The organism is Candidatus Paceibacterota bacterium (genome assembly GCA_030583745.1).
Classification (GTDB): Bacteria; Patescibacteriota; Minisyncoccia; order Phycocordibacterales; family BOKC01; genus BOKC01.
The window spans coordinates 1-57,671 of the sequence record CP129473.1; the positions used below are offsets into that span (position 1 = coordinate 1).

The 57,671-nt window shown below is 40.9% G+C and carries 52 protein-coding genes and 2 tRNA genes (1 of these 54 running past the window's edge); 44 read left to right on the forward strand and 10 right to left on the reverse strand.

Features of this window, described 5'->3' with window-relative positions; translation table 11 throughout:
• The first annotated feature begins 136 nt into the window (after positions 1–136).
• The 6 genes from QY304_00005 to QY304_00030 all read left to right on the forward strand — a co-directional run bounded on the left by QY304_00005 (position 137) and on the right by QY304_00030 (position 4,903).
• A complete protein-coding gene (locus QY304_00005; GenBank protein ID WKZ26477.1) occupies positions 137–508 on the forward strand; it encodes a DUF1428 domain-containing protein in 372 nt (123 codons plus the stop codon).
• A gap of 257 nt (positions 509–765) precedes the next feature.
• Complete coding sequence (locus tag QY304_00010) at positions 766–1,689, forward strand: M14 family metallopeptidase (protein ID WKZ26478.1); 924 nt, start codon at positions 766–768, stop codon at positions 1,687–1,689.
• A 5-nt stretch (positions 1,690–1,694) separates the two neighbouring features.
• Positions 1,695–2,579, forward strand: a complete 885-nt coding sequence (locus QY304_00015) for a M14 family zinc carboxypeptidase (GenBank protein WKZ26479.1) — start codon at positions 1,695–1,697, stop codon at positions 2,577–2,579.
• A gap of 45 nt (positions 2,580–2,624) precedes the next feature.
• Entirely contained in the window at positions 2,625–3,293 is a 669-nt protein-coding gene (locus QY304_00020; protein ID WKZ26480.1) for an HD domain-containing protein, read from the forward strand.
• Positions 3,294–3,325: 32 nt separating this feature from the next.
• Complete coding sequence (locus QY304_00025; GenBank protein ID WKZ26481.1) at positions 3,326–4,297, forward strand: hypothetical protein; 972 nt, start codon at positions 3,326–3,328, stop codon at positions 4,295–4,297.
• A 12-nt stretch (positions 4,298–4,309) separates the two neighbouring features.
• Positions 4,310–4,903 (forward strand): Gmad2 immunoglobulin-like domain-containing protein, encoded by a 594-nt coding sequence (locus QY304_00030; protein WKZ26482.1) that lies wholly within the window; start codon positions 4,310–4,312, stop codon positions 4,901–4,903.
• Positions 4,904–5,330: 427 nt separating this feature from the next.
• Here the strand turns inward: QY304_00030 and QY304_00035 are convergent, their stop codons facing one another.
• The 4 genes from QY304_00035 to secG all read right to left on the reverse strand — a co-directional run bounded on the left by QY304_00035 (position 5,331) and on the right by secG (position 10,585).
• Positions 5,331–6,524, reverse strand: a complete 1,194-nt coding sequence (locus tag QY304_00035) for an MFS transporter (GenBank protein ID WKZ26483.1) — start codon at positions 6,522–6,524, stop codon at positions 5,331–5,333.
• 27 nt (positions 6,525–6,551) lie between these two features.
• On the reverse strand, positions 6,552–8,459 hold the full coding sequence (locus QY304_00040; protein ID WKZ26484.1) for a ribonuclease J: 1,908 nt from the start codon (positions 8,457–8,459) through the stop codon (positions 6,552–6,554).
• An 81-nt stretch (positions 8,460–8,540) separates the two neighbouring features.
• Positions 8,541–10,310: an ABC transporter substrate-binding protein gene (locus QY304_00045; protein WKZ26485.1), complete on the reverse strand. Its 1,770-nt coding sequence runs from the start codon at positions 10,308–10,310 to the stop codon at positions 8,541–8,543.
• A gap of 44 nt (positions 10,311–10,354) precedes the next feature.
• Complete coding sequence (gene secG, locus QY304_00050) at positions 10,355–10,585, reverse strand: preprotein translocase subunit SecG (GenBank protein WKZ26486.1); 231 nt, start codon at positions 10,583–10,585, stop codon at positions 10,355–10,357.
• Between the two features lie 135 nt (positions 10,586–10,720).
• Here secG and QY304_00055 point away from each other — a divergent pair, with 135 nt between their 5' ends.
• The 10 genes from QY304_00055 to QY304_00100 all read left to right on the forward strand — a co-directional run bounded on the left by QY304_00055 (position 10,721) and on the right by QY304_00100 (position 18,371).
• The gene (locus QY304_00055) at positions 10,721–11,053 is read left to right on the forward strand and encodes a co-chaperone GroES (GenBank protein ID WKZ26487.1); all 333 of its coding nucleotides are present in this window, start codon (positions 10,721–10,723) and stop codon (positions 11,051–11,053) included.
• 88 nt (positions 11,054–11,141) lie between these two features.
• Complete coding sequence (gene groL / locus QY304_00060) at positions 11,142–12,803, forward strand: chaperonin GroEL (protein ID WKZ26488.1); 1,662 nt, start codon at positions 11,142–11,144, stop codon at positions 12,801–12,803.
• A gap of 408 nt (positions 12,804–13,211) precedes the next feature.
• Positions 13,212–14,468, forward strand: coding sequence for a hypothetical protein (locus QY304_00065; GenBank protein ID WKZ26489.1), 1,257 nt, complete (start codon positions 13,212–13,214; stop codon positions 14,466–14,468).
• A gap of 46 nt (positions 14,469–14,514) precedes the next feature.
• Entirely contained in the window at positions 14,515–15,087 is a 573-nt protein-coding gene (locus tag QY304_00070) for a LemA family protein (protein ID WKZ26490.1), read from the forward strand.
• A 68-nt stretch (positions 15,088–15,155) separates the two neighbouring features.
• Positions 15,156–15,608 (forward strand): RDD family protein, encoded by a 453-nt coding sequence (locus QY304_00075; GenBank protein WKZ26491.1) that lies wholly within the window; start codon positions 15,156–15,158, stop codon positions 15,606–15,608.
• A 74-nt stretch (positions 15,609–15,682) separates the two neighbouring features.
• Entirely contained in the window at positions 15,683–16,573 is an 891-nt protein-coding gene (locus QY304_00080) for a zinc metalloprotease HtpX (GenBank protein WKZ26492.1), read from the forward strand.
• Between the two features lie 9 nt (positions 16,574–16,582).
• A complete protein-coding gene (locus tag QY304_00085) occupies positions 16,583–17,185 on the forward strand; it encodes a CDP-alcohol phosphatidyltransferase family protein (GenBank protein ID WKZ26493.1) in 603 nt (200 codons plus the stop codon).
• A gap of 17 nt (positions 17,186–17,202) precedes the next feature.
• Positions 17,203–17,287 (forward strand) — tRNA-Ser (locus QY304_00090).
• A 25-nt stretch (positions 17,288–17,312) separates the two neighbouring features.
• Positions 17,313–17,543 carry a DUF1653 domain-containing protein gene (locus tag QY304_00095; GenBank protein WKZ26494.1) on the forward strand — a complete coding sequence of 77 codons (231 nt, stop codon included), beginning with the start codon at positions 17,313–17,315 and terminating at the stop codon, positions 17,541–17,543.
• Between the two features lie 186 nt (positions 17,544–17,729).
• Positions 17,730–18,371 carry a hypothetical protein gene (locus QY304_00100; protein WKZ26495.1) on the forward strand — a complete coding sequence of 214 codons (642 nt, stop codon included), beginning with the start codon at positions 17,730–17,732 and terminating at the stop codon, positions 18,369–18,371.
• 203 nt (positions 18,372–18,574) lie between these two features.
• Here the strand turns inward: QY304_00100 and QY304_00105 are convergent, their stop codons facing one another.
• Complete coding sequence (locus QY304_00105) at positions 18,575–19,807, reverse strand: FAD-dependent oxidoreductase (GenBank protein WKZ26496.1); 1,233 nt, start codon at positions 19,805–19,807, stop codon at positions 18,575–18,577.
• Between the two features lie 164 nt (positions 19,808–19,971).
• Here QY304_00105 and QY304_00110 point away from each other — a divergent pair, with 164 nt between their 5' ends.
• The 9 genes from QY304_00110 to QY304_00150 all read left to right on the forward strand — a co-directional run bounded on the left by QY304_00110 (position 19,972) and on the right by QY304_00150 (position 28,425).
• Positions 19,972–20,223 (forward strand): YdeI/OmpD-associated family protein, encoded by a 252-nt coding sequence (locus tag QY304_00110; GenBank protein WKZ26822.1) that lies wholly within the window; start codon positions 19,972–19,974, stop codon positions 20,221–20,223.
• A gap of 14 nt (positions 20,224–20,237) precedes the next feature.
• The gene (locus QY304_00115; protein WKZ26497.1) at positions 20,238–20,723 is read left to right on the forward strand and encodes a DUF192 domain-containing protein; all 486 of its coding nucleotides are present in this window, start codon (positions 20,238–20,240) and stop codon (positions 20,721–20,723) included.
• Positions 20,724–20,913: 190 nt separating this feature from the next.
• The gene (locus tag QY304_00120) at positions 20,914–23,313 is read left to right on the forward strand and encodes an ATP cone domain-containing protein (GenBank protein ID WKZ26498.1); all 2,400 of its coding nucleotides are present in this window, start codon (positions 20,914–20,916) and stop codon (positions 23,311–23,313) included.
• Between the two features lie 8 nt (positions 23,314–23,321).
• Positions 23,322–24,362, forward strand: coding sequence for a type I glyceraldehyde-3-phosphate dehydrogenase (gap, locus tag QY304_00125; protein ID WKZ26499.1), 1,041 nt, complete (start codon positions 23,322–23,324; stop codon positions 24,360–24,362).
• A 215-nt stretch (positions 24,363–24,577) separates the two neighbouring features.
• The gene (locus QY304_00130; GenBank protein ID WKZ26500.1) at positions 24,578–25,039 is read left to right on the forward strand and encodes an RpiB/LacA/LacB family sugar-phosphate isomerase; all 462 of its coding nucleotides are present in this window, start codon (positions 24,578–24,580) and stop codon (positions 25,037–25,039) included.
• Complete coding sequence (locus QY304_00135) at positions 25,039–25,737, forward strand: hypothetical protein (GenBank protein ID WKZ26501.1); 699 nt, start codon at positions 25,039–25,041, stop codon at positions 25,735–25,737. The genes QY304_00130 and QY304_00135 overlap by 1 nt, the downstream gene beginning before the upstream one ends.
• Positions 25,738–25,746: 9 nt before the next feature.
• Positions 25,747–26,646: a transketolase gene (locus QY304_00140; GenBank protein WKZ26502.1), complete on the forward strand. Its 900-nt coding sequence runs from the start codon at positions 25,747–25,749 to the stop codon at positions 26,644–26,646.
• 27 nt (positions 26,647–26,673) lie between these two features.
• The gene (locus QY304_00145; protein WKZ26503.1) at positions 26,674–27,423 is read left to right on the forward strand and encodes an SDR family oxidoreductase; all 750 of its coding nucleotides are present in this window, start codon (positions 26,674–26,676) and stop codon (positions 27,421–27,423) included.
• A 3-nt stretch (positions 27,424–27,426) separates the two neighbouring features.
• Positions 27,427–28,425, forward strand: a complete 999-nt coding sequence (locus QY304_00150) for a transketolase C-terminal domain-containing protein (protein WKZ26504.1) — start codon at positions 27,427–27,429, stop codon at positions 28,423–28,425.
• 1 nt (position 28,426) lies between these two features.
• On the opposite strand, the gene cfa is transcribed toward QY304_00150, so the two are convergent.
• Positions 28,427–29,545: a cyclopropane fatty acyl phospholipid synthase gene (gene cfa, locus QY304_00155; protein WKZ26505.1), complete on the reverse strand. Its 1,119-nt coding sequence runs from the start codon at positions 29,543–29,545 to the stop codon at positions 28,427–28,429.
• A gap of 5 nt (positions 29,546–29,550) precedes the next feature.
• Positions 29,551–30,546 carry a carbohydrate kinase family protein gene (locus QY304_00160; GenBank protein ID WKZ26506.1) on the reverse strand — a complete coding sequence of 332 codons (996 nt, stop codon included), beginning with the start codon at positions 30,544–30,546 and terminating at the stop codon, positions 29,551–29,553.
• Here QY304_00160 and QY304_00165 point away from each other — a divergent pair.
• The 12 genes from QY304_00165 to QY304_00220 all read left to right on the forward strand — a co-directional run bounded on the left by QY304_00165 (position 30,545) and on the right by QY304_00220 (position 42,733).
• The gene (locus QY304_00165) at positions 30,545–31,558 is read left to right on the forward strand and encodes a D-glycerate dehydrogenase (protein WKZ26507.1); all 1,014 of its coding nucleotides are present in this window, start codon (positions 30,545–30,547) and stop codon (positions 31,556–31,558) included. The two genes, QY304_00160 and QY304_00165, sit on opposite strands and share 2 nt — an antisense overlap.
• A gap of 302 nt (positions 31,559–31,860) precedes the next feature.
• Positions 31,861–32,475: a hypothetical protein gene (locus QY304_00170; GenBank protein ID WKZ26508.1), complete on the forward strand. Its 615-nt coding sequence runs from the start codon at positions 31,861–31,863 to the stop codon at positions 32,473–32,475.
• A gap of 926 nt (positions 32,476–33,401) precedes the next feature.
• A complete protein-coding gene (locus QY304_00175) occupies positions 33,402–35,270 on the forward strand; it encodes a helicase C-terminal domain-containing protein (GenBank protein ID WKZ26509.1) in 1,869 nt (622 codons plus the stop codon).
• 630 nt (positions 35,271–35,900) lie between these two features.
• Positions 35,901–36,566, forward strand: a complete 666-nt coding sequence (locus tag QY304_00180) for a 50S ribosomal protein L25 (protein ID WKZ26510.1) — start codon at positions 35,901–35,903, stop codon at positions 36,564–36,566.
• Between the two features lie 45 nt (positions 36,567–36,611).
• Complete coding sequence (locus QY304_00185; protein ID WKZ26511.1) at positions 36,612–37,979, forward strand: lytic murein transglycosylase; 1,368 nt, start codon at positions 36,612–36,614, stop codon at positions 37,977–37,979.
• Positions 37,980–38,103: 124 nt separating this feature from the next.
• Positions 38,104–38,385, forward strand: coding sequence for a 50S ribosomal protein L31 (rpmE, locus tag QY304_00190; protein WKZ26512.1), 282 nt, complete (start codon positions 38,104–38,106; stop codon positions 38,383–38,385).
• A 67-nt stretch (positions 38,386–38,452) separates the two neighbouring features.
• A complete protein-coding gene (locus QY304_00195) occupies positions 38,453–39,415 on the forward strand; it encodes a PCRF domain-containing protein (GenBank protein ID WKZ26513.1) in 963 nt (320 codons plus the stop codon).
• Positions 39,416–39,493: 78 nt separating this feature from the next.
• Positions 39,494–40,207: a 30S ribosomal protein S2 gene (rpsB, locus tag QY304_00200; protein ID WKZ26514.1), complete on the forward strand. Its 714-nt coding sequence runs from the start codon at positions 39,494–39,496 to the stop codon at positions 40,205–40,207.
• A gap of 31 nt (positions 40,208–40,238) precedes the next feature.
• Positions 40,239–40,817, forward strand: coding sequence for an elongation factor Ts (tsf, locus tag QY304_00205; GenBank protein WKZ26515.1), 579 nt, complete (start codon positions 40,239–40,241; stop codon positions 40,815–40,817).
• A 45-nt stretch (positions 40,818–40,862) separates the two neighbouring features.
• Positions 40,863–41,249 carry a hypothetical protein gene (locus tag QY304_00210; protein WKZ26516.1) on the forward strand — a complete coding sequence of 129 codons (387 nt, stop codon included), beginning with the start codon at positions 40,863–40,865 and terminating at the stop codon, positions 41,247–41,249.
• A gap of 33 nt (positions 41,250–41,282) precedes the next feature.
• Positions 41,283–41,355: transfer RNA gene (locus QY304_00215), tRNA-Thr, on the forward strand.
• Between the two features lie 34 nt (positions 41,356–41,389).
• Positions 41,390–42,733 carry a hypothetical protein gene (locus QY304_00220; GenBank protein ID WKZ26517.1) on the forward strand — a complete coding sequence of 448 codons (1,344 nt, stop codon included), beginning with the start codon at positions 41,390–41,392 and terminating at the stop codon, positions 42,731–42,733.
• Between the two features lie 107 nt (positions 42,734–42,840).
• Here QY304_00220 and QY304_00225 read toward each other — a convergent pair whose 3' ends face one another.
• Positions 42,841–43,977: a hypothetical protein gene (locus QY304_00225; protein ID WKZ26518.1), complete on the reverse strand. Its 1,137-nt coding sequence runs from the start codon at positions 43,975–43,977 to the stop codon at positions 42,841–42,843.
• A 514-nt stretch (positions 43,978–44,491) separates the two neighbouring features.
• Here QY304_00225 and QY304_00230 point away from each other — a divergent pair.
• The 4 genes from QY304_00230 to QY304_00245 all read left to right on the forward strand — a co-directional run bounded on the left by QY304_00230 (position 44,492) and on the right by QY304_00245 (position 50,032).
• Positions 44,492–46,561, forward strand: coding sequence for a DNA topoisomerase subunit B (locus QY304_00230; GenBank protein WKZ26519.1), 2,070 nt, complete (start codon positions 44,492–44,494; stop codon positions 46,559–46,561).
• A 268-nt stretch (positions 46,562–46,829) separates the two neighbouring features.
• Entirely contained in the window at positions 46,830–47,270 is a 441-nt protein-coding gene (locus QY304_00235) for a hypothetical protein (protein WKZ26520.1), read from the forward strand.
• A gap of 365 nt (positions 47,271–47,635) precedes the next feature.
• Positions 47,636–48,688, forward strand: a complete 1,053-nt coding sequence (locus QY304_00240; GenBank protein WKZ26521.1) for a mechanosensitive ion channel family protein — start codon at positions 47,636–47,638, stop codon at positions 48,686–48,688.
• A gap of 168 nt (positions 48,689–48,856) precedes the next feature.
• On the forward strand, positions 48,857–50,032 hold the full coding sequence (locus QY304_00245; protein WKZ26522.1) for a hypothetical protein: 1,176 nt from the start codon (positions 48,857–48,859) through the stop codon (positions 50,030–50,032).
• Between the two features lie 13 nt (positions 50,033–50,045).
• Here the strand turns inward: QY304_00245 and thrS are convergent, their stop codons facing one another.
• Positions 50,046–51,845: a threonine--tRNA ligase gene (gene thrS / locus QY304_00250; protein ID WKZ26523.1), complete on the reverse strand. Its 1,800-nt coding sequence runs from the start codon at positions 51,843–51,845 to the stop codon at positions 50,046–50,048.
• A 296-nt stretch (positions 51,846–52,141) separates the two neighbouring features.
• Here thrS and QY304_00255 point away from each other — a divergent pair, with 296 nt between their 5' ends.
• Positions 52,142–52,294, forward strand: coding sequence for a hypothetical protein (locus tag QY304_00255; protein WKZ26524.1), 153 nt, complete (start codon positions 52,142–52,144; stop codon positions 52,292–52,294).
• Positions 52,295–52,380: 86 nt separating this feature from the next.
• Positions 52,381–54,009 carry a hypothetical protein gene (locus tag QY304_00260; GenBank protein ID WKZ26525.1) on the forward strand — a complete coding sequence of 543 codons (1,629 nt, stop codon included), beginning with the start codon at positions 52,381–52,383 and terminating at the stop codon, positions 54,007–54,009.
• On the opposite strand, the gene dnaE is transcribed toward QY304_00260, so the two are convergent.
• Entirely contained in the window at positions 54,006–57,224 is a 3,219-nt protein-coding gene (gene dnaE / locus QY304_00265; protein WKZ26526.1) for a DNA polymerase III subunit alpha, read from the reverse strand. The genes QY304_00260 and dnaE overlap by 4 nt on opposite strands.
• 58 nt (positions 57,225–57,282) lie before the next feature.
• Between dnaE and QY304_00270 the strand changes: the two genes are divergently transcribed.
• Positions 57,283–57,671: the 5' portion of a ribonuclease HII gene (locus tag QY304_00270; protein ID WKZ26527.1), read on the forward strand. 208 nt of this gene lie beyond the right edge of the window; 389 of the gene's 597 nt are visible here — the first part of the coding sequence; it begins with the start codon at positions 57,283–57,285; its stop codon lies off the right edge, out of view.

A 57,671-nucleotide genomic window follows, 5' to 3' on the forward strand; every position in this document is an offset into this window, starting at 1 on the left:
TCTTTGAGTCAAGCGGGCTTTCTAAAAAGGAAGCACTGGACGGCATTAACAAACTCAAAGCCGAAGGCAAGCTCTCGTGGCAGGACGTCGACCGTCTTAAAAAGCGTCTCTAGTTTTTTAAAATCTTAATAAAATTATGACTAAAGCAAAATATGTTGACGGGTTTGTGTTATCAGTTCCTAAGAAAAATACCGATAAGTACAAAAAAATGGCACAAGAGGCCAGTAAAGTTTGGAAGAGATTCGGCGCGCTTGATTATAAAGAGTGTATGATAGATGATGTAAAGCCGAAATTTGTAACTTTTACATTTCCTAGAATGGCGAAGACAAAGCCCGGTGAAGCTGTTTGGTTTTCTTTTATAGTCTATAAATCCCGCCGGCACCGCGACGCGGTGAATAAAAAGGTTATGGCGTATTTTGACAAAAAATACAGCAAAAAAGATATGGCGATGCCTTTTGATATGAAGCGCTTTGCTTACGGAGGGTTTGAGGTTGTAGTGGGTGACTAAAATATGGATTTTCAAAAAGAAAAAGCTACGACCATGTGGTCGTAGAGTTGTGTGCCGGAGGCCTGCCCTGACGTTACGTCAAAAAAGGCAAGACGACAATCATCGGCTGTGTGCACGAAACCACCTGCCAGCCTTCTTTTTATTCCTAAATTCTCACTTTAAGCGGGTCAGTATTCAATATTCCAGAGCGCTCTGTTTTTTGGATATTTATGTTAATATTAGAGGTGTAGCCGTTAAAAACCCTAATCTAATAACATATGAAAAAATCAATAATAATCATCGTTGCAATTGTTGTCCTTGCCATTCTGGGATTCTTTATTCTTAACAAAACATCCCAAGAAAAATCAGAGAATCAAAATCAGGAAGAAACAGTAGAAAAGGAGAACACAGTAAGTACAACAACAGAAGAAAAAAACCTTGGACAATCCGAAGAGGGTCAAAGAGTCATCGGTAAATCTGTAAATGGTAATGACATTAATGCCTATACTTACGGCACAGGAGATACTCACCTGCTTTTTGTCGGCGGTATCCACGGAGGATATTCATGGAATACGGCGCTTGTTGCTTATGAACTCATTGATTACTTAAATGAGAACAGAGATACATTGGCAGAAAATTTGAGAATTACAGTTGTTCCCGTTCTGAACCCCGACGGATTGGATAAGGTTGTTGGTACCACGGGTCGTTTTGCGCGTTCTGCAGTACCAGTGTCCGAATCCCAAACTATTCCGGGTCGGTTTAACGGCAACAATGTTGATCTCAACAGAAATTTTGACTGTGATTGGCAAGCAGAAGGAAGGTGGCAAACACGAACAGTTAGCGGCGGAACCACTGTTTTTTCCGAACCTGAATCGCAGGCCATCAAAAAATACATTGAGACTAATCGACCAAGCGCTGTCTTAGTTTGGTATTCCGCCGTCGGTGGAGTTTTTGCCTCAAATTGTCATGAGGGGGTTCTTTCAGAAACCAAAGAATTGGTGAATGTTTTTGCCAATGCTTCGGGTTATAAGCCATACGAAGAGTTTGATTTTTACGAAATTACCGGCGACATGACAAACTGGCTCGCTAAAATCGGCGTGCCGGCGATAAGTGTTCTCCTTACAACTCACGAAGCTGTGGAGTGGGATAAAAATCTCAAAGGTATTCAGGCGATGTTTGGTCACTATACTGAAAACCAATAATACCAATGCAGAATTTCTCATTTAGCACAACAAAAATAATCCTCATTGTTTTTGTTGTGCTAGCGATTATTTTCGGCGCGACCGCACTTTTTGTTGATCGCGGTCGGGAAATACCGGAACCAGGGCCGATTATCGAGAAAGAATCAAAACCAAAACAGGAAATTATCGGTAAATCTGTCGAGGGGCGCGAAATTGAATCTTACACTTTTGGCAATGGACAAAATCACTTGCTTTTTGTCGGTGGTATTCACGGTGGCTATGAATGGAACAGTGTTCTTTTAGCTTATAGATTTTTGGATTACCTTTTTGATAATCCGGAAGCGGTCACTTCAAATTTGACTGTTACAGTCATTCCCAACGCCAACCCCGACGGTCTTTTTAAGGTGATTGGTAAAGAAGGGCGTTTCAGTTTTGCGGATGTGAAAGTGAGCAGGGAAGATTCAAGGCCGGGAAGATTCAACGCCAACGGTGTTGATCTCAACAGAAATTTTGATTGCAAGTGGAAGTCAGAGAGTATGTGGCAAGGTAACGTAGTAAGCGCCGGTACCGCGCCATTTTCCGAACCTGAAGCTCGGGCTATCCGCGATTTTGTTTTAAAAAACAAACTCACAGCGGCAATTTTTTGGCACAGTCGTGCAGATGCAGTCTATGCGTCTGAATGTGAAAATGGAATTCTTCCCGCAACTCGACAAATAATGAATACTTTCTCTCAAGCATCAGGATATCCGGCTGTCGATTCATTTGATGCTTATGGAATTACTGGTGACGTTGAGGGTTGGCTGGCTTCAATTGGGGTGCCAGCAATTACAGTTGAACTTAAAACGCACGACTCAATCGAATGGGAGAAAAATTTGTTGGGGATAAAGGCTTTGTTAAAATATTTTAAATGATGTTTTGTTTAGGTGGGGTCTTGCTTTAATGACGGTTTAGATAACATGGAAAAAATACCCAACGAACCGGATCTAGAAAAAAAATTAATGTCTGCTGTGGAGGCGGTGTATTCTCCACGCTTGCCATATCACAATTTTGAACACGCTAGAGAAATTGAAAAAAGAGTATTGGAGATTGCTGATCGCTGTGAATCTGAAGGCGTCCCAATTAACAGGGAAGTTATCCGTCTAGCAGCTTTATTTCACGATGCGGGTTATCATTTAGACCATGTCGCGAAAGGGTGTGAGAGCAAAGAAGAGCTGTCGACTTTTATTGCCAGGGAAGAACTTGTTAAATTAAATGTTAAGCCGGAAATTATAGAAGAGGTCTTAAAGACTATTTTGGCGACCCATCGAGATGCGGAATTTACCACTAACGAACAAAAAGTATTAAGGGCAGCAGATTTAGTTTCTTTGGCTGGTGAGTTTGAGACTTTCTTGAAAAATACAGTATTACTAAAGCGCGAAATCGAGTTTTTGCGTGGGAGTGCTATCAGTTGGGAAGAATGGAAAAATTCAACTGAAAGGTTGGTTAAATTTTATCTGTCGCAAGACATCCGACTCACGAGTTTTCACGACGACGAAAACGGCAGGTCTGTATTTCATATCGCGACAATTCAGAATTTGCAGAGGTTTTTGGGGATGCCAGAATCTGAATTAAAAAAATTGGAGTGAAAAAAGATTTCTGATATTATATTTTAGAAATCATGTCTATCGCCCCAATAATTTTATTCCTAGTCTCTTGTGGATTGATAATTTTTGCCGGCAAGTGGGTTGTCTCCTCTCTTTTGGATATAGCCCGTTTCCTGGGTTGGAAGGAATTTGTTGTTGCTTTTTTTGCTTTTTCTTTGGGATCTGTTGCTCCGGAATTTTTCATAGGCATCTCTTCGGCCTTACACGGCATCCCGGAGTTGTCGCTTGGCAATATTATTGGCCAGAATATCTTGCTTTTGACCGTGACAGTTGCCGTCTCAGCTTTAGTTTTAAGAGGGGGAATAAGAATACAAAGTCAAACAGTTAAGGTTGGTTCGACTTTTGCGGTTATTGCTGCGGTTCTTCCTTTGATTATGGTTTTAGACGGAACCTTGTCGAGAATTGACGGATTGATTTTAATTTTTACTTTTGCTGGTTTTACCGTCTGGTTGTTCTCAAAAAAAGAAAGATTTTCCAAGATTTATCAAGATGAGATTAGTGAGTCTTCAAGTGTTGGTCTTAACACATTCTTTAAAAAAATTTTTATTTTTATCGGAAGTCTTGCCTTACTTGTGGTGTCAGCGGAAGGAATCATTCGATCTTCTCTGGGTTTTGCCGAAGGTCTCGGATTCTCGGTGCCCTTTGTCGGACTTTTGATTGTTGCAATTGGAACAGGCCTACCCGAAACCTACATATCTTTTAATTTGGCTAAAAGAGGTCAATCGTGGATGATTTTGGGCGGACTTATGGGGGCGGTGGCTTTGTCCTCGACCATGGTTCTTGGTCTGATTTCTGTAATACAACCCATTGTTATTCCGGCTTCAGAATTGGCACATCTGACTTTAGCCAGGATATTCCTGCTTTTGAGTGCTCTGTTCTTCCTGTTTTTCGTCAAAACCGGCAGACAGATTTCCAAGAAAGAAGCAATCTTTCTTCTGCTCTTTTACGCAGTTTTTGTGTTTTCGCTTCTGTATTTACCGGGTTAAAATATTAAACATATGAAAAATTTCTTGATAATTATTCTTGCTCTATCTTTTTTGGTTTTTGGTGCCGCTGTTTTTTTCTACTATCAGGAAAAGAATATCTTAAATGAAATAAACAGCTTTGAGGATTGTCTGACGCATGGTTTTCCGGTGATGGAATCTCACCCAAGACAATGCATGACACCGGACGGCAGGAGCTTTACTGAAGTATTGGAAGAGCCGGCTCCTTTGGAAAGAGATGATTTGATCGTTTTAATTTCGCCTAAAGCCGAGGAGTTTATCACAAGTCCGCTTGAGATATCAGGCCAAGCCCGAGGTAATTGGTTTTTTGAAGCAACATTTCCTGTCGTTTTGACTAATTGGGACGGACTGATTATTGCTGAACACTATGCCACTGCTAATCCGCCTGCCGGTGGAGACTGGATGACTGAAGAATTTGTGCCATTTGAAGCATCTCTTAATTTTGAAAATCCGTATAAAGAGGGTGACCCGGATTTTATGCGAAGAGGTTTCTTGATTTTACAAAAAAGTAACCCTTCCGGACTGCCCGAATTTGATGACGCCCTAGAGATCACAGTGTATTTTTCTGATTCAGGGATTGAGCTTTAATCTTGTTATCTAATGATTGAGATTGAGATTATAAAGAGATAAAGCAGGGCACCATCGTAAGACAGCGCCCCGCTGGAGGAGAGAGAGACCGTGTTTGAACAACCTATCTTTAACTATAACCCCAATAAAATTAAAAGCAAGAATTTATCCACAACTTAAATAATTATAAAAATGGAACATTATATTTGTACAGGTGGTTGCAATGGGGTGTCTCAAAACCCCGGTCTTTGCCAAGACAAAAGCTGTTCAAAACACAATAAACCGTTGATTTTTTGTGACTGCGACACTTCAGAGAATCATAGGACAGAAGAAAGGCCGAAAGATCCGCAGTAGTTTTTATTAGCGACGTAGAGCGAGAGAAATGGGAAAGCAAAGCTTTCACATTAGCGAGTCCCGATAATACCTCCTCTGCCCCGAGGAACCTTTATTATCGAGTATCTTCTATACTCAAGCTGTATTTGATTCCAAACAAGACTATTATAGAGAGGACAAGAAACAAAAAACTATACTGAATATTCAAAATTTCAAAACCGGTCAAAACCCCCGCAGCGATTAGGGGTGCGACAATTAAAGCTAGCGGTCTTGAAATCCGGAAGAAACTTATGATGTCTGGCTCCCCAGCTCTTACTTTTTTGAAGAAATAACTTTCCGAGGCGATTTCGGTAAAACTCGCTCCGACTCTCGTCATGAAAAGGACTAGCGCCCAAATTATAAAAACTGGACTGTTTAAAAAGGCCGTTATTGCGGTGCTTGACGCGATTATTAAAAAACCGATTGTCATGATTTCTTTTTCTCCAGTTTTTTTATCTGCAATCCACCCCATCGGAATTTCAAAAATAAGAAATGGCAGAAGCATAATGGTAAAAATCAAGCCGATCTCGGTCCAAGAAAAATGCAAATTTTGCGACAAGTGAATCGGCATATAAATGACCATCCAGGCGAAGAAAAATTGCAGTATAAATTGTACCGCGAAAACTCCAAAAATATTTTTATCAGAAATAATTTTTTTAAAAGTTTCTTTCAGAGAGCTTTTTTTTGGATATTCAATCTTAACTTTTAACCCTCGCTTCGCCAAAAAGAATAAGGGTATAAGTAATGTCGCTGAAACTAGATAAATCTTCCAAAAGTCGCCGTTTGTCAGTATTAATCCGGCCAATGCAGGAGAGATGACAAATGCTAAATTGCCCAAGGTCAAATAAATACCCCTTATTCCACCAGTTTTGCTTTCTCTTTGGTCTGAATAGTTTTCTAGAAAAATGTCTAAACAAAAAAGAATGGTCATTATTGTTCCTTGATGCAAGACAAATAAGATTGCGACAAACAGCGGGTTTTCGGTCAAAGCTAGCCCTAATACTGCTAGAAATTCAAGGAATATAAAGAAAAGAACTAGGCGGTAATTTCCAAATTTGGAAATTAGCTCCGGTCCCCTGAGTAAGAAAAACAGATTTAACACCGCTCCTAGAGCAAAGAGAAAACCCAAAGAGCCCGGAGAAAAAAATTGCTCAAGGAACGTTGAGTTTATGTAGATTATGAGAGCAAAGTGGAGTGAGAGAAGAAAATTTGAAGCCAAGATTGAGAATAAAAATCTCAACGACGAATTTATCTTTGAAAGAAAAAACATTTTCCCGCTATCTCTGTTTTTAAATTATTAAACTCCTAAAATTACAGGAATCACAATCGGATGCTTGGCTGTTTTTTGGAACAAAAACTGACTGATGTTCTCGGCGACATTGGACTTAACATATTCAAAGTCTATTGGATTCATGCTGACAGTCGATTCTTCAATTGTTTTTTTGATTATCAGTCTTGCTTGTTGTAGTAAGTCTTGGGACTCTCTCAAATATACGAAACCGCGAGAGATGATATCAGGTGACTTTTTTAATTTTCCAGTTCTGGTGTTAATGCTGGCGATAATGACAAACATACCTTCTTCGGCTAGAGTTTTTCTGTCTCTGATAACAACCTCTTGCATATCGCCAACCGAGTACCCCTCAACCATCATCGGACTGTTTGGAACTTCTTCTTTGAGAATTTTCATTTTTTGACCGTTGTCGTAAATTTCGATGATTGAGCCGTTATTTGGAATCGCAATATTTTCTACTGGGGTGCCAAGAGACTGGGATAATTCGGCGTGTTGCCTTAGCATGTAGTGGTGGCCATGAACTGGCATGAAAAATTTGTAATTTATTTTTTTGTGAATCCATTCCAGCTCGCCGCGGTTGCCGTGACCGGAAGCATGAATGTCAGAATCAAGATAGGTGATGACTTTCGCTTCCGAGCGATATAGGTTGTCTTTGAGTCTGGTGATGGCATATTCATTGCCGGGTATTATAGATGATGACAAAAGGACGGTGTCGTTTTTGCTTAGGGTTATGCTCTTGTGTGTCTTATTGGCGATTCTCATGAGCGCTGCATATTCTTCACCTTGTGCACCGGTAGCGATTAAGACAACCTTTTTTGGTTCGTAGTTGTTTATTTCGTTTACAGAAATCAAGTTTTTAGCTGAAAGGAGATTGAGTTGTTTTATTATCTCTAGATTGGATTTCATACTCCGACCTTCTACAGCAACTTTCTTTCCGTATTTTTCAGCCAAGCTAATTATGCTTATAATTCTTTCAACCTGTGAGGCGAAAGTGCCAATGATCAGACGTCCGGTAACATCTCTTATTATTTTTTCTATATTTTTTACAACAACACTTTCAGATATTGAAAAACCTCGTTTTTCTATGCTTGTCGAGTCCATTGTTAGAAGCAGAATTTCTTCTTTTTTGAATCGCTCGTATTGTTTCTCCTCTTCTTCAGTTGGTTTGGATTCAATGTTGTCCACGCGGACGTCTTCTATGAAGACAATTTTTCCTACCGGTGTTTCTATGATAAGTCCCATTGAATCGGGAATTGTGTGAGAGATCGGAAATGATTCTATTTTGAAATGTTCACCCACTCTAAACTTTTCATTACCCTCGATAATCTTTATGTTTAATTCTTGCAGATGGGGAAATTCTTCTTGTCGTCTTTTTATCATCAGTGCGCCAAATTGACGCGAATAAATCGTCGGATTACCAATCGGTTCAATTATGTAGGGAATTGCGCCGATATGGTCTAAATGTCCGTGAGTGATGAAAAGACCTTTTATTCGGTCTTTGTTTTTCATCAAATACTTTATGTTTGGAATTATAAAGTCTATTCCGGGCGTATTTTCTTCTTTGAATTGCAACCCCGCATCAACAACAATTATGTCATTTTTATATTCTATAGCTGTCATGTTGCGTCCGACCTCCTCTACTCCTCCAAGCGGAATGATGCGAAGATTGTCGCCAATTGGTGGTATTTGCGGAAAACTTTCTTTGGATGTTTGCATTGCCACCCTAGTCTGACGATTTCTAGGTTTTTCAAAGCGTCTCCTATTGGACGAAGGTCTAACTCTTCTTCTGTCACCACTCCCGTGTCTTCCGCTCTCTTTTCGAAATTGTGACTGGTCTTGAGCCACGTTTATTTTTTGCCCCTCTTCTTTTACGATTGAAGCAAAAACCGCATTCTTTTTTTCTTTTGGTCTCATGTCTATTATTAATAAAAACAAACCTGAACGAGAAATTAGGACCTCGTTCGTATTTTTATAATTAAATTATTAGTTTTTAATTTATTTTTGTTTAACAAAAATTTTCCAGATTTTATCAGTTTCAATATACCAGTTGTGAACATTTAGAAATCTGTCACTACTTTGTGATATCAAACCCAAATCGACTTCTTTCAGTTTTCGAGGTAAGACATAGATGAAATCCGGAGAATAAATAAATATTGCCGGAGAATCTTCCAAAACTTCTTTTTCAAATTGTATGTATTTTTTCATCCTTTCGTCTTTGTTCAGGATGACTCTGGCTTCTTCAAGAAGTTTGTCAGTAGTTATATTAGCATAAAGTCCGATATTAAACCCAGGGTCATTTCTTTGAGAAGAGTGCCAGAATGGGAACAAGTCCAAGTCTCTAGCCGCGCTTATCCCAAAGAGCAGGGATTCGTAATTTCTCGGGCGAATTACGTTTTGACTTAAATCTCCGTTGGCCTCAAAAAATTTTATGTCAACTTCCGCGCCGATTTTCCTCCACTCTTCTTGTAGTATAGTAGCGACGGCTTTGAGGTCCGGCAGGTTGCCGGTAGAAATTGAAAATCTTAATTCAGAATTGCCGTCTTTGGTCTTTCTTGTTCTAACACTCTCCCCCTCTCCCAACTTCCAACCGGCACTCTCCAAAATCTCAATTGCTTTTTCTATCCTATTTGAATCTGGAGAAATGTCTTTGTCTTGTTCAAGTTGCGGTAGGTGGGCAATTGGAACCGGACTGTTTATTGACCGACCAAATCCCAGAAGGACTTCTTCAACAATTCTTTCTTTGTCTAAAGACATATCAAGCGCCACCCTGACCTCTTTTTGTGTAAAGATTGAAGATTCGTTCTGGTTTAGAAATACTCCGAAGATTCTCGGTAGAACATTTGTTTTTACCAAGGCCCCCTTTTCTATTAAACCCGAAGCTTCTTCGGGAGAAATAGAAGATACACTCTCTATCACCCCTCTTTCAAAAGCTTCTATCAGTTCATTTTCGTTGGTATAGAATCGTAAAATTATGTTCTTTAAAAACGGTTCTCCCAAAGTGTAATTTCTAAAAGAAGTTAAGTGATAAGAAATTGGCAATCCGTTCGAATCTTTCTTTAGACTTTTTATTCTATATGGTCCGGATCCTACGGGCTCTATATTTAATAGACTGAAAGAAAACTGTTCTTGACTTAGGTTGTTCCAGAGGTGTTTAGGCAATATACCTAAAGTTGCATTGTCCAAAAACATAGCATATGGCTGGCTTAGTATAAAACTTATAGTCTTGCTGTCTTTTACTTCTGTTTTTACACCTTCCCAATTTGCTCTTCTCGGACTTCTCAGACTTGGTTCTTGGATTTTGAGAACGGTGAATTCAACATCCGCGGTTGTGACCGGTTTCCCATCATGAAAATATATTTCGTCTTTCAAGATAAAGGTATATTTAAGCCCGTCCTCGCTGACCTCCCAACTTTCTGCCAAATCAGGAATGAGCTCTCCTTTCGGTGTAGATTTTAAGAGACCGGAATAAATGAGCGCTACCAAGTCTCTATCTGCGTTTGAGCCGGGCAAAGCCAAAACAGGGTTTGCAAAACGGGGTGAACCGACGATTCCCTCGACCAGAGTTCCTCCGTGTGCTGGTACTGGAACAGTTAAAGCGTAATTTGCTCGTAGTAGGAGTGTGGCGCTTGAGATTGAGAGTAGGAGAATCAAGAACAGCCCCAAGACTTTTTCCGTCAAAGAAAGAGAGTCCAAAACTTTTCCAACCTTTTTCTCGCCGGGTAATTCCCAACTTTGTTTCAATAAGATAGATGCTTTGTTTAACATAAAAATTAGCCGCCTATTGTTTAGACGCTTTTAACTTAGAAGATTTAAAGCAGAAGTGCCAAGATTGAAGCCAAAACAAAAATAACAGCTAGAACAATAGTAGTGTTGAATATTGTTTTTTCAAACCCACGTCTTTCAAAATGGCTTCCGCTACCGTCTCCTCCGCCAAAAGCTCCGCCAACCCCAGCTTCTGAACGCTGGAGCATAACAAGGGCTATGATGGCGATTGATAAAGCGACCTGTATAAAAGGTAATAAGCTCTGTATTAGACTCATTTATCAGATTATACCAGGGCTGACAAATAAAGCAAACCGTTAGATATTGACCCGATCAATCTGATTGTTTATACTAACTGCGCTTAATAACTAAAAATGGTCGCATTTATAAGTCTTATTTTCTTTGTTTAACCTATGAGCAAGAAAGATTTTCCCCCAAAAAGGTCGTCTTTAAAGGTAATTCCTCTTGGTGACAGAGTTTTAGTAAGACCTCTTTTGGAAGAAGAAACCGGGAAGAAAAATCAATTCGGGATTATTATTCCAGAGACGATTGATAAGGAAAAACCAGAGCAAGGAGAAGTTCTAGCTGTCGGCGAAGGCAGGTATGAAGATGGTAGGGTGGTGCCGATGCGATTAAAAGCCGGTGACAAGGTGTTGTTTTCAAAATACGGATATGATGAGGTAAAGGTTGACGACGAAGAACTTTATATTTTGAAAGAAGAAAGTATATTAGCAATAATAAAATAGGCGCTAGGAAATTAGGCACTAGGCGCTAGGGAAATTCCTAAAGCCCAAGACCTAACAACCTAAAACCTATACTCTATAACCTAAAATTATGTCTAAAAAAATAATTTATGGCGAAGACGCCAGAAAATCTCTAAAAAGAGGAATTGATAAAGTCGCTAATGCGGTAAAGATTACTATCGGCCCTCGCGGTCGTAATGTCGTTTTGGATAAAGGTTATGGTGGTCCGACAATCACCAACGATGGCGTTTCAATCGCCAAAGAAATTTCCCTTTCCGACAAATTTGAAAATATGGGCGCTGAAATCGTAAAAGAGGTTGCTTCCAAAACAAACGATATTGCCGGCGATGGAACTACAACTTCCGTGATTTTAACCCAAGCTTTGGTTGACGAAGGTATGAAGCATACGACTTTGGGGGTCAACGCTATGGCGGTTAGAAGCGGAATAGAAAAAGCCGCAAATAAAGCGGTTGAGGTCCTAAAAGAATTAGCCAAGCCGGTGAAAGACAGAGAAGAAATCAGACAAGTCGCGACCATTTCAGCCGAGTCGGAAGAGCTTGGGAAAATAATTGCCGATACAATAGATAAGGTTGGAAAAGATGGGGTAGTAACCGTTGAGGAATCGCAATCATTCGGGGTTGAATCAGAAGTTGTGGAGGGTATGGAATTTGACAAAGGTTATGTCTCGCCCTACATGATTACCGATGCCGAGCGGATGGAAGCGGTCTATGAAGACGCGGGAATTTTGATTACCGATAAGAAAATTTCCGGCATAAAAGAAATTTTGCCGTTTCTGGAAAAACTTGCCCAAACTGGAAAAAAAGAGCTTGTAATTATTGCTGACGATGTGGAAGGCGAAGCGCTGGCGACTTTTGTGGTTAATAAATTGCGTGGCGGTTTCAATGTTTTGGCTGTCAAAGCGCCGGGTTATGGCGACAGGAAGAAAGAAATGCTTGAAGATATTGCGATTACTACCGGCGGAAAAGTTGTTTCGGAAGAATTAGGGCTTAAGCTAGAGAGCGCGGGTCTTGATGTGTTGGGTAAAGCTAGAAAAATTATTGCTACCAAGGACAATACAATAATTGTTGGCGGTAAAGGCAAAAGATCTGATATTGATGCTCGAGTTGCCCAAATTAAGAAACAGAGAGAGATGTCGGATTCGAAATTTGATATTGAAAAATTGGATGAAAGAATTGCTAAGCTTTCAGGCGGGGTCGCGATCATTAAAGTTGGTGCGGCGACCGAGACCGAAATGAAGTATTTGAAATTAAAAATTGAGGATGCTGTCGCCGCGACCAAAGCAGCTATTGAGGAGGGAATTGTTACCGGAGGTGGCAGCGTTTTGGTTCGAGCAGCGGCTAAGATTAAACTTGGTCGGACTGATATTTTGTCCGAAGACGACATTGGCTATAATGTGGTGGTCAAAGCTTTGGAAGCGCCTTTGAGACAGATTGTTTTAAATACCGGTAAAGAAGATGGCGGGGTGATTGTAGATAAAGTCAAAAATTCCGACAATCCGAACACCGGTTATGACGCTCTAAATAATAAAGTTGTAGCCGATATGTTCAAGCAGGGAATTATCGACCCATTGAAAGTCGCGCGAAGCGCGGTTCAAAACGCCGCGTCAGCCGCCGCTATTCTTTTGACAACCGAAGTGGCGGTTGCCGATGAGCCGGAAAAGGAAGATAAATCCGGAGGTGCTGGAATGGGCGGAGGTATGGGTATGGGCGGTGGAATGCCCGAGATGATGTAATAGAAAAATAACGAAAAAGCACTCGCCGATAGGCGAGTGCTTTTGACTATATTTTTCATTATCCCGCTTTTATTTTGCCGGTGTTTTATCTTGAAACATGCGGGCGGCGAATAGCCGCATCCCTTGTCTAGCGAAGCATGTTTCCGCAAATTTTTACGCAAGATTATAATTGTATTCTGTAAGTTCAATATGAAAAAGCAAAATAAAGGCTGGGATAGTATAAACGCTGATTCAGCGCTGATCAACTCGCTGAAAAACGCTGAAAACCCCGTCCCGGCATTTGCCGGGGCGGGTTTGTTAATAACCCTTACTAAATCATGAGATTTTCCTGCTAAACTAAAAACTAAGAGGACCACAAGAATTGCCAAAAACTACAGACTACTAACTACTTACTACTAACTAATTTTTATGCCTCCCGAAAATCAATTTCAGAATCAAAATCAGGAGGTGAATTCTCCGAAGAAAAAAAGCCCTTTAATTTGGGCCGTAGTTTTAATATTAATTTTATTAGTCGCCGGAACGGTTGCTGGGTACTTTGCTTTGAATAAAACTGATTATAAAAATTACGAAATAAGTATAATTTCACCTGATTCAAATGAGATTTGGGAAATAGGCAAGAAATATAAAGTTGAATGGTCTATTACCCCGGATCTTTTATCTTCTCAACCGGGTCTTTTTATGCATATTGATTTAAAGAATACAGACACAGGAGATGCGGTCAAAATTTATAACGGTGCTATACCGGAAACAGAGAACTTAACTTTTCTTTTAGAGAAAGAAATGTCGGAATCGGGCTATGGTGGGGGAATTTTTGTCGGCCCAACAAAATCTATCGGGATAACCAATGGTACTTACAGAGTCAATTTAGAAATATATAAAAAAGTCTCTTGTAAGAATCATTGCGTAGATGTGGCATTTGATGTAGAGACTTTAGCAGTAGCTTCGAGCGAAATTTTTCTAATTAAATCTGAAGGATCGGTTTCCGCTTGGGAGAAAATTGTTGCTAAGCTGGACAAGACAGCCCTCAGATCAGGATGTAGCCCGTTTTATCCAGTAGATTTATATGCTGTCGCCAACGATGGAATAGAAACTTTAATCTATAAAGGTATGAAGGTTTGTAATCCTGGAGGTATTACAGAGGATGAATTTGGAACGGTTAACAAACTATTTTCCTTCGATCCTTTTATTGTCGATGGGCAAAGATTGGGTGAGGTGGTCCGCATGGGGAGCGGAGATGCTGGGTCAGGTTGGAGTCGTTCTGTTTATTTCCCTTATTCGAACCCAACACAGTATTTTGAAATAATCACATCATTCTATCAGCAGAATTCTAGTTTTACTACAAAGTATTTAGGAAAAGAAAATAAGGTAACAGTCAAACCAGCAGATCTAACGTTAGGTAGTTGTGAAAGTCATGAAATTGCTATATACATGAATGACGTAAAGGTTTGGGAAATAAATGAAAATTATAAAAAATCTATTTGTGAAAATTATTACGTAGAAACGGGAGGTGTTCAAAAGGCCAGAATTAATTATAAATATCTATTTTCAAATATTCGACCAACCTCTCAAGATTTTCATGTAATAGAGTTTAGCTGGGGAAGTCTCCATTTTAGATTCAATTTAATTGACCCAATTAATACATTCGTATTATCAGGAAAAGGATAATTTTATGTTATAATAACTTTCTATAAAATTAATCGTATAAAATAATATGAACGCATTCACATATATTTTTATTGGACTTATTGTCCTCATCGTTCTCTGGGTCATAATGGCCTTTAATCGTTTTGTTCGTTTGATTAATCGAGCCAAGGAAGCTTGGGCTGACATTGATGTTCAACTCAAAAGGCGCTATGACCTTATTCCGAATTTGGTCAACACCGTCAAAGGTTATGCTTCGCATGAAAAAGGAGTTTTTGAAGCGGTCACTGAAGCAAGGACTCGATCAATGAACGCCGAAGTCAAAGGCGATGTAAAAGGAGTAGCTCAAGGTGAAAATATGCTTGCCGGCGCTTTGAAGAATCTTTTTGCCGTGGCGGAAAATTATCCCGACCTCAAAGCCAATACAAATTTTTTAGAGCTTCAAAGAGAATTGTCTGATACAGAAAATAAAATTCAAGCAGCCCGAAGGTTTTACAATACCAATGTTAGAGATCTAAATACCGCTGTCGAGTCATTTCCGGCCAACATTATCGCTAAAATGTTTAAATTTTCTCAAAGGGACTTTTTTGAACTTGGTGAAGGGGAGGTGGCGGCCAAAGAGCCAGTTTCTGTAAATTTTTAAAAATTTATAGAAAGACCCCGACCCTTACTTCATACTTTATTATTTAAATTAAAAAATTTTTTAAATTTATGGAGCAAAACCAATCGTTTGTTGAAGGACAGCCGCAACCGCAGTCTCAAGTCGCGGTTGCGGCTCTGCCGGAAGTAAAATTTGCCGGCTTCTGGCGTCGTTTTGGAGCCGGAATTATTGATATGGTTATCTTAGCCGTTGCTTCTGGAATCTTGTCTTTTATTTTTGGTGAAGCAATGCAATTTCTCGGTACCATAGTCGGCTGGCTTTATTTTGCTTTTTTTGAGAGTTCCAACAAACAGGCAACTCTTGGCAAAATGGTTTTGCGTCTTCAGGTTACCGATATTGAAGGCAAAAAACTTTCTTTTTGGCGAGCGACCGGAAGGCATTTTGCAAAAATTCTTTCCATCCTTATTTTGTTTATCGGATACTTTATGATTGGCTGGACAAAGAAGAAACAAGGTCTTCACGATATTATTGCTAAAACGCTAGTTATCAGACATCCGTTTTAGGTGGAATTGGGGAAATGGAATTAATTTCTTCCCTAACCCTATACCCTAAACCCTAGTGGCTAGACCCTAATCTTATGAATATATATAAGGAACAAGACAAAAATATCCGAAAGACATGGTTTTTAATGTTTTTCTTTTTGGTTGTGGTAATTGCCGTCGGCTGGCTGATCTCTTGGTACTTTGATTCACCGGGCATTCTTTATATTGCAGTCATTTTTGCTATTCTGATGAATTTTTTCAGTTACTGGTATTCGGACACAATAGTTATCAAACTGACGCGAGCTAAGCCGGTCTCTCGCGAAAGCCACCGCGAGCTTTGGAACATTGTTGAAAATCTCTCCATAACTGCCGGACTACCGATGCCGAAACTTTACATTGTAGAGGACTCGGCACCGAACGCTTTTGCCACTGGCCGTAATCCAAAAAATTCCGCTGTGGCGGTCACTTCCGGCCTGCTTCAAATTTTAGACCGCACGGAACTTGAAGGGGTTATTGCTCACGAGCTTTCTCATATCGGCAATCGCGATATGCTGGTTTCTACTATTGCCGTAACTTTGGTCGGATTCATTGCGATTCTAGCCGACATTTCTTGGCGAATGGCTTTTTTCGGCGGCGGTGGACGGCGAGATGGCAAAGGCGCCGGCTGGCTTATGATTTTGGCAATTGTGGCCATAATTTTGGCGCCAATTGCCGCGAAAGTTATTCAGTTAGCAGTTTCCCGAAAGCGAGAATTTTTAGCTGATGCTTCCGGCGCGCTTTTGACTCGCTACCCGGAAGGTTTGGCCTCGGCTCTTCAGAAAATTTCAAATTACAGCCGGCCGATGCGACATGCTAGCCACGCTACTTCGCATCTCTTTATTTCCAATCCGTTCGGTTCACAGGGCTTTGTCGGTTTTATGAACAAACTTTTTTCTACTCATCCGCCAGCGCAAGAAAGAATCAGAGCTTTACGTGGAGAAAAATAATTTTTGGGAATGTTTAAAAATTTAAGAATTCATTCAACTGTTTCTGAAAATCCGAACTTCTTTGACAAAATTTTGGATAAAGTTTTTCTGTGGCTGATACCAAAAAATATTGTTCCGAATCACGTTACGACTTTTCGCTATCTTTCTATCCCTGTAATTTTGTATCTTTTGCTCTCAGGCTTCCATGGCTGGAGCATAATTCTTTTTTCAATCTCGGCTTTTTCTGACGCGATTGATGGTTCTTTAGCTCGGACTAGGCGACAGATTACTGATTGGGGCAAACTTCATGACCCTTTGGCTGACAAGCTTTTAATCGGTTCTGTTGGCGCAGTGGCAGTTTCAATTTATTTGAGTTTTTATTTGATGATGGTTATTGTCATCATAGAGCTCTTCTTGATTTTAAATGCCATTATAAAAATCAGAAGAGGCGACAAAACAATAACAGCTCTCTTGCCGGGTAAGGTTAAAATGATTTTACAGTCTGTTGGCGTGGGGTTGGTTCTGCTTTTTATTGTTTTTCCTATACCTTGGATTTTGTCTTTAGCCGCCACCCTTCTCTATCTTTCAATATTTTTTGCACTACTTAGTCTTATCGTTTATAGTTCTATCTAGAATTTTTGAATATATAAGGAGGGTTCGCATAGCGGTCTAGTGCGCACGCTTGGAAAGCGTGTATGTCGAAAGGCATCAAGGGTTCGAATCCCTTACCCTCCGCATCTAACAGCTAGCACGAGGAAATATGAAATCAAAAATACAAAAGGGTAAATATAAACATTACAAAGGCAATGAATACGAAGTTCTTGGACTTGCTCATCATGCCGAGACCCTGGAACCATTAGTTGTCTATAGAGCTTTATATGATTCAGAAGAATTTGGTCCAAATGCTTTATGGGTGAGACCGTTATCTATGTTTACAGAAGAAGTTAGGGTTGATGGTAAGAAAATCCCCCGATTTGATTATGTTGGGTAAGAAGCTGTTAGAACCTCAAATTGTTATACTGAATAAGCTTAAATATGCTTTGCAGGGCTTGACCGTCCAAGGTTCTCCTTCGGTAAGCTCAGGATAAATAGCCCGACGAAAAAGCCCCCCACACTAATTTTTTGCAAATTATTGGTGTTGGGGTAAAAATTTTAAGAAAAATGACAGAGTAGGATTATGAAATTACATTTTACATACAACATAGAAAAAGATATAGAGAATTTCATCAATGGAACTCGAGCGGTAAATAGTAAAAAACCGACGAAGTTTCAGATTGCATTTTCTGAAAAATACGGCGACTATTTTGAAACAGAGAAAGTTAAAGAGTTTATTGAAGAGCAAGACGCGATAACTGGTTTTGACGTAAACAAGGAAATTGTCGTCATTGAGAAGCGTTGGAAAATTGCCGAGCAGGTTTTTATTAATCGTGTAGAAAAAATATTTGATATTTCCTACCCTACACCGATTATCACTGTCTATTTAACCCACAACGAACGTTGTACTTACAATATTGAGCAAAACTACTTTTTCGTTAGAATCGGCTCGGAATTTTCCACCAACACAATAATGCACGAACTTTTACATTTTTACACTTGGCACGCTTTCGGAAAAAAGTTGCTGGACGACGGGCTTTCAAAATTGGCATATAATGATATCAAAGAATCTCTCACAGAGATTCTTAATCTGGAGTTTTCCGACCTTATGGGCGGAAAACTAGATAGTGGATATCCACAACATCAGGAGATGAGGGAGAAAATTCGTAATTTGTGGCCAGCCAAGAAAAACATTTTTCTGATGGTTCAGGATTTGATATCATAATAATTGACGCAGAAATTTTTTTGGCGAATCCAGAACCCGCCCGCATTCCTCCCCAGACCCCTCCTGCGGGCGGGAAATCAGCCGAGGCAGGGCCCCAGACAAATTGTTTCGCCCTGCCGAGTCCTTTTTAATCATTTGGGTTTTGCTCGAAATAGTTTCGAACTTTGTCCAACAAACACCGCCAATTTTCACTTTTGCCCGACTCAATTTTCTAACCGATCGAAAGAAAATAAGTCATGATTTTCTACGCCTCTGCCTAAAATTATGTCTACCAAAATATTCGCAGCAATAACGCCGAAGGTTATTCCATTTCCCCCGAATCCGAGAGTAAAATATATATTTTTATAATCTTTCGGTACTCCTACATAGCCGAGTCCGTCTTTAGTCTCGCCGAAAGTGCCAGTCCATGCATAATCGACAGATATAGGAAGGTCTTTAATCAATGATCCATATTTTTCTGTCAGAGTTTTTGTTTTTTTAGACAAAAGAGCGTCGCGGGCTTTTGGGTCTACAACTTCTTCGTCTTCACCTCCTACGATAATTCTGTTGTCGGGGGTGGTTCTTACATATAAGTATGGTCGGGATGTTTCCCAAACTAAGTAATCTCGCAGCCAATGAGAGGATAGATCGGGGAGGGGGTTGCTTGCTATTACATAAGAGCTTTTTAAATCTACTAAATTCTGGCCTAAGTAATTCTGGCTTTCGTAGCCGGTGGCGAAAACTAGGTCGCAAGTTTTAATGATGAATCCACTCGTGGTGAGTATGCCTTTTTCGCAAGTGTTTCTGTCTCCCACCTCTCTTTCGGCAATATCCGTATGCTCATAAATTTTTACCCCATTCTTTTGAGATTTTTTTATAAGTTCGTGGGTTAATTTATATGGATCAACCTCCGCTCCTTCGTGGTAGATTATTCCAGCTTCTCTGTCGATGTTATATTTTTCTTTTAATTCTTTGGCCTCTACGTAATCAACCTTGAAATCATTCTTCTTTAAGGTCTGGTACTCTTTTCTTAGATCCTCCACGTCCTCACCACTTCCCGAGAGGTAAATGGTTTTCTTTTCTTGGTAGCAACAGTCGACTCCGATTTTTTCGATAATATTTTTTATTTCTTTTACCGAGGAAAGGGATACTTTGTAGGCGCGCACTGCTTTTTCAGCACCCACGAGCTCTATGAGTTTATTTAAGCCCACGTCCAGTTCGTAGATGAGGAGCGCAGTGCTTGCGCTGGTGCTACCTTTTGCAATTTCATCTTTCTCCACCAGAGCGATTGTCAAACCATTTTCATTGTTCTCTGACAGCTGGTAAGCTAAGAGCGCGCCCATGATTCCGCCTCCAACAATTAATATATCGCAGGTAATATTTTCCTTTAAAGGTTCATAACTATATATTTTGCCATTTTGCGCGGGCCAGAGACTGATTCCTGATCGTAAGTCCATTCAAACATTGTAACATTTGGATAGGCATCTTAATCTAATTAGTCATCAAAATCCCTATCAGTAATAGAAAAAAATTATATAATAAGATTGTCATATAAATAGAAACTAAAATCATCTAAATTATACAGAAACTGTTAATCTCGGTTTTAGCAAAAAAATAATTAATAGATATGGTGAAGGTGGCCACAGGTGTCGCTCATAAAGTACCGAAAGATCTCAAAGATACTTTGAAAAAAAATCCAAAGGTGTTAGAGATTTGGAATCAGCTCACTGCGCTTGCTCGTAACGAGTGGATTTGCTATGTCACTATCGTTAAGAAGCCGGAAACAAGAGAGAGACACCTCGCGCGTCTCCAAGAAGATTTACAAAAGGGTAAACGACGCCCGTGTTGCTGGCCCGGGTGCTCGCATCGTTAAATTATTAATTTTAAATGAATCTTGCAAACAAAAAATTTATTTTTCTTATCACGCCCGTTATTTTTTTTATCGGCACAATTTTATTTTTTATTTTAATTTTTGAATCTCCAACTGAAAAACATACGACCCCTGATATATTTTATGAAGAAAACATATTGCTTATCGGCAATTCAACGGTAAGTTTGGAGATAGCAGATACGACAGAAACAAGGATTAAGGGTTTGTCAGGTAGAGACGGACTAGATGACAGTCATGGACTTCTTTTTGTCTTTGAAAAACCGGATTTTTACGGCATTTGGATGAAGGAAATGAAATTTGCTATCGATATTGTGTGGTTAGATGAAAATTTATCAGTCGTTGATTTCAAAAAATCTGTAGCACCGGAAACTTTTCCAGAAGTTTTTTATCCAGTAAGCCCAGCGCTTTATGTTTTGGAATTAAATGCCGGATTTCTCGATGAAAATTCAGTCAAAATCGGAGACGTGGCCGAATTGAAATAAAGTTTTCCCCAACCGTCCGTTTTCTCTCCTCAAAATCATTTCTTGTCGCTAAATTTTTCCAAATTCAGGTCTTATTTTTCAAGGGTTTTTTTGGGAGCACGGATTTTGTCTTTACAAAGTCTGTGATTTGTTTTCTCCAACGATAAAAACCTGCTTTTTTCTGTTCTGTGGAAAACTTTTTTGGGTTAAAATGTATGGGCAAAATAATTTTATTCGCTTAACAAAAAGAGACATGGTAAAAACAGCAAAACCGCAAGGTAAAAGGTCGAATCTTATAAAGAAAGTTCAGAAAAGAAGTGGTGAAGTTGTTGATTTTGATATTGAAAGAGTTTCAAGTGCTATTTACAAAGCCATGTTGGCAACCGGCGAGGGGTCTTTTGAAGAGGCAGGTATGGTTGCGAATAAAGTTTTAGCGGATTTGGTGAGAATTTCCAAAAAACATCCAAATTTTTTGCCGACTGTTGAGGGAATTCAGAATTCTGTTGAAAAAGAACTGATGCTCTCCGAATATGTCGCAACCGCTAAGTCTTACATTCTTTATCGTGAGCAAAGAAACAAAATGAGAGTTTCTGGTTTGCAAGTTCCGGAGAAAGTCAGAAAACTTGCTGCTGAAAGCAAGAAGTATTTTAAAAATTCTTTAGCCGAATTTATCTTTTACAGAACTTATGCGCGTTGGATTGAAGAAGAGCAGAGAAGAGAAACTTGGATTGAGACAGTTGATCGTTATGTTGGCTTCATGAAAGAAAATCTTGGAGACAAGTTAAGCAAATCTGAATATCAGGAAGTCAGGGAGGGAATTTTAAATCACCAAGCGATGCCATCAATGCGTTTGTTGCAGTTTGCTGGTAAGGCGGCGCGTTCAACTAATGTCTGCGCTTATAATTGTTCATACATCGCGCCAGAAAATTTTCAAGATTTGGCGGAGATAATGTATGTTTCGATGTGTGGCACCGGAGTTGGTTGGTCGGCTGAAAGTCAGAACGTTCAAAAATTTCCGCAAATAAAAATCCAAACTGGTAAAAAGCTGCCGGCTTGTGTTATAGAAGATAGTAAAGAAGGGTGGTGCAACGCTTTTGTTTTGGGTATGAAGACTTGGGCTGAAGGGAGTGATATTGAATTTGATTATTCTAAAATAAGACCCGCTGGCGCTCGCTTGAAAACTATGGGGGGCAAAGCTTCTGGGCCGGAACCATTGAGAAGATTGCTTAGCTTTACCAGAGACAAAATGCTGAAAAAACAGGGCAAGCGTCTTTCAAATATTGATGTTCACGATATTATCTGCATGGTTGGTGACTGTGTTGTTTCCGGAGGTGTTCGACGGAGTGCCATGATTTCTCTTTCTGATTTTGATGATCAGGAAATTAGAGACGCGAAAAAAGGTCAGTTTTATATTACCGAACCGCAAAGGAGCTTGGCGAATAATTCAGCAGTTTATACCAATAAGCCGACTAGCACAGAATTTCTAGAAGAATGGATCGCTTTGATGAAGTCTGGCAGTGGTGAGAGAGGGATTTTCAACAGAGGGTCACTTGCTAAGACTTTGCCCCAAAGAAGAATTAAATTCTTGAAAGAATGCCCAGAGAGTTATTTTGACAGCACCGGAGAGAATATTATAGGAAGTATTGGAACTAATCCTTGCGGCGAAATAATCTTGCAATCTAAACAATTCTGCAACTTGTCCGAAATTGTAGCCAGAAAAGAAGACAATCTAGATTCGCTTTTGAAAAAAATGCGTTTGGCCACCATTCTTGGTACTTATCAAGCGACCTTAACCAATTTCTCTTATCTTTCAAAAAAATGGAAAGAAAATTGTGAAAAAGAAAGACTACTCGGAGTTTCAATTACTGGTCACTGGGATTGCCCGGCCCTGAAAGATGCCAAAGTTTTGAAAGCCCTACGTGACGAGGCGGTAAAGATCAATCGACAATACTCTAAGAAGTTTGGTGTGAACATTTCAACCTGCATCACTTGCGTCAAGCCGTCAGGAACTTTGTCGCAGATGGTTGATTGCGCTTCAGGTATGCATCCTAGATATTCAAAATACTACATAAGGAGAATTAGAATTTCAGCTACCGATTCTCTTTTCAAAATGTTGCGCGATCAGGGCGTGCCCTATAAGCCGGAGGTTGGTCAGACGATGGAGAGCGCTTATACTTTCGTCTTTGAGTTTCCAGTTAAGGCGCCTGCCGGCTCGCACATATTCAAAGACGATTTATCTGCCATTGAGCAACTTGAGTATTGGAAATTGGTGAAGGAAAATTATACCGAACACAATCCTTCAGTAACCGTTTCAATTGGTGAAAACGAGTGGATTGAGGTAGCTAACTGGTTGTACAAAAACTGGGACATTATTGGCGGACTTTCTTTTCTTCCGAGAGATAACCATGTTTACCAACTAGCTCCGTTTGAAGAAATCGATGAGAAGAAATATAAGGAAATATCAGGACGTCTTGAGCATATTGATTTTTCAAAAATCATGACTTATGAGAAGCAAGACGAGACTGAAGCTAAAAAAGAATTAGCTTGTGTTGCCGGAGTTTGTGAGGTTGATGAGATCGTTCAAACTGCGCCTTCTGTTTCGCAAAGTTAAACAGCAAAATGTCTAAAACAAAAAAGATAAAAGTTGCTATAAATGGCGCTGGGCGTATTGGCCGATCGTTTATTAGAGCAGCTTTGGAAAGAGAAGATTTAGAAATTGTAGCGGTCAATGATTTGGGCGATATAGAAAACATCGCTTATCTTTTAAAATACGACACTGTTTATGGTAAAAGTAAATTTGAAGTAGAAATTGGCGAGCGTCAGGAGCACTTGTCACTTGATGGTCAAAAAATTCTATTTTTTAGTCAGAAAGACCCTCTGCAATTACCTTGGAAAGAGCTTGATATTGATGTTGTCGTTGAATCGACCGGCGTTTTTACCAAATTTGAAACAGCCAAAGTTCACTTGGAAGCTGGTGCCAAGCGCGTAGTTATCACTGCGCCGGCAAAAGACGAACCGTCTAATGAATCGCAGGCCACAGTTTTGATGGGTATTAATGATGAGAAATTAAAAACCTGCAACATTACTTCTAACGCTTCTTGCACGACAAATGCCGGCAGTCCGGTCATTCAAATTTTGAACGAGATGATCGGTATAGAAAAAGCACTTTTGAGCACTGTTCATGGTTATACCGCCAGTCAGAGCGTGGTTGATTCACCGAACAGCAAAAAATTCCGGCTTGGTCGCGCCGCGGCGCAAAACATTATTCCGACTTCAACCGGAGCGGCTACTGCCACAACTAAAGCCATTCCAGAGCTTGAGGGCAAATTTGACGGCATTGCTCTGCGGGTACCGGTTCCGGCTGGTTCTATTGCCGATATAACTTTTATCGCTAAAAGAAATACTTCTGTTGAAGAGGTAAATGAAATTTTGGAAAAAGCCGCCAAAGAAGAAAGATGGAAGGGAATTTTTGGAATTACCAAAGAACCGCTTGTCTCTTCCGATATTTTAGGAAGCCCTTACGGCTCAATCGCCGACCTGGATTTGACCCGCGTGGTGGATGGAAACCTAGTAAAAGTTTTAGCTTGGTATGACAACGAGATGGGGTATGTTCATACTTTGATTGAGCATGTAGTAAAACTTGGTCAGTATATCAAATAAAATTTTTAATAAAAAAGTTGTTATCGTATCCGACCGCGTTGGGCTTGAACTTAAAGAAACACAAAATATATAACCAATTCAACACGGCCGTGTTGAATTGGTTATATTTGTTATTTTTAGGGAGTTTAAGATTTTTTCTAAACGGTCTAAAATTTTTTAAATTATATTTGTTGAGGGAATAAGAATTAAAAATATTACTATGATAGAATATAAATATGCAAATTTTTATTGCATCAGACCACGCCGGGTTTGAACTTAAAGAAAAACTAAAAGTTTTTTTGAAAGAGCTTGGATATGAGATGGAAGATAAAGGCGCCTTTGAATTGAATCCGGATGATGATTACCCAGATTTTATTTCTCTTGTTGCAAAAGAAATAGCCCTTCGACAAGCTCAGGGCGATCACGATGCTAAGGGCATCGTGATCGGTGGTTCGGGGCAAGGCGAGGCAATTTGCGCCAATAAATTTAAAAGTGTCAGGGCGGTAGTTTTTTATGGCGGAGATAAAAAAATAATTTCTTTATCTCGCGAACACAATGACGCTAATGTTTTGTCACTAGGAGCACGCTTCTTAAACGAAGAAGAAGCCAAAGAGGCGGTAAAGCTCTGGTTGGAAACGCCATTTTCAAAAGACGAAAGACATATACGACGAATAAAAATGCTAGAAGCTAACAGCTAATGATTAAAGTCATTCCCGCAATAATTCCAAAAAGTTTTCATGATTTGGAAGAGAAAATGTCTCAAGTTGTAGGGCTAGTACCCTTGGTGCAGATTGACGTTATGGATGGCAAACTCACTCCGGAAGCATCTTGGCCCTATTTGAATTCCGAAAACACTGATTTTGTAGCAATAAAAAAAGAAGAAAAAGAGTTTCCCTTTTGGGAAGAATTGGATTTTGAGGTTGATTTAATGGTTCGCCAGCCGGAAAACGTTTGGTTTGATTGGATTATCGCCGGCGCTAAAAGAATTATTTTTCATGTTGAATCAACAGAAGATTTGGGTAGTTTGGTAAAAAATTTTAAAGAAAAACTTCCAGCCAGTGATTCAGCTCTTCATATTGAACTCGGACTTGCGCTAGACATTGACACTCCGAACGAAAAAGTTTATCCATTTGTGCCGGAATTAGATTTTGTCCAGTTTATGGGAATTGCCAAAATTGGTTTTCAAGGCCAGCCGTTTGATGAAAGAGTTTTGGAAAAAATAAAAAGTTTTAAGCAGAAGTTTCCGGAAGCGATCGTTAGTGTTGACGGGGGAGTAAGTTTGGAAACCGCTCCTCGCTTGATAGAAGCCGGTGCAACCCGCCTCGCCTCCGGCTCGGCGATTTTTGAAAGCGGAAACATTTCTGGCACTATAGAGAATTTGAAAAATCTAGGTTAAAATATTTGCATGTCTCACAAACTAACTGACCAAAAAAAGGACGAGCTTGCATTGATTGCCAATAATGTGAGGCAGTCAATTATTGAATCGCTGATTGAAGCCGGCTCAGGACATACCGCCGGGCCTCTTGGAATGGCGGACATTTTTACTGTGCTTTATTTTCATCTCTTAAAACATGACCCTAAAAACCCACTTTGGGAAGAGCGAGACAGGGTGATTTTATCCAACGGGCACATTTGTCCGGTGCTTTACGCGACAATGGCTCACGCAGGATATTTTCCAGTTGAAGAACTTAAAACCTTGAGAAAATTTGGTTCTCACCTGCAAGGACATCCTCATAGAGAATATTTACCGGCGCTTGAAACCAGTTCCGGACCTTTGGGTTCAGGACTTTCACAAGCAGTTGGTATGGCTTTAGCTGAGAGAATTAATAACGGAACTTCATCGCAAAAATTTTTCTACTGCTTAATGTCAGACGGCGAGTTGGACGCCGGAAATACTTGGGAAGGAGCGATGCTTGCCGGAAAAGAAAAGCTTTGGAATTTAATAGCGATAATTGACAGAAATAATATTCAAATTGACGGCGTTACTGAAGATATTATGCCACTAGAACCTTTGCGAGCTAAATGGGAAGCGTGGAATTGGCATGTAATTGAAATTGACGGTCATAATTTTGAAGAGATTGTGGATGCGGTTAATCAAGGTAAAGCCGTGTTTAACAAGCCGACGGTGATCATTGCTCATACTATTCCCGGAAAAGGTGTTCCTGAGTTTGAAAGAGATTTCCGTTGGCATGGAGCGCCTCCCGGCAAAGGTCCGACTGATAAAGTTCCAGCAGACAAGCAAGGAGAGGTGGCTCTTAAAGCGCTTAGGACATTAGGTGGAAAGGTTGAAAGTGAGAGTGAATAGAAATAGGAAATTTAATTTAAATTTTTTATGGGTAGTAATCTAAAAGACAAAGTTGTAATAATAACGGGAGGAACATCTGGTATAGGGCTTGCCACTGCAAAGCTTTTTTCAGAGGAAGGGGCTCGTGTGGTTATTGCAAGTAATAGAGAAGAAGGTGGTGATGATATTGCACAATCTATCTCGTCTGAATGTCTTTTTGTGCAAACTGATGTTCGTGAAGAACATCAAGTAAAAAATCTAATTTCTAAGGCGATAGAAAAATTTGGAAAGTTGGATATCCTGGTAAATTCCGCCGGTGTTTATTCTTTTTCTCAAGGAGATATTGTTCAGATGCCAACTACTGATTTTGATTTGACCATGGACGTAAATTTTAAAGGTATTTTTTTGATGACAAAATTTGCAATTCCCGAACTTGCAAAAACGAAGGGGAACATCGTGAACATTTCTTCAGCTTTAGGGTTGGTGCCGGAAAAAGAGTCGGCGATTTATTGCGCGTCAAAATCGGCGGTCATTATGTTTTCAAAAGCGACAGCTTTGCAGCTTTCAGAAAAAGAAATTAGAGTAAATTCTATTTGTCCCGGACCAATTGATACTCCAATGCTGAGGAGTGCTTTTCCTGAAAAAGAAGAGTACGATAGCTATATAAAACTAAACCCAATGAAAAGAGTTGGAACCCCTGAAGAGGTCGCAAGGCTAATTCTTTTTGTAGCAAGCGAGAGTTCGGGATATATTACGGGAGGAGTATTTACAATTGATGGAGGAGAATCATTAAAATAATTTATGTTAAACAAAACCGCAAAATTAAATCCGCATATTTTTGAAAAGGACGTCGAGCAGGAACCGATCAGAAAAGGATTTGGAAAGGGGCTACTTAAAGCAGGGGAGAATGATGAAAGAGTTGTGGGGCTTTGCGCAGATTTGACCGAGTCAACCCAAATGCATCTTTTTCGGGATAAGTTTCCGGAGCGCTATGTTCAGATCGGTGTTGCCGAGCAGAATTTGGCAACGGTTGCATCCGGTATGGCGGCTATGGGAAAAATTCCTTTTATCACTTCTTACGCTATGTTTTCTCCGGGCAGGAATTGGGAACAAATCAGAACGACAATTTGCTATAACGACCGACCTGTAAAAATTGCCGGAAGCCATGCTGGAATTTCTGTCGGTCCCGATGGCGGAACTCATCAAGCCGTTGAAGATATGGCAATTATGAGAGTAATTCCTAGAATGGTTGTAATTTCTCCTTGTGATTCAATTGAAGCAGAAAAAGCGACTATGGCAGTCGCAAAAACCGATTCACCAACTTATATTCGACTAGCTCGTGAAAAAACTCCAATAATTACCACCCTCGAAACTCCTTTTGAAATCGGTAAAGGGCAAATATTTTGGGATTCGTCATCTAACGGAAAAAATCCAGAGGTGGGAATTATTTCAACTGGCGCTTTAACTCACAAAGCTTTAGTTGTCGCTAAGGAATTGGAAGAAGAAATTCCGGTGAAGGTGCTAAACCTTTCAATTATTAAACCGCTTGATGAAGAATCTATCATTTCTCTGGCAAAAGAATGCGGAGCGATTGTTACAGTTGAAGAGCACCAAATAAGAGGAGGAATGGGTTCTGCTGTAGCAGAGTGTTTGGCCAAAAATTGTCCGGTGCCAATTGAATTCGTGGGTGTTGATGATAAATTTGGCCAATCCGGAGAGCCGGAAGAGCTTATTGAACATTACGGCATGGGGGTCTCTCATATAAAAGAAGCTGTAAAACGTGTGACAAACAGAAAATAGATTATCTAACGGTTTCGTAAACTTTTTCTATCGGCTTTTTACTGAAGACAATTTGCCAGAGCTGATATTTTCCGGACCTAAATCCTCCGGCACAAATTAATAAATAGTATTTCCAAAGGCGATAAAACTTTTCACCATATTTTTCTTTTATTTCCGGCCAATTTTTGTCAAAATTTTCAAACCAAGCCATCAAAGTCGGGTCGTAATATTTGCCGAAATTTTGGAGGTCATGGGTGATAAATAGATTATCAGTAGCGGTAAAAATTTGTCCCAAGGAAGGTAAAGCCATACCGGGGAAAATATATTTTTCAACCCATCTAGTTTCTGACTGTCTTTTGTTTGGAGTTTTATATATTCCACCGAAGCAGTGAAGCAGAAACATTCCTCCATCTTTTAGATTTTTGTGAGCTGATTGCATATATTCCAAATAATTTTTATGCCCGACATGTTCAAACATTCCCAGAGATATTATCCGGTCAAATTTTTCATCTACTTTTCTGTAGTCTTGGATTCTAATATCTACCGGTAAACCCCGGCACGATTTCTTGGCATATTCCGCTTGATTTTTTGAAAGGGTGATACCGATGCACTTGGCGCCGTATTTTTCCGCCGCAAACTTAACAAAACTGCCCCAACCACAGCCAATATCCAAAACGCTCATTCCGGGCTTTAAGCCAATTTTTTGACAGACCAAATCCAATTTTGCTTCTTGAGCTTCGTCCAAATTTTGGGCGTTCTTCCAATAACCGCAGGTATAAGTCATTCTTTTATCCAACATCAATTCAAACAAATCATTTCCGATGTCATAGTGGTGCCGAATCTGTTTAAATACATTTGATTTTTTCTGCAGATTAAAAATTTTTTCTTTTAAAAAAATTCCCCAAGTCGCCCAATGATTTTTAAAAGCCAAAGAAAAGTCGGCTTTTATCAAACGTTCCAACAACTCGTCGATTTGTTGACAATCCCAAAGGCCGTCGACGTAAGCCTCGCCCAAAGCGGTTAGTCCGCCGAGTTTAACTTTTCTAAAAACTTTTTTGTCGTTGACTTGAATATCCCAAGGTCGGCCACCATTTATTTTTACGTCGGCTTTTTCCAAAATCTTTTGAAGTTTTTTATCCATATAGTTTATTCCAACTGTTCCGGTTTATAATTTGCCGGCGCTTTGGCCAGAAATTCTTCCAACTTTTCTTGGCTCAAAAGGCCTTCTTGGGCGCCGATGTATTGAACAACAGACATTGAGTTTATCGGTCCCCAGACAAGGGCCTCGGGAATTGATTTACCTAAAATTAAAGCGCAGGTAAAAGTGGAGGAAAACGAGTCGCCGGCGCCGGTGCGATCAACCGGAGGTTTAGGGTCCGGATACATCGGCATATGCCAGATTTCTTTACCATCATAAGTGTAGGCACCTTCCGGACCATCGGTAATAACGACAATTTTCGGCCCCAAATCATGCATCGCTTTCAAGAGTTCCGGAATTTCCGATCCTTTTTTATTTGTGATTTTTTGCGCTTCCTCTTTGTTGCAGAAGAAAAGCTCGGTTAGTTCGTATAGGTCCTTCAGTTTTTCGGCGCCCAATTTAATCTGAAAAGTGCCCGGCTGAAAAGCCAGTTTGATTTCCGGATTTTTTCGCAACCAGTCGGCAATCTCGAGATGATGCGGAAGGGAATTGGAAGCTAATGAGCTCAAATAAATCCATTTTGGCGCCGGATTTATTTCCGGTAATTTATAATCGTATTCTTGGTGTTTGACCAAAATTGTTCGCTCTTCTTTGTAGCGTAGAACAAAGTGATAATTTGATTTCATCCCCTTATGAACTTGCACATAATCTGTCGCTACTTTTTCTTTTTTTAATTGAGCCAGTTGCTCTTCGCCATAAGAATCGTCCCCCATATTTGTCAGGAGGGCCGAATTAAGTCCTAAGCGGTGGGCAGCTACAGCGGCGTTCGGACTATTGCCCACGGCCGGCACAATGACCACATCTCGGAAAGGTAATTTTTCACCGAAACGCATACAAAGCTCCTTACTCTTTTCAGGGTTGTCGGTTTCTATCCAGGCCTCTTCAAGCTCAATAAAAGCGTCTGTCACAATATCGCCAATCGCCAAAAAATCAATTTTAGACATGTGGAAATTATATCACAAAGAAATTCGCGTTAATGATACAATTATTTTTATGAAAATTTATGTGACGAGAAAAATTCCCGAAGCAGGAATAAGTCTTTTAAAAGATAAGGGTTATGAAATTGATGTCAGCCCGCATGACAGAGTGTTGGAAAAATCGGAGTTGATTTCCGCTCTGAAACAAAAGCCGTATGAGGCGGTTTTGTGTCTTTTAACCGACAAAATTGACGCGGAAGTTTTTGATGCTGTTCCGACAGCCAAAATTTTTGCCAATTATGCTGTCGGATTTAATAATATTGATATTGAAGAAGCAAAAAAGCGCGGGATTGTTATAACCAATACGCCAGATGTTTTAACCGACTCTGTTGCCGAGCACACCTTTGCTTTAGTTATGGCAATTGCTCACCGAATTGTTGAAGCCGACCAATTTGTTCGCGATGGAAAATATGTCGGCTGGGCGCCGGAGCTTCTACTCGGCGCGGATATTAAAGGTAAGACCTTGGGAATTTTAGGCGCAGGTAGAATCGGCTCGCAAGTCGCTTTTCAGGGCAAGAATGGTTTTGGTATGAAAATTGCTTATTACGACATCAAGCCGAATTCTGAAATTGAAAAAGAGTTTGGAGCAACCTTTTATCCGTCAGTGGAAGGATTACTTGCTGTTGCCGACTTTGTTTCGCTTCACGTGCCACTTTTGGATTCAACTCGGCATTTGATAAATGCCGACCGCTTGCGGAAAATGAAAAAAACCGCCTATCTCATAAACACCTCGCGCGGACCGGTGGTGGATGAAAAAGCGCTTTTTGAAGCGCTTCGCGACGGGGTAATTGCCGGCGCCGCTCTGGACGTTTTTGAAGAAGAGCCAAAAGTTTATCCGGGGCTAGAAAAACTGCAGAATGTTATTTTAACTCCTCACATCGCTTCGGCTACTTTTGAAACTCGTTCCAAAATGTCTGAAATGGCTGCCGAAAATATCATCACCTTTTTTGAAGGTCAAGAACCGCCGAATGTGGTCTAGGCGCTAGGTTTTTAGGCTCTAGGGTCTAGCCAATAGGGTTTAGGGCGTAGTCCGCCTCCGCCAGTTGACGGAGGCGGCTTGGCTGGAAAAGCCCTTATCGGGTATTCTATGAGTTAACGGGTGTTGAACTTTGGGGTTGAATTTACCTACGCGAGTATTGACATATTTATTAAAATATGATAGGTATATTAACGGAATTCACAGGGTGTTCCTGTGGAAGTTCTTCGTTAGCTTGCTGAAAGGAGCAAAGCATGAAGCCTCGTACAGTTCGGGTCCTCTGCAGGGGTATTTCGCCCATTCTCATGGACCAGATGACAGAGGAGACCCTCGACAGCCTCGCAACCAGCGTCCGGCAGAACAAACCCAAGGACAGACCGTTTGCGGATGTCGCGGAGGAGAAAATCTACCGCGACCCTATGACAGAGCGCATCGGCATCCCCTCGGAGATGCTCTTCGCTTGTTTGGTCGCAGCGGGCCGGAAGGTCAAGAACGGCAAGAGCCAGATCTCCACAGCAACCTCCTCGACCGTTCCGGACTTTCTCGAGATCCCCGACTTTTTCTTTCCGTTTCTCGGCATCCCCGAGAACGTGGAGCCGCGATCGGAAGACGAGAGGCAGCACTGGAAGGTGGATAAGAGACGAGGGCGTCTGCCCATCAACGGAACCGCTGTCTGCCTCATCCGTCCCCGCTTCAACAACTGGGAATTCAAGGTCACAGTGATCTACGATGCCGACAAGATCGATGGTTCTACGCTGAAGGCTCTCTTTGTGAATGCCGGCAGTGGCCAAGGTCTTGGTTCGTTCCGCCCCAACTGCAGGGGTACCTTCGGGAAGTTCGTTGTCGTTTCTTGGGAGGAGACGGCCGGCGCTGTGAAGGAGGACGAGACGGAAGAGACGGACGTTCTCGCGGCTGCATGACTGTGTGAAGTCAAGTCCAGCATCCTGGACTATACTCTAGTTAAGTACGCTCGCGTGCTCAAACCCCGTCGCTTCACCGTGGCGGGGTTTCTTTTCTAAACATCCAACGGTTTATACTACAGTCAAGTAGAGTCTAGCAAGGTAGGGTTAGGTCGAGTGCAATAGAGTTCAGTAGTTCAGTATAGAGTGAAGTTGCTAAAAAGTAACTTTGCTAATTAGAGGAGGTTAAAATTGTAGTGACGTGTAGTTCTGTTCCGTCGTCTGCGGTGGGGTGAAGTATACGGCAGAATCTTCGAAAGGGGATTCTGTCAATTATATATCGTGTCGTCCACTACAGTGCAGTTCGGCAAAGTTAGGTACGGTGGTCAGGTGGCGATTTTCGAGAGAAAGCCGCCACCTCTTTGCTTTCGGTGCGGTGTTTTGGGGTCCAATACCATGAACTATTGTGCAACAAGAGTCTTCGAAAGGAGATTTTACTGTTTTTAACTACAGCTCCCCAGACTACTCTTAGGTAGTGTTGCCTGACGCAAGGTATAGTGCAGGGCAGAATCTTCGAAAGGAGATTCTGTCGCTTTCTTCAGTGGAGTTAAGTTACCTCCCGTCGCGTATAGTCCACTACACGTCAGAATATCTGAAAAGATATTCTGACATTTCCTTGGTCTGTAGCAACCTGCAGTAAGGTGGGCTCCAGTATAGTTTAGTTCAGGTTAGAATCACTGAAAAGTGCTTCTAACACTTACGATTTAGGTGGTGTGTAGTTCACTTAAGTAGACTCCAGCAAGCTACAGTATTGTACACAACCCGCTTCGTCTTAAATGGTGAAGCGGGTTTTTGTTTGACAAGATCCAAAAAATATGTATTCTTGTTACTGGAAGTTCATTGTGAACTTGCACCATCTGAAACATCTGGAATATTGGAGATCAAGAATGACAACAGAAACGAGAAAAAGAGGCGCTCTGAACTTGGAACGCCTTGCGGGAAACTTCCCAAGCCGATTCTCAAGAATGAGAGTTGCGCAGGAAGAAGCACTCAAATTCGTGGCAGAAAACGGCTCAAGCATTGTCGAAGCACCAACAGGGTCGGGAAAGACTGCGATTGAGATTGCCATTCTACGCGCTGGACAAGAGGTGGGAATGGAAACTCTCTTCCTCATCGTTCCCAACAAGACGATCCTCGGACAAATCAGAGAAGAGTTTCCAGGTGATGTGAAAGTCGCATTGGGACGAAACGAGCATCCGTGTCTCTACTACGAGGAGAAGAAGACAGAGATTACAGTTGAAGGAGTCAGGCTTCTGTCAGATGATCCTGAAAGCATCAAAGCGGATGAGATTCCGTGCTCGATGCTTCTTGATTGTCCGCATCGAGTTGACCAGGAAACTGGAGAGACTCACACAAAGGGTGCCTTCCCGTGCCCTTACCTTCAGCAAAAGTACGAGGCCAAACAGGGCGGTATCGTGCTTTGCACGATGTCTTTCTATCTCTTCACACAACTTTTCAGCAGAGAGTGGGAACGGCCGAATATCTTGGTGATCGATGAAGCACATCGCATCGCCGAGGTCTTTCGAAACGCTCTGTCCTACGAAATCTCTGATCACCACATCGAGAAGGCGGTAGGAATCCTCAAGCTCATTGGAGCAGGAGAAGAATCGACAGCGCTGGAGTTGTTTCTCAAGAAGATGATTAGAATCATCAAGGGGAAATCCAGAGGGAAGCTGCCTCTCCTCGAACCAGAGGAGCTCTACACCTTGATAGAGACGCTATCACTTATCGACACCAAGGAGTTGGGAAAGAAGGTGAGTGGCGCGGTCAAGGAAGGCAAGCTTAACGCCAAGGCAGACAGAACAACGCTTCGCAAGCTCGAGGTGCTGATTCGAGACTTGAAGCGCTACATTCGATCTTTTGAGTTCTCTATGCCGGCTTCCAACCGACATGCTCTCAACTACACCTACGCCACCTGGCGCGAAGAAAAGCAAAAGGGTCAGAAAGTCCAGTACCAACTGGTCATCAAGGCCTACTATGTCGCCCCGCTCATCAAGAAAGTGATGGGCGATACGACGGTCTCTTTTTCCGCCACCATTGGCGATCCGGATGTCTTTGGTTTCGAAACCGGAATCAGAGATCCGTTCGTTAGCTTGGGCGGACACTTTCCAGCCAACAACACCAGAATCTTTATGCCCTCGGACACTCCGAATCTGGCTATGAATGCCAGGTCAAATCAGGAGCCAACCAGGGTTCTGCGTCGGATCGCCAAGGCCTGCAAGCGATTTTCCCAAAAGGGAATTCGTTCGCTGGTCGTGGTAGTTTCCAATGCAGAGCGAGACAAATTCCTAATGCTCGCGGAAGAAGAAGACGTCTATGCTATAAGCTACGGCAACGGAGTCACCGCAAGGGATGCCGCCCAACTCTTCAAGGGAGGAGAAGGTGATGTTCTCGTTGGCACTGCCTCAAACTACGCTGAAGGTGTTGATCTTCCAAAGAATCTGGCACCGGTCATCTTCGTCCTCCGACCCGGATATCCGAATCCAAAGGACCCGGGCACAATCTTTGAGGAGAAGAGATTTGGTAGTCAGCGCTGGCAGATCTGGAACTGGAGGGTGATGCTTCAGGCTCTTCAGGCTCGAGGCAGAAACCTGCGAAGCGTCAACGATATCGGCGTGACTATCTTCATCTCCCAGCAGTTTAGGCGATTTGTTTTCGCATCTCTGCCGGAGAGTCTGAAGGAGTCATATGTTCGTGACAAGACCTTCGATGAGTGTGTCAATAGTACTCTTGAACACCTGAATAGAGTCCTGTAGCCTACAGTTTGGTGCGCCAAGTTATTCTAGCGTTTTCTAGAGTCGGGTTCACTACACAAGCGTTCCGAGTAAAATCGGGACGCTTTTTTGTTTGTTATTCCTTTTTTATAAAAAATATGTTATAAAAGTTTTTGGCTTGTTCTTTATAGTTACCTAAACCATTCTTTTCTGCGGTGCACTGCCGTATCCTTTCGTGCCCTATAGATCCAGATCCTCGAAAGAGGTTCTGGATAATTTCAGTTACCTCATGTTCTGTACGGTATGCTGTCGTAACCTTCTCTGAAGGTCTAAACTCCTGAAAGGGGGTTTAGACGATTTTCCAGTAAAGTTCGGCTCAATAACGTAGCACTTACTAAGATGCAGGACAGATAAGACAGAGATGTTTTATCTTGTCATTACCAGACTGGTTAGATACAGTGAGGTTAGGTGTCGTGAAGTTGAGTTTAGTCATCTGAAGTCGTCTGGACTATACGACAGCAGAGATTGAAAAATCTTTGCTGTCATTGCTCCCTACCCTATACCACTCTTCACTACAGTGTATCCCGGTGTTCTCAAGTGGTTTTCAGTTAAGTACACAAGCTCCGCTTCGGCGGGGCTTTTCTATTGATTTTCAAATAAAATTATGCGACAATGGCAATTATGCTGACTTTAGAAACTAAAATTCGTAATAAAAAAGGCAATCAAACTCTTCGTAAAGAAGGGTGGATGCCGGCGGTTTTTTATGGCAAGAAAGAGCCAGCCACAGCTATTGCTGTTGATTCTGTTGCTTTCGGCAAGGTTTTGAAAGAAGCTGGTGAGTCATCCGTCGTAATATTAGAGACCGAAAGTGGCCAGAAGCAGGCATTGATAAAAGATGTTCAATTTGACCCAGTAACTGACACACCGAGACACGCAGATTTTTATGTTTTTGAAAAAGGTCATAAGCTAGAAGTTGACGTTCCGCTTGTGTTTGAGGGCGTTTCGCCTGCTGTTAAAGAGCTTGGTGGAATTTTAGTTAAAGTTTTGCACGAACTTAAAATCAGAGCTATGCCGAAGGATTTACCGCATGAAATAAAAATTGATATTTCCACACTTAAAGATTTTGAAAGTCAGATATTAGCCAAAGACATAAAGTTGCCGGAGGGCGTTGAGCTTCTTGAAGGACCAGAGGAAGTCATAGCGCTTACAGAGGAAGCTAAAGAAGAAATTGAGGAAGAAGTTGTCGCGCCTGATTTGTCTTCGATTGAAGTTGAAAAGAAAGGCAAGAAGGAAGAGGAACCTTCTCCTGAAAGCGGTGGAACAGCAGAAGAGAAATAATACCCAGAGAGAGTTCTCCGACCTATTGGTCATAACCGCTGTTTAATGTTTAATTTAAAATCATTTTCTAAAAATCTATCTATTTTTTTAGTCGTGGGACTAGTTTTTTCTCAAGCAGTCTTTTCTTTACCAACCTTCGGTCAATTAAGTGAGAACTTGGAAAGGAGGGAGTCGGAACTGCGATCTGAACTGTCTGATATAGAAAAAGAGATCGCAATCTGGCAAAAGGAATTACAGCAAAAACAAAACCAATCGGCTTCTTTTGAGAGAGACATCGCGATTTTAAATGCCAAAATAAAAGAAGCCCAAGCAACAATTAGGGCTAGGAATATTGAAATAGAAAGACTTGGCCGAGAGATAAACTTCCGGCTTCAAACGATAGACGAGCTTGACTCAAAAATTGAACGGAGCAAAGAATCCTTGTCCCAGCTTATTCGTCGAACAGACGAAGCACAATCTTTTTCATTGGTAGAAATTGTGCTAAGTAATGAAAATCTTTCAGACTTTTTGGTTAACTGGGATGATTTTGAATCAATCAATAAAGCTCTGCAGGTGTCTTTTGTTGAGATTCGAGACGCCAAACATCAATTGGAAATTGAAAAGGAACGACTTGGTGTTCAAAGAAATAAAGAGGTTGATATAAGGGCTTCCAACGAAGCAGAGAGGAGAAGAATAGAACAGAACGAAGCAGAGCAAAAACACCTTCTGGAAATTAACAGAACACAAGAGCGAACTTATGCTCAAATTGTTGCTGAAAGACAAAGAAAAGCGGCGCAGATAAGAGCGGCTTTGTTTGCTTTGCGCGATACGGCAGCGATTCCTTTCGGTGATGCCCTACGTTATGCCGAAGCAGCCCAACAAAAAACCGGAGTCCGCCCCGCCTTTTTACTTGCGGTTATTACTCAAGAGTCAAACATGGGGGCGAATATCGGAACTTGCAATCGACCACAAGACACTTTGAAGTGGAGAGAGATAATGCCGGGACCTGATGACATTGCAAAGGGATGGTCTAAAAGAAATGATCAAGCGGCCTATTTAAGAATTACTAGCGAGCTTGGCCTTGATCCGGATTCAATGCCTTTGTCTTGCCCGTGGGGCAATGGCTGGGGAGGAGCAATGGGCCCGTCGCAATTTATTCCAACAACCTGGGAAATTTATAAATCAAAAGTAGCAACAGCTTTAGGAAAGTCAGTTGTTAGCCCCTGGGATCCACAGGATGCTTTTATGGCCTCATCAATTTATTTAGGTGAACTTGGGGCAGGTAATGGAGGATTTACCGCAGAGAGGACGGCGGCTCTAAGGTATTATGCCGGTGGTAATTGGAATAAACCACAGAATGCTTTTTATGGTGATCAGGTTATGGCTCATGCCAGAAGAATTCAAGAAGAAATGATTGACCCGCTTAGTTTCTAAATTTTAGGATACCTCGAGCTTTTTGCCTTTAGACACGTTGGTCTTGGCCCATAGTTGGAAAATTATACAGAGACTTGCATTTATCTATTTTTTCCACTATATTTATGCTGTTTAATAAAAAATTATGAGAAAAGATATACATCCACCATATTTCCCCAAAGCGGTTTTTGAGTGTGTGTGCGGAAAAGAAATAAAAGTCGGCTCTACGAAAGAGAAGATGAGTATTGAAATTTGCGATAATTGCCATCCGTTTTACACCGGGCAGGACAAAGTTCTTGATACTGCCGGTCGAGTAGAGAAATTTAAAGCCAAGAGGGCTTCTGCTAAAAGCGAAAAGATAAAATCTTTAGCTGAAAAGAAGGCCGACAAGAAAAAGAAAAGAGAGTCATCTAAAAAAGAATCTTAAATTATTCTGTGACAGCCCCGTTCCGCCTTTCTGGCGGAACGGGGCTGTCTCTTGGTAAAATAAAACCATGGAAGACTTGGAAAAATTTCGAAATAATCCAAAAACCAGTTTCCTATTCTCGGTTTTTGAAAAATTAGGAAAAGAGAGTAGTGAAGTGAGAGAAATGCTTGAAAAAGACCCTGGTTTAAAGGAATTGTCCGAGGAGGAATTAAGTAGTCTGGAAAATCAAAGACTTGAAATTCTTCAACAAATGACAAATTTGCTCAAAGAGGAAGAGTCCGAAGAGAAGTTTCCTAATGAAATTATACTTGAAGTTCGAGCTGGTGCTGGCGGAGAAGAAGCGGCGCTTTTTGCCAAGCGTCTGGCTGAAATGTATGAAGAATATTCAGTTAGACAAAACTGGTCTTTTAGAAATATAGATGAATCAAGGAGTACACTTGGAGGATACAAAGAAGCTTCTTTTGAAATCAAGGGCCGTGGTGTATTTGAAAAACTAAGATTTGAAACTGGCGTTCATCGTATCCAGCGAGTACCTCCAACAGAAAAGTCAGGTCGAGTTCACACCTCAACTGCTTCCGTCGCGATATTACCGATCAGAAAAATATCTAAGATTGAAATCAATCCTTCTGATTTGGAATTTGAAACTTCCAGATCTGGTGGAGCAGGTGGCCAAAATGTTAACAAGGTAGAGACGGCAGTGAGAATAATTCATAAACCGACCGGAATTGATGTTCGCTCAACGGCCGAGAGAAGCCAGCTTAAGAACAAAGAAAAAGCTCTTAGCATATTAACCGCCAAACTCGAAGCATTACACGAAGAACAAGAAGCAAAAAAATATTCCGAACAAAGAAAGAGCCAGATAGGTACCGCCGATCGTTCGGAAAAAATCAGAACGTACAATTTTTTACAAGATAGAATAACCGATCATCGGATAAAGAAGAGTTGGTCGCAAATAGAAAACATTCTTGCCGGAGAACTTGAAGATATTATTGAAGATTTAAGCAGTTCTAATCAAGAATCCAAGGTTTAATCCTGGAATTTGCACAAGTTTAGTATATTTGTTAGTATCTCTACTCGTATTGTGTTGTGATTTATACGTTTTAAATTTATGTCAACCGGAATGATTTCAAAAGACACTGATCTTAAAGACCTGCTTACGGCAGGAGCTCATTATGGTTACTCAAAATCGAGAAGACATCCTTCGGCAAAAGAATTTATTCTCGGTTCTAAAAATAACATCGAAATTTTTGACTTGGAGAAAACCTTGCCACTTCTTGAATCAGCCAAGGATTTTGTTAAAAACATTGTTGCTAATGGTGGCCAAATTCTTTTTGTGGGAGCAAAAAGCGAAGCAAAAAATGCCATAAAGACTGGTGCGGATTTAGCGGAAATGCCTTATGTGACAAACCGATGGATTGGTGGGACGATAACTAATTTTCCAGAGATCAAAAAAAGAGTAGATAGGTTGCAGGATCTTCTGGGACAGAGAGAGAAAGGAGAATTATCAAAATATACAAAAAAAGAGAGATTGCTTTTGGACAGGGAAATTGAAACTTTGGACAAGATGTTTTCAGGATTGGTCTCTATGAAGAAATTGCCAGCCGCTATATTTGTTATTGACCCAAGAAGAGAAAAAACCGCTGTTGCCGAAGCAAAAAGAAAGAAAATTCCGGTTGTCGCTTTGGCTGGCTCGGATTGTGATCTAAAGCAGGTTGAGTTTTCTATTCCGGCAAACGATGCTTCAATGGCCAGCATAAAGTATTTTGTTGAGCAGATTGTCGAAGCGATAAAAATTGGAAGGAAACAACAAAAGTCAGAATAGAGAATTAAGTTAAACAAAATGTTTTTATAAAATGATTTCCACCGACCAAGTAAAAGAATTAAGAGACAAGACGGGTATTTCTATAATGCAATGTCGAAAAGCTCTCGAGGAAGCGGGTGGCGACATGGGTAAGGCCCAAATCATTTTGCAAAAACAAAGCAAGGCGGTTGCCGAAAAAAAATCTGACAGAGAATTGAACGCTGGTGTGATTCAGGCATATATCCACTCAAACGGTTCGGTTGGAGCCATGCTTGAGCTTACCTGTGAGACCGATTTTGTTTCGAAGAACGAAGAGTTCAAGAATCTTGCTTATGACTTGGCAATGCAGGTTGCGGCCACCAATCCGAAATATTTGTCTAAAGAAGACATAAGCCAAGAGGCCAAAAAAGAGGCCGCTGAAGTTTTTTCTAAAGAGGTTGCAGATAAGCCGGATGAATTAAAAGAAAAAATATTGTCTGGCAAGCTGGACGCGTTTTTTGCTGAGCAAATTTTACTGGAACAACCATTTATTAAAAATCCTGATATCAAGATTGTTGGACTTATAGAATCAGCAGTTCAGAAATTTGGCGAAAAAATCAGAATTTCAAGATTTAGTCGGTTTTCGATATAAAATCGGTCTTTAGTGCACTGTTTTTAGTTTTGAAGAAAACACAAAATGTTTTGGCTTCTCACAATATCAATTGTTCTCTTGCTGTGTTTTGTCACCTTTAAGTTATGGGAAATTAAAAAGGGTAGGGTATCTTGGCTTAGTCGAACACTCTCCTCTCAGGACGAAAGGGTTAGAAGTTTTTTTATTTTCTTGATTAGAAAAGGTCACGAAATAAATAAAGGAGTCAGAATTTTTATTTTTTCTCAATTTCCATCCGCTTGCTTTTTATTACTTGAAAAAGCAGTCTCCAAAGCATCTGGCCACTATGATCGTCTTAGAAGTTATATTCGAGGTAGATTAAAGATTAAAAAAGACCGACCCCACACCTCGCATTTTTTAAAAGAAATTGCTAAAGTGAAAGAAGAGAGGACAAACAAAAGGGAGCCAGAATAACCTCTTTGTTTTTATTGAAAGGTGATAAATACTGCCGCCTTAGCTCAGTTGGTAGAGCAACACTTTTGTAAAGTGAAGGTCCTCGGTTCAAGTCCGAGAGGCGGCTTCAAAGTAAATTTCTACAAAATCTGGATAATAAGATGATACAGGGCAATTTAATCTTTCTTCTGATAATTTATGTAGCATCTCTCTTTCTGATTTCTTGGCTGGTCTCCAGAAGACAGCAGTCCGAAGATTTTTTGATTGCCGGCAGGAACAGAAAAAGTTGGCAAATTCTTCTCTCAAAATTTGCCTCATCTATTGGTGCCGGATATTTTATAACCTATACTGGTTTTGCTTACGAATACGGCGTTGGTATTTTTGGAATGTTTATCGGAATGTTTGCCGGCTTTTTATTTTTTGCATATTGGGCGGCACCGAGAATTGCTCGTGGCTCAAAGGAAGGCAAATTTTACACCATCGGTCATTTTGTTTATAGCAAACTTCAGAACGATAAAGCCAGAATTTTAGCTGACATTTTTTCAAGTGGCATTCTTTTTGGTTGGTTGTTAGTTGGGGTTATTGGTAGTGGCAAGATAATCGCTGATTTTGAACTTCTTTCTTATAATCTGGCTGTCGCGGTTACAAGTGTAGTAGTTTTGGGATATTTGCTTTTAGCTGGATTCAGGGCGGTTATTTTAACCGATGTAATTCAATCAGCCGTTATTTTTATTTTGATGACTGTTATTACTTTCGGCATCATTCAAAACTCAAGTTTTTCTGAATTGCATTTTTCTTCTGCGAGCGAGCTTGATCTGGGTGTTGCGTTTGGTTTCTTCCTTTTTGGAGTGTTAAGTGTTTTTTCTTATTCCGACAGATACCAACTGTCCTACGCCGCCCAAGACGAAAGGGGTCTGAAAAACGGTCTTGGTTTGGCGATTCTGCCGATTGGTATAATCGCCTATTTTCTTTTTCTAATAGGCGTTTTTATGGCTAATCAGGTTCCGGGCTTGGACTCTGGACTGGTATTTACCGAGGCCTTAAAACAGTTTCTAAATCCCAAACTAGTTCCTCTCGCTATTGTTTTATTTTTTGCCGGGATAATGAGTTCGGCTGATACTAATATCTATGCTATTTCTTCTCATTACGCTCTTTCCAAACCAAAAAGTAAAAACTACGCTAAGGATGTCCGGTGGGCAATGGTTGGGCTCACCGCAGGACTGACTGTTCTGGCTATTATTTTCCCTTATGTGGTTAAGGTCTCTTTAGTTGCCGGCGCGATCTCACTTTTATTGTCTTGGCCTATGATTTATGTTATTTCCGGCGGACGAAATCCTAACAGATTTATAGGATCAATTATTACTTCAACTTTGGGACTTATAGGAGCTCTTGTTTTTCTCGGTCTGGAGCCGACGGCAGCAATAGTTATTATTCTCTTTGGTCCGATCGGTCTTTTATATTCTGGATGGAAAATTAAAAAGGCGGGAAATTGTATTCCTAGCTAACGTTTTAAGGAGTGAGTTTTTCAAAAATAATAAAATTTTTTACAAATTAAAGAATGAATATTAAGGACTTGCGATGTCCTTAATATTTTGAGATGTGATTTTACTTATTACCTGATCTCGGCGCTAAATTGTCGCTTGGTCTCTTCTTCTATTTTTTTGTGGAGTTTTTCAACTTCGTCGGAAGTTAGGGTTCTGTCCATTGAGCGGTAAATAATTCGGTAAGTGTAGCTTGTTTTTCCAACACCAAATTTTTCAGCATTTTCGTATTTATCTAACAATTCAACTTCTTCAATCAAATCACCGCCAATATCTCGGATCAGGTCAAAATAGTTGTTAGGTACGAAACTGTTATGAACGATGAAGGAAATGTCGCGCGGGGCAGGCGGAAACTTGGAAACTTCCTGAAACTTAGCCCCTAGTTTTAATTGTTTTTTTACACGTTCGTCTTCTGACCAAAGCAGGCGAATATCCGGCAGATCCATGCTTAAAATTGCCAATCTTTCCAAGCCGAAGCCGAAAGCCCAACCACTCCAAACTTTTGAATCAACTCCCAAATTTTCCAAAACTTTTCCGCTGACAACACCAGCACCCAAAACCTCTATCCATCTGTCACCGATTTTAACTTCTATCTCCAAGCTCGGATCAGTATAAGGGAAAGTGTCGGGATTAAAGCGGTATTCAATGTCCGGACCGAAAATTGTTTTCACAATTTTGTTCAAAATATCCTCCAAATCTTCCCGTCCGATGTTTTTTTCCTCACGCCGACAGAGAAACCAGCCGTCCATCTGATGAAAAATGTTCATGTGATTCCTATCTATCTCGTCTTTCCGGTAAACTTTGCCGTGAGAAAGAGCCCCGACACTTTCTCCGCGATTAATTTTTTCCCTAACCTCTTGCTGTTTGAGGTGAAAATACCACATAACGGTGGTATGAGGGCGGAGGATGAAATCATCGTTTGCAAAATAAGTGTCCGACTTTGAACGTACTGGGTGGTTGGCGGGAAAATCAAATAAATCAAAACTGATTTCAGTTGAGACGATTTCTGGCGCTTCAACTTCGTCAAAATCTTCAAAATCTGACATCGCCTTTATTTTTTGAGCAAGTTCGGCAAGTGGGTTTCCCGAGGTTCTTGAAAGATCCGGCATTTCTAGAAATCGAATCATTCTCTTAGCTTCAGGGTCCTCTCGTTTTTCTAATTCCGTTTTTAATTTAATTTCTTCTGAAGAGTTGACTATTATTTTCATATCTAGAAAGATTATCAAATTCAATCTAAATTTGGAAGTTGAAAGCCCCGCGCCGGCGTACGCCGGCGCGGGGCTAATTTGAGACAAAAAAATCCACCCCGACGTTTTCACGTCGGGGTGTGTATGGGCTACTTGCCCACCCTCTTCTGCTCACCGCACTTCGTGGCGGTGGGCCGAACGGTCTGCTGTCTTCGAGGTGTCAGCCACGGTTCTGTCCGTGACCGATCCGTTCTGTGACCCTTACGGAACCGACTGTCGGAGGAGTTGCGGGTTTGGTACGCCATCGTGTGTCTCCTTGATTGAAAGGAGTGTGTACCTGTGGGTGCGCCCTGTGCGCACCCATCTTTTGATAGTCTATCATATAATAGACAGAAAGTCAAGTATATTGTTTAAAAAAACTCTCGAACTCTTTTTAAGCATATTTTCCCTTTGTTTTTCAGACCTTTTGCGGTAAAATAAAACTAAAGGTTTTAGATTCACCCGCTGTTATTTGGCGGGCTGAATATTTAAAATAATGACAAAAAAAGAGACAAAATCTATTAGTTCTGAAGGTTATAGCGCTGAAGATATTACCGTTCTAGAAGGCCTAGAGCCGGTTAGAAAAAGACCCGGAATGTATATCGGTACAACTGGCCCGGACGGCTTGCACCATCTTCTGACCGAGATTTGGGATAACTCTAGAGACGAGGCCATGGCTGGTTTTGCTAATAATATAGAAGTTGCTTTACTTTCTGATAATCTCGTCAGAGTTGTGGATAATGGACGCGGTATTCCCGTTGATATTCACAAACAGACCAAGGTCTCGGCTTTGGAGACAATTATGACAACGCTTCACGCTGGTGGAAAATTCGGCGGTCGAAGCTACAAAGTTTCCGGCGGTCTTCACGGGGTTGGTGCCTCGGTTGTTAATGCCCTGTCTTCTTTTATGAGGGTCGTAGTTCACAGAGATGGCGGTCAATATGTTCAGGAATACGAAAGGGGTAAAAGGAAAGCGGTAGTAAAAAAAACCGGCAAATCAGATTTAACTGGAACAATAGTAACTTTTAAACCCGATGAACAGATCTTTAAAGAAATCAGTCTAGACTGGGGTCGGATCGTAAATCACCTGCGTCAGCAGGCATATCTTGTCAAAAGCGTCAGGATTACTGTTGTTGATGGCAGAAATTTGGAGAAAAAAGTAGACGATGAAAAAGTTTTTTATTTGAAAGATTCCGAGCCAGATTTGCCGTCCCATAGTTTTTATTTTGAGGGTGGTTTGAGGTCAATGGTGGCTTTTTTGAACAGGCCTCTTAAGCCGGTCCATAAAAATATTTTTTATACGGAGAAATCTGTCAATGAATTTGAGTCTGTTGAAATTTCTTTGCAGTACACCGATGACATCTCCTCAAGAATTTTAACTTTCGCCAATAATATATTTAATCCTGAAGGAGGGACTCATTTGACCGGATTTAAGACGGCATTGACCAGAACCCTAAACACTTACGCCAAAAATAATTCGATGTCAAAGGGCGGTGATGACTCTTTCACTGGCGAAGACGTCTTGGAGGGTTTGACAGCGGTGGTTTTGATAAAGCTACGCGAAATACAATTTGAAGGACAAACCAAAGCTAAACTTGGAACAGTTGAAGCTAGAAGTATGGTTGAAAATGTTTTCAACGAGACCTTCGCTTATTTTCTTGAAGAGAACCCAGATGACGCCAAAGCTATAATTGGCAAGGCGGCTTTGGCGATGAGAGCAAGAAAAGCGGCTAAAGCGGCGAAAGATTCAGTTTTAAGAAAAGGCGCTTTAGAAGGCATGACCTTGCCTGGTAAGTTGGCTGATTGTCAGAGCGGTACTTCGGCCGAAGAAGCCGAACTCTTTATCGTAGAGGGAGACAGCGCCGGTGGTAGCGCTAAAATGGGTCGTGATCGTCGGACTCAAGCAATCCTACCTTTGAAGGGTAAGATTTTAAATGTTGAGAGAGCGCGGGTTGATAAGATGCTTTTGCATGCCGAAATAAAAGCTATTGTTATCGCTATCGGTACTGCCATCGGAGAGACTTTTGATTTGTCTAAATTACGATACCACAAAATTATAATTGCCACCGATGCTGATGTTGACGGCGCGCATATTAGAACTTTGCTTTTGACCTTGTTCTACAGATATTTCCGTCCGCTAATTGAGAATGGTTTTATTTATATCGCCCAACCGCCACTTTACAAGATTAAGAAAGGCAAAGAGGCCGAATATGCCTATACTGATGCGGAGAAAGAGAAGGTCTTGAGTAGATTTGGCGTTAGCAAAACAGAATCTGAAGAACCCGAGAGTGGAGTAGAAGAATCCGGCGCAAAAGACGAAGATAGTGACGCTGTGCAAGCAAAGTCTTCAAAGGTTTCAATTCAAAGATACAAAGGTCTTGGTGAAATGAATCCAGAAGAACTTTGGGAGACAACAATGGATTCTACAAAAAGAGTTTTAAAACAAGTGACGGTAGACGATGCCGTAGAAGCCGATAAAATTTTTGACATTTTGATGGGAACTGACGTGCCGAGTCGAAAATCATTTATCCAATCCAACGCCCAAAAAGCGACCATTGATATCTAGACCTGAAAATTGCGAACTGCTTCGTTGTGCTGCGAAAAATGTTTCTCACCGTATTGTCACATACGGTTCGAAACATTTTTCTTGCGCGTCTCGTATCTCATCAATTTTCAGGCCTAGATAAAATCATATTCGGAAGTCCAACTTCCGAAATTTGACGTGGGAACTTTAATTTTGTATATTTTGGAAGGAAAGTCAGCCAATGTAGGATGACGCATTTCTTCGGTCGCCCGGATGGGCTCAAAGGAGCGGATGCTCCAGGAGAAAATCAATGTACACCAGAGAGGAAATAAAGGCTCAAGTTCGACTGAAGCGGCTATTCCGAGATTTTCCATGGCTCTGGGCACTTCAGAACCATTGGGCTCATTGGAATTCTGTTCAAATCGAGTCAATTACCCTCATGAGGTTGTCTAGAGATTTTTCTCTATCTCTAGACGGGGGAACTTGGTGGGTCAAGCTATCATCGGGTGACGGATTAACCCATCCTCTTGGACTTATAAAAAAGCTCGATCTGACTTCTGGTGCTGTTTCTCTTGCCACGGCAACTATAAGGAGCATACCAGGGATTGATTACAACAAGATCGAGTTTTTGATCTTTCAGAGTCATGGGGGTCGTGGGGGTAATCTGTCTACAACAATCTATCGCGCTCCGCGCGGTCAGAATCTCCACCAGATGTGCTGTGAGGCGGCTGGGATTCGGGCCAAGAGCTGATCAACGCCATTTTGCCCCGCGCGACGTAGTCGCGCGGGGAGTTTCTTTTTCCCGCACACCTGTTTTTACATCGTTGCACTTACATTTCCGTAACTTCCGTATTCAAACCTGGTAAGTCCTTGTAATTTAGTAAAATAATGTATAATTACCAATTATGGGAAAAAGAGATACCGGAGTAGGGAAAAGAAAAAAATCTCGCTCCAAAAAAACAAAAAAACGACTGGCGATAAAGTATGAAATGCTCTCAAAGCGTCAGGCCGGCAAAAAAAAGCGCTAATTAATTTTGTTGCCGAGACGGCATCCTTTAGCCAAACTATTTTAGTTTTTGGTTTGTGAATTGTGTTTTTTTTGCTATATTTTTCTTAATGGAGAGATTTTTAGACATTTTGAATTTTAAATTGGGAGAAAGTCTTGTTTCTGACTATCTATTGGCTGCAGCAGTTTTTCTTATCTTACTGGCTGTTTTTTCGGTTTTTAATAAATTTATTTTAAAATGGCTGGAAAAACTAGCTTTAAAAACCAAGACCGACTTGGACGAGACATTTATTTCCATTGTAAAGAAACTGCGTCCGCCCTTTTATTTCTTTTTGGCATTTTATTTTGCTCTTTGGTTTATAGAAGTTCAGGAATTACTCTGGAAATTTTTGACTGTTGTTTTGGTAGTCTGGGTCGTTTATCAAGCGGCGTTGGCTTCAAATATTTTAGTTGACTACGCCGTTAGGAAATTTACTAGAAAAGAAAAAACCGAGGGGACTAAAGGCGCAATTAAACTTATCGGTAAGATAAGTAAAGGCGTTTTGTGGGTGATTGCTGTTCTTTTTGTTCTATCCAACTTAGGTGTTAATGTTACCGCGCTTATGGCCGGCCTCGGCATTGGTGGTATTGCTATTGCTCTGGCTCTGCAAAGTGTTTTAAGCGATCTATTCAGCTCTTTCTCAATTCATTTTGACAAGCCGTTTGTGCCGGGTGATTTTATTATTGTTGGCAGTGATATGGGAGTAGTGGAGCACATTGGCATCAAAACTACTCGCTTGAGAGCTCTTCAGGGCGAAGAGATTGTTATTTCCAATCAGGAATTAACCAGCGCTCGGATTCACAATTTCAAAAAAATGAAAGAACGGCGGGTTACTTTTTCTTTTGGTGTTGTTTATGGAACGCCCAACGATAAATTAGAAAAAATTCCCAACTTTATAAAAGAGATTATTGATTCAATTGATCTGACGCGATTTGATAGGGCGCACTTCCACAAATTTGGTGACTCGTCTTTAGATTTTGAAGTTGTCTATTATACCCAATCTCCAGACTTTAACGCTTATATGAATGTCCAACAGGAAATTCACTTGCGTTTGAAAGCAATTCTTGAGAAAGAAAAAATTGAAATTGCTTTTCCAACCAGAACTGTTCATTTGGTGAAATAATAAAAAAATTTTATTTCCCAAGTGAATTCTCGGGTTGAGTCGAATGTTTTGTGTGCGAATGTTTGGGCGTCAAAAGTGCTCGGATATTACCACTCAAAACATTGACTATTTTTTTCTTTTAGTGTATAATGGAAAGGTATGTTAAATACCGAGCGTTTTTTATTTTTTATGAATAAATTAAAGTTTAAAAAATCAATATCAATTATATTCTGTCTTTTCAGTATTTCCTTGCTTTTGGCTTCTTCTGAATCTCTGGCTGCCGGCCCGGCGCTTTCCGGAAGTTGTTTTACCAATCCGTCTTCAATCATTGTCGGACAGTCTGTAACATGGCTTGTTGATGTTGGTGGCGGAGACGGTCTTTATTCTTACAGCTATCTTTGGTCTGGTTCTGATAATCTAAATGGCCAAAATTCAAGTATGACCAAGGTATACAATACTCCGGGTATAAAAACCGCTACTGTCAGAATAAGATCCGGCAATCAGCAAATTTTTAGAAATTGCAGTGTGGTGGTGGAGACAGGGACTGTCTCTGTATCCGGCAATCTTGGCCTTAACGCTTCAAATCAGAGCGTGCAGGGTGCTAATGGCCATGTTTTAGGCGAATCGGCTATTGCGGACCCTTTTATTGCTGGCTGTGTAGCCAACAAGGATTCTGTTGAGATTGGAGAAAATATATTTTGGACCGCTTTGGTTCCTTCTGATTTTAAAGACAAAAGCTCTTATTCATGGAGTGGTTCAGATAATTTGTCTGGTCAGACCGAATCGGTTTCCATTTCTTACAAAACTATGGGAGTGAAGACTGCCACAGTTGTTGTCTCGTCCGGCGAAAAGCAAACCACTGCCAACTGTTCAATTGATGTAATAGGAAAAGGCGGTGTAATTCCGGTTGTTTCTGGCTCGGCTTCTGTTAATAATTTACCAGAAGTGGGAATTGTCCCTTTAAACTGGCGTATTCTTTCTTATCTTATTTTGATTATTGGAGGATTCGTACTTTTGTCTTTTGTTTTGGTTTTGAGAAAACAGCGGAATGCTGAAAGGCAGAAGATGTCTTTGGCGTATTCTGAAAGCATTAAACTTCCAGCACCTGAAGATAAAAATAAAAAAGAGATATCAGAGATAATTCAGTCCGAGGCCAGAGAAAGAAAGGTTCTGGTTTCCGCCGATGCACTTAATTTGCTAGTTGAAAAATCGGGAGGTGATTCTGATAAGGCAATCAAGTGTCTTGACTGTGTGGTTTCGGAAATGAAAGAGCCACCCTATTCAACTATTCCCGGCGAAGAAAGATTGCCGGTTGTCGACAAAGACGAGGTCGAAAAATGTTTTTTGAGAAACAAAGACCTTTAAATTATTTTTGATCTTAAGAGCTTTCTTTTTTAAGAAATTCCACAAGGGAAGCAATATTAAATACTCCCAAATTTCCTTCATCGCGACTCTCCAGCGTAATATTTTTTTCCGTGGTTTCTTTGTCACCCAGAACCAAAAAATAGGGAACTTTTTCCAACTTTGCTTGCCTGACTTTTTTTCCTAAATTTTCGTTACTCTCGTCGATCTCTATTCGGAGATTGTTTTGTTTTAACTCTTGGCCGATAGCGCGTGCGTACTCAAAATGTTTCTCACTGACCGGCAAAATTTTTAATTGAACCGGAGAAAGCCATAAAGGAAAAGCGCCGGCAAAGTGTTCTATTATGACAGACAGGAATCTTTCAAGTGAACCTGAAATCGCTCGGTGAATCATGACCGGAGTTTTTTTAGAGCCATCTTTATCGGTATATTCCAAACCAAAACGCTCGGGCATATTAAAATCAAGCTGGATGGTTGCTAGTTGCCACTCGCGACCAATTGCATCCTTAAATTTGAAATCAAGTTTTGGGCCGTAAAAAGCTGCTTCTCCTTTTTCTATCGAGTAAGGCAAATTCTCATTGTCGGCTATATTTTTCAAATTTGTCTCTGATTCTTGCCAGATTTTATCGTCCCCCAGATATCTTTCGGGATCCTTTGGATCTCGGGTTGAAAGTATTACGCGGTAGTTTCCGTCCTTCCACATTCCGAGTGAAGAATAAAATTCTTTGATAACTTCTATGACATTTTTTATCTCTGTAGGAATTTGCTCGGGAGCGCAGAAGATATGACCGTCATCTTGAGTGATTGATCTGACTCTCGAGAGACCTAGCAATTCTCCGGATTGCTCGTCTCTGTATACGGTGGTCGTTTCGACAAAACGCACCGGTAAATCTTTGTAGCTTCTCTGTTGGCTGGCGTAAATTTGGGTATGATGTGGGCAGTTCATCGGCTTCATTACGAAGTCGGACTCTCGACTTTTGACTTTGAACAACTCGTCACCAAATTTCTCCCAATGACCGGAGGTTTTATAAAGGTCTGGTTTGGTGATATGAGGAATCCAGACTTTTTGGAAGCCGAATTTTTCTTGAATAGAGGAGATTTTGTTTTCAATGGCGTCCCGCATGGCTCGTCCTTTTGGTGTAAAAAGCGGAAGTCCAGCCCCAACCAGATCAGAGAAAGTAAATAGATTAAGCTCTTTACCGATTTTCCTATGGTCTCTTTTTACTGCTTCTTCTCTTTGTTTTATAAATTCTTCAAGTTCTTTTTTAGAATTAAAAGCTAATCCGTAAATTCTAGTCAACATTTGATTTTTTTCGTTTCCACGCCAATAAGCACCGGCGATTCTATCTAATTTAAAAGTATTTGGGCCTATATCTTTTGACGGATTTTCAACATGTCCGCCGCGACATAAATCTAGGAAGTTAGGGTATAGGGTATAGGGGTTTAGGAGGTCTTTTATTTTCGGCAGCTGTTTTTTCTCTCCGGAGTAGTAAAGAGTAATCTGCTCATTGTTTTTCTCAATTTCGTCAATCAACTCGAGCTTATATTCATTACCCTGAAAGATTTTTCTGGCTTCGTCGGCTGAAACTTCAAATTTTTCAAAAGTCTGCCAATGAGGCAGAATTTTTTTCATCTCTTTTTCAATTTTCGGGAGATCTTTTTCTGAAATTGGGGTAGAGAATTCAAAATCATAATAAAATCCGTTTTCAATTGCTGGCCCCAAAGTCATTTTTGTATCGGGATAAAGATTTAAAACAACTGACGCTAAAAGGTGAGCCAGAGAGTGTCTTTTGTTTTCTAGATTTTCTTGCCCCATAAATTTAAAGAAATTCTATCATTTTTAACGAGTTTGTTAATATTTCATTGGTTGTGTATAAGACTGTTGCCGGTTTTTTGTTTGGGTGAGATAATTAACTTTTAGAGTACTATTTGAGGCGCTGTGTCTCAAGCTCACCGGGCTCAAACCAAAGAAAGGTTGGTGGCCGAGTGCAACTGCAACAGGGTGGAACAGTGGCGGCCATGGGGGTCAGGAAAGTAGGCCTGAAAAAGGGGGAAATAAGGGCACTCAGAAAGGCAAGAGACAAGCTGATCAAATTCTTGGAGGAGGGAGGAATGAACAATTGCCTGACTTTGCGCGATCGTGATCTGATCGGTCACGATTTGGCTCTTACGGCAATCAAAGATTACAGTCAGACTCTTGCTGAGAAAAGCAGGATTCCTACGGATACTCTGGCAAAGTTGTACCATCACTGGAAAGAGATCTAACGACCATCACCAAGGACAAGGTGAATCGCGGAGAGACAAACTCCGCGATTTTATGTTAAAATTTTAGATGAACCTGTATTTTACCGATGCCAAAAAAAAATAAAACATCCTTACTATTTTTCGTAGTAACTTCTTTTTTCCCCGTGGCAGTTTCCTCCCAACCCGAAACCTACACTTTAAACCTAGATACTTTCAATATCTTTCTGCTTCTCTCCGGACTTGTCGCCGTCCTGATGTTAATCGTGAATGCGATTGAGTATCTTTCAACCGGAGCTATTTCAAAACGTGGAGTCAACAGAAGAGAAAAAATCTCTCTCTACGGCTTTCTCATAATCGCCGTCTCTTCCTGGCTTATCCTCTTTGCCTCCGACCCAGACATCATCTCAAAGATAAACGATGAGTTTGATAGAATAACCACTCCTTCTGATGAACCCCTACCACCTTCTCTTCTCTCTATCCTTCTGCGTCGAGACCAGTATAGACAACCGACCACTCCCTTTCCAAGGACATATGATTCTCCCTCTCCTCCTGTTCCTCCTCTGGCTTTTAATCCACCCCCTCCACCTCCACCCCCTCCACCTCCACCACCACCTCCTCCACCACCAGGACCACCACCTCCTCCGCCACCCCCTCCACCTCCACCTCCGCCCCCTCCGCCACCACCACCTCCTCCGCCACCTCCTCCGCCACCACCTCCTCCGCCACCACCACCCTGCCCGTTTGGAAATGAGATAACTAATTACTCCACTTGTGATTACAGGTATATGCTTCAGGACCGATATAGTAATCGTGATTACAGTTATCTTGGGATGTCAAATACTGCTTGGAGCGTCAGTGGCAGATTTCTTTTAGCACGTAGAGATATATCCGGCCAAAAATCTGATGCCGAAATGATTGAGGAACTTTTAGCGCATTCAAAAGACGACGTTCGAAATGAATTTAATAAATATCTTACATCTGGACTTGGAAAAAATTTAAATAAAAGTCATTTTGTAATTTTGGATATTGAGGGAGTTTTAGGTGCTTCAGCGATTGGCACCCTTTCTGAATATCTAAATGACTCTGATTTGCAACAGCAGGCGATTCAGGCACTCAAAATGAGATTGGAAGTGGCAAGAGAATTTTTACCTAGCTCAAAAATATTTCTTTGGAGCACACCAAATCCACCACGTTTTGGGGATCCCAATCATCCAGGGTTTCAGAATCAGATGGCTGGACACCAACTTTTGAGTCAAGCTGGAGTCTATGATTTGGTTGATTATCTTTTACCGACGCCATACGTTCTTTTTTTACCGGATCACCCTGACTACATGACTTTCGAGGGTCGAACTAGAGAGGGAATTAGGGCGGCAAAGCAGATAAAAAGAAAGAATGGTAGTTCAATTCCGGTTGCTGTGGTTTTGGCAACCCATGCGGCTCATGGTTATAATGCCGTGGAACACTGGGTCGGCTCTCGTCAAATAGAAATTATTCACCAAGAAGGTGGGGTTTCTTCCATCATGTATTGGCTTGGCGGAGTTGACGACCAATACGGATTTAATCAGAAGCAGTGGTTTGAGAGTGTTAAGCCGGTGCCAGCCGGATGTTTCTGCACCAGTGCCGGCATGTTTGATGAAAATAAGCGTCGTACCTACTTAGCTGAAGTAAAGTCTTTTTTCTCCGGGATTACGGATAGTCTTAGAAATTTTTTCTCAAAGCTTTTTCTCGGCTTCTAATTTTCTACACCCTCTTTCTCACCTTCACGGTTTATAGTCTTTATTTTTTCAACCACAATACTTTTTTCTCCATTTCGGTCTGAAAGACGACCCTTTAGAGCGATGCAGTTTTCTGGTCTTATTATATCTTTATAATTCTGAAAAACTTTTGGGAAGACCACCGCTTCAATGCTGCCGGTCAGATCAGAAAGTTTAATAAAAACCATTAAATCTCCAGATTTTGTCGCGATTTGTTTTACTTCTTCTATTATACCTCCGGCAATAACCGTTAGTCCGTTCAACTGATTTTCTTTTAAAATTTTTATTTTACTAAAGTATTTTTCTTTAACTTCTGGAGTAAAATTTTCCAGAGGATGACCGGAAACGTAAAGTCCTAAAAGCTCTTTTTCCCATCCAAGTTTTTCAAATTCACTTGCCGGGTCTTTTTGTTCAAGGCGTAGGGCGGAAAAACTTGAATTTTTAGCTAGTCCGAAAAGAGAGCTTTGATTAGAATTTTGGTCGGCGATTTTTTCTTTGTGAAAAGCCAACAAATTGTCTAAGTTTTGAAGCATTTGTCCTCTTTCACCAAAATCATCAAGCGCCCCACACTTTATCAGTGCTTCAAGTGATTTCTTATTTAAATTTTTATCTTTAATTCTCTCTAAAAAGTCCGCTAAGTCTTTAAATTTGCCACCTCGATCCCTTTCTTGAATTATTGCTTCAGAAATTCCCGCCCCGAAATTCTTTATTGTCATCAATCCGAATCTTATCTTGTCTTTTTCGTCAGCTTTTTCTTTGATGACTGTAAAGACGCTGAAACTTTCGTTTATACTTGGAGGTAAAACGGAAATCCCCATTCTTTTGCATTCAGATACCGCTTCCGCAACTTTTTCAGTGTCGCCGGAATCAGCTGTTAAAACCGCCGACATATAAATCACTGGAAAATTGGCTTTCATGTAAGCGGTTTGATAAGCAACTCTTCCATAACTTGCTGCGTGGGCTTTATTAAAACCATAAGCGGCGAAAGGCTCAATCAATTTCCAAAGCACCTCGGCTCTTTTTTCGGTCATTCCGTTTTTTTTCAATCCCTCAATCAGTTTTTCTTTTTGGGCTTCCATTTCTTCCGGAATTTTTTTACCCATGGCTTTGCGCAATTTGTCGGCTTCAAGCCAAGAATAGCCGGCTAGTTTAATGGCAATCATCATGACGTCGTCTTGATAAGTGATAACGCCGTAGGATTCGGATAGAATTTCCTTCATTCTTGGATCAAGATAGGCGATTGTATGAGGTTCTCTTTTTCTTTCAATATAAGTTGGGATTGATTCAATCGGTCCGGGGCGATAAAGGGCGACCATGGCGTTTATGTCGTGGATTGCTGTCGGTTTCAAATCCTTCAGGTATTTAGTCATCCCCGAACCGTTTAATTGGAACAGTCCTGAAGTTTCGCCCCGTGAGAGCATCTCAAAAGTTTTTTTATCATTTAGCGGTATGTTTTCAATCTCAACTTTTTTATTTTCAAGTTTTTCAACCAGTTTGACCGAGTCAGCCAAGATCGAGAGATTTTTAATTCCTAAAAAATCAAATTTTAAAAGTCCGGCGTCTTCGACGGAATGCATGTCATATTGAGTTATAACTTTACCCTCGCCTTTTGGATCGTATTGAAGTGGCACAAAATTGGTCAAAGGTGTCGGTGAAATGACAACTCCGGCGGCATGGACGGAAATGTGGCGAGCGCAACCTTCGATTTTTTTAGCCATGTCCATTATCTCTTTAACATCTTTTTCTTCCTTATAGATTGACTGAAGTTCCGGAATTTGACTCAAAGCTTTGTCAATTGTCATCGGAAAACCTTGAGCTCCGAATGGGATGAGCTTGGCGATTCTGTCTCCCACGCTATATGGAAAATTTAAAGCCCTAGCAACGTCTCTGACCGCGGCTCTAGCCATCATCGTTCCGAAAGTTCCAATTTGAGCCACCTGATTCTCGCCGTATTTTTGTTTTGCGTAAGCAATAACTTCGTCTCGGCGACTGTCGGCAAAATCCATGTCAATGTCGGGTGCCGACGGCCTTTCCGGATTCAAAAATCTTTCAAACGGCAATTTGTATTCAATTGGATTGACAGTGGTGATAAAAGTCAGATATGAGACCATTGAACCGGCGGCCGAGCCACGGGTAGTGCTGAAAATGTTATTTTTTCTAGCAAATTTCAGAAGGTCGGCAACTACCAAAAAATATGGCGCGTACCCTTTCTTTTTTATTATCTCAAGTTCGTATTCAATTCGATTTTTAATTTCGTCCGTCTCTTTCAGGTTTCGCTCTTTTAATCCCTCATAGACCAAGTTCTTTAATTCAATGTCATGAGTTAAGTTATTTTCGGTTTTGTAATTTGGAAAAACCCATTTGCCGAGTTCAAGCTCGAGATTACATTTCTCGGCAATTGCAAGGGTGTTTTCCAGAGCATTAGGGAAATCTTTGAAGTATTCTTCAGCTTGTTTTTCAGAAATGAAAGAGAAATCTTCTTCTTCGTTAAAACTGCCGGAAAAATTTTCAGAATTTGTCTGAATTGAGAGCATTGTCTTTCTGGCCATTTTGTCTTCCGGCTTTAAATAAAAAACTTCTTGACCGGCGACCATTGGTGTCTGACTTTGTTCCGAAAGTTTTTTTAGAGCCAGCATTTTTTCTTGGTGTCCGGGGATTTCCGGATGATGGGTTATCTCTAAGTAAAAGTTTTCTTGTCCGAATATTTTTTTGTGCCAGCTGATTATCTCTTCAGTTTTTTCAAAGTCGCTGTAGGCCAGAGCTTGGGAAATCTCGCTACTCAAAGCCGGAGAAATACAGACCAAATTTTGCCCGTATTTTTCCAAGAGTTCTTTGTCAACTCGCGGTTTGTAATAAAAACCTTCTAAATGAGAAAGGGTAACTAGCTTAATAAGATTTAAATAACCCTCGTAATTTTTAGCCAGAAGCAGGAGACGGGTTCTTTTGTTGTCTATGCCGGCTTGTTTGTCATTTCGAGAACGGAGGGCGACATAAAAATCAACACCAACAATCGGCTTTATGTTTTCTTTCTTGCACTCTTTATAAAACTCAATAGCGCCGTAAAGATTACCGTTGTCGGTTAAAGCTAAAGCTCTCATATTTTCCGCCTTGGCGGAAGCTACCAGTTCTTTAATTTTCGGCAGAGCCGAAAGCAGGGAGTAGTGGGAATGAGTATGGAGATGGATAAACTTTCTCATGTTTAATCGGTATTTTAGCACAAACTTATTTATAGTCTGGCTGTTATAATTATTATTAATGATTAAATATCTGATTGGCATTGACGAAGTGGGGAGGGGACCTTTGGCCGGACCTTTGGTGGTTTGCGCTTTTTGTGTCGAGAGGAGTAAAAGCGTTTTACCAAAACAGGTGAAAGATTCAAAAAAGATGAGCGCGAAACAAAGAGAAAATTGTGTGACCGAAATTAAAAAGTTAAAAAATCTTGGCCGTGCCGATTTTTCTTTTGCCTCCACCAATAATTCCACCATTGATAAAATCGGACTTGCAAAAGCTGTTGAGTTGGCAGTCAGGCGGGCGATTTGTCGGCTAAAAATAAAACCATCGGAATGCCGAGTTCTTTTAGACGGGGGATTAAAAGCGCCGGAAGAATTTGTTTTTCAAAAAACCATCATAAAAGGCGACGAGAA

Coding starts and splice junctions, on each gene's coding strand:
- QY304_00005 (WKZ26477.1), top strand. CDS start 137: ATGACTAAAGCAAAATATGTTGACGGGTTTGTGTTATCAGTTCCTAAG.
- QY304_00010 (WKZ26478.1), top strand. CDS start 766: ATGAAAAAATCAATAATAATCATCGTTGCAATTGTTGTCCTTGCCATT.
- QY304_00015 (WKZ26479.1), top strand. CDS start 1,695: ATGCAGAATTTCTCATTTAGCACAACAAAAATAATCCTCATTGTTTTT.
- QY304_00020 (WKZ26480.1), top strand. CDS start 2,625: ATGGAAAAAATACCCAACGAACCGGATCTAGAAAAAAAATTAATGTCT.
- QY304_00025 (WKZ26481.1), top strand. CDS start 3,326: ATGTCTATCGCCCCAATAATTTTATTCCTAGTCTCTTGTGGATTGATA.
- QY304_00030 (WKZ26482.1), top strand. CDS start 4,310: ATGAAAAATTTCTTGATAATTATTCTTGCTCTATCTTTTTTGGTTTTT.
- QY304_00035 (WKZ26483.1), bottom strand. CDS start 6,524: ATGTTTTTTCTTTCAAAGATAAATTCGTCGTTGAGATTTTTATTCTCA.
- QY304_00040 (WKZ26484.1), bottom strand. CDS start 8,459: ATGAGACCAAAAGAAAAAAAGAATGCGGTTTTTGCTTCAATCGTAAAA.
- QY304_00045 (WKZ26485.1), bottom strand. CDS start 10,310: ATGTTAAACAAAGCATCTATCTTATTGAAACAAAGTTGGGAATTACCC.
- secG (WKZ26486.1), bottom strand. CDS start 10,585: ATGAGTCTAATACAGAGCTTATTACCTTTTATACAGGTCGCTTTATCA.
- QY304_00055 (WKZ26487.1), top strand. CDS start 10,721: ATGAGCAAGAAAGATTTTCCCCCAAAAAGGTCGTCTTTAAAGGTAATT.
- groL (WKZ26488.1), top strand. CDS start 11,142: ATGTCTAAAAAAATAATTTATGGCGAAGACGCCAGAAAATCTCTAAAA.
- QY304_00065 (WKZ26489.1), top strand. CDS start 13,212: ATGCCTCCCGAAAATCAATTTCAGAATCAAAATCAGGAGGTGAATTCT.
- QY304_00070 (WKZ26490.1), top strand. CDS start 14,515: ATGAACGCATTCACATATATTTTTATTGGACTTATTGTCCTCATCGTT.
- QY304_00075 (WKZ26491.1), top strand. CDS start 15,156: ATGGAGCAAAACCAATCGTTTGTTGAAGGACAGCCGCAACCGCAGTCT.
- QY304_00080 (WKZ26492.1), top strand. CDS start 15,683: ATGAATATATATAAGGAACAAGACAAAAATATCCGAAAGACATGGTTT.
- QY304_00085 (WKZ26493.1), top strand. CDS start 16,583: ATGTTTAAAAATTTAAGAATTCATTCAACTGTTTCTGAAAATCCGAAC.
- QY304_00095 (WKZ26494.1), top strand. CDS start 17,313: ATGAAATCAAAAATACAAAAGGGTAAATATAAACATTACAAAGGCAAT.
- QY304_00100 (WKZ26495.1), top strand. CDS start 17,730: ATGAAATTACATTTTACATACAACATAGAAAAAGATATAGAGAATTTC.
- QY304_00105 (WKZ26496.1), bottom strand. CDS start 19,807: ATGGACTTACGATCAGGAATCAGTCTCTGGCCCGCGCAAAATGGCAAA.
- QY304_00115 (WKZ26497.1), top strand. CDS start 20,238: ATGAATCTTGCAAACAAAAAATTTATTTTTCTTATCACGCCCGTTATT.
- QY304_00120 (WKZ26498.1), top strand. CDS start 20,914: ATGTATGGGCAAAATAATTTTATTCGCTTAACAAAAAGAGACATGGTA.
- gap (WKZ26499.1), top strand. CDS start 23,322: ATGTCTAAAACAAAAAAGATAAAAGTTGCTATAAATGGCGCTGGGCGT.
- QY304_00130 (WKZ26500.1), top strand. CDS start 24,578: ATGCAAATTTTTATTGCATCAGACCACGCCGGGTTTGAACTTAAAGAA.
- QY304_00135 (WKZ26501.1), top strand. CDS start 25,039: ATGATTAAAGTCATTCCCGCAATAATTCCAAAAAGTTTTCATGATTTG.
- QY304_00140 (WKZ26502.1), top strand. CDS start 25,747: ATGTCTCACAAACTAACTGACCAAAAAAAGGACGAGCTTGCATTGATT.
- QY304_00145 (WKZ26503.1), top strand. CDS start 26,674: ATGGGTAGTAATCTAAAAGACAAAGTTGTAATAATAACGGGAGGAACA.
- QY304_00150 (WKZ26504.1), top strand. CDS start 27,427: ATGTTAAACAAAACCGCAAAATTAAATCCGCATATTTTTGAAAAGGAC.
- cfa (WKZ26505.1), bottom strand. CDS start 29,545: ATGGATAAAAAACTTCAAAAGATTTTGGAAAAAGCCGACGTAAAAATA.
- QY304_00165 (WKZ26507.1), top strand. CDS start 30,545: ATGTGGAAATTATATCACAAAGAAATTCGCGTTAATGATACAATTATT.
- QY304_00160 (WKZ26506.1), bottom strand. CDS start 30,546: ATGTCTAAAATTGATTTTTTGGCGATTGGCGATATTGTGACAGACGCT.
- QY304_00170 (WKZ26508.1), top strand. CDS start 31,861: ATGGACCAGATGACAGAGGAGACCCTCGACAGCCTCGCAACCAGCGTC.
- QY304_00175 (WKZ26509.1), top strand. CDS start 33,402: ATGACAACAGAAACGAGAAAAAGAGGCGCTCTGAACTTGGAACGCCTT.
- QY304_00180 (WKZ26510.1), top strand. CDS start 35,901: ATGGCAATTATGCTGACTTTAGAAACTAAAATTCGTAATAAAAAAGGC.
- QY304_00185 (WKZ26511.1), top strand. CDS start 36,612: ATGTTTAATTTAAAATCATTTTCTAAAAATCTATCTATTTTTTTAGTC.
- rpmE (WKZ26512.1), top strand. CDS start 38,104: ATGAGAAAAGATATACATCCACCATATTTCCCCAAAGCGGTTTTTGAG.
- QY304_00195 (WKZ26513.1), top strand. CDS start 38,453: ATGGAAGACTTGGAAAAATTTCGAAATAATCCAAAAACCAGTTTCCTA.
- rpsB (WKZ26514.1), top strand. CDS start 39,494: ATGTCAACCGGAATGATTTCAAAAGACACTGATCTTAAAGACCTGCTT.
- tsf (WKZ26515.1), top strand. CDS start 40,239: ATGATTTCCACCGACCAAGTAAAAGAATTAAGAGACAAGACGGGTATT.
- QY304_00210 (WKZ26516.1), top strand. CDS start 40,863: ATGTTTTGGCTTCTCACAATATCAATTGTTCTCTTGCTGTGTTTTGTC.
- QY304_00220 (WKZ26517.1), top strand. CDS start 41,390: ATGATACAGGGCAATTTAATCTTTCTTCTGATAATTTATGTAGCATCT.
- QY304_00225 (WKZ26518.1), bottom strand. CDS start 43,977: ATGAAAATAATAGTCAACTCTTCAGAAGAAATTAAATTAAAAACGGAA.
- QY304_00230 (WKZ26519.1), top strand. CDS start 44,492: ATGACAAAAAAAGAGACAAAATCTATTAGTTCTGAAGGTTATAGCGCT.
- QY304_00235 (WKZ26520.1), top strand. CDS start 46,830: ATGTACACCAGAGAGGAAATAAAGGCTCAAGTTCGACTGAAGCGGCTA.
- QY304_00240 (WKZ26521.1), top strand. CDS start 47,636: ATGGAGAGATTTTTAGACATTTTGAATTTTAAATTGGGAGAAAGTCTT.
- QY304_00245 (WKZ26522.1), top strand. CDS start 48,857: ATGAATAAATTAAAGTTTAAAAAATCAATATCAATTATATTCTGTCTT.
- thrS (WKZ26523.1), bottom strand. CDS start 51,845: ATGGGGCAAGAAAATCTAGAAAACAAAAGACACTCTCTGGCTCACCTT.
- QY304_00255 (WKZ26524.1), top strand. CDS start 52,142: ATGAACAATTGCCTGACTTTGCGCGATCGTGATCTGATCGGTCACGAT.
- QY304_00260 (WKZ26525.1), top strand. CDS start 52,381: ATGCCAAAAAAAAATAAAACATCCTTACTATTTTTCGTAGTAACTTCT.
- dnaE (WKZ26526.1), bottom strand. CDS start 57,224: ATGAGAAAGTTTATCCATCTCCATACTCATTCCCACTACTCCCTGCTT.